Origin of the sequence: Gandjariella thermophila (assembly GCF_005405885.1) — a bacterium.
GTDB classification, from domain to species: Bacteria; Actinomycetota; Actinomycetes; order Mycobacteriales; family Pseudonocardiaceae; genus Gandjariella; species Gandjariella thermophila.
Genome location: NZ_BJFL01000035.1, coordinates 1 through 43,719, shown reverse-complemented (window position 1 = coordinate 43,719; position 43,719 = coordinate 1). Strand labels below are relative to the sequence as shown.

Genomic DNA, 43,719 nt, shown 5'->3' with positions numbered 1-43,719 from the left:
GACCGACCACCGTTTCTGCTGACCTCTCGAGAAACAACCGAATGATCCCGCTTCAGCAGTCGCCCGATCGCCCGGTACGATTGCCCCTTCGCCAGCTCACGAGAAATGATTTCTCGCTCGTCCTGGCGCAGTTCGACACCCCGCACTGCGACAATAGTTCCTTTCCGGCAGGCCCGTTAAATGAATGCTATGATCTTACCAAGCACGTGGTGCACTGATCATATGACCCCGCCATGCCAATGGCTACCCAATCGACGATGGCGCACGCGGCGCGCTCGCATTCCACCACCGCGGCCAGTTGCTGCGGAATGCCGTTCACGCCGACGGACAGCCAGTGCGGCTCGCTGGCCTGGCGAGCCAGTTCGAGAATGTGCCTCCGGTCCTCCGGCGGGACCCGGATGGCCCCCAGGATCGTGGCGACGGTTTCCAGGTTCGGTACCCGGTCGCCGCTTTCCCAGTGCGAAATCTGGCTGGGTGAGATCGACAGCAGGCGTCCGAGTTCGCGGACACCGATTCCGCGCGCCATTCGCGCCTCGCGCAGGGCGGCGGATAAGGCCCTCGCTCGTGGCGACGGACTGTTCACACCCATGGCAACACATCCTAACGCGTGATAGCGGCCACAGTCACCCCTTTGGGGCACTGGTGTGGCCAATTCGGCAACACCGATGGTGTACGTGGAACGCACGTCGGGAGGTGTCCATGTCGAGAGCCGAGGGCATAGTGCCACAACCACCACCGACGCCAGCAACAGGTGCGGTGACCGGGCCGCCGCCGCACCCGCCCGTCGACCCGTACGCCGCCGTCGAGGAGTACCCCGTGCTGGAACCGCTGCTGGCGCTGTGCGAGCGGGCCGACACGGGCTGGCGGTTCCGGCACAAGCGCGACGCGGCCGGCGAGGTCACGGCCATCCAGGGCATCCGCATCGTCGACGGCAGCCACATCGACGTGGTCCGCATCATCGCCCACGACCGCGTGGTCGTCGCCCGGGCACGGCTGGTCGGCGAACGGGCCGGCGATTTCGTGCTCAACGTCGAGGGGCGGCCGGAAAAGGTCATTCCCCTCCTCGTCTCACTCCCGGATCGGGAGGCATGAGGGGTGGCCCAGCACGCCTACCAAACCGGAAACGAGTGGGGCGTCACCGTCCCGGAACTGATCGAGCGCATCGCCGCCGAAGGGCTGCCCACCCGGCTGATGTGGCCAGACCCGAATGCCCGTGTCGAATGGTCGATCGACGACTCGCCGACCGGCTACCTACCGAGAATCGACGAAACGTCGCCGGCCTGCCCGGGACGACGCACGGCGTGAAAGGCTTTCCCGGGTCGATTCGGAAACGCGCGGAGGCAGCAGGCGGTCTCGCGGGCGGCAAGGTGCTGAACGCATGCCGCTCGGTGCAGCAGAAGCGCGACGGCGCGGAAGTGATCTTGTGGCTGCGTGGCACAACCACCGTTCGGGTGGAACCGGTGCTCCCGATCTTGCTTCTGCCCGGAGAACCAGATTGGTTGCGTGGACGAGCTTGTCGGGCGACACGCCGTCGGGATCAGCCGGTCCTGGTGCGGCTGCTGCTGACCGTGGAGCCGGCGATCTTCCAGCGGTCGCCCTCCTGCACCATGACGAAATGGGTCTGCTCCTCGACGACGTGCCCGTCCCGGTAGAAGTAGTCGATTGTGGCGTCCACAGTAGACGGTGGCGTGGCGGACACTGCGAGCAGCGTGACCCGGTCGATCGCGCTCCAGAACCGTTGGTACCCGGAGAACCCGCCGGCGTGGTTGGCCTGGTAGTCGGCGGTCATCCAGTTCCAGCCCTCGGCGAGGTTGCCGGGCATCATCGCGTAGTAGGACGTGATCGCGTTCCGAAGCTGGTCCGCGATGCTCAGCGGGGCGGGTGGCGGCGTCGTGGCGGGGGTGGGCGCCGGCGTGGTGACGGCGGTCGTGGCCGGTGCGGCGGCGCCTGACGAGCCCGGTGCGGGCGGAGCCTGCGTCGCCGCGGAGGTAGTGGGCGCCGTGGCGCCCTGGCGGCTCGCTCCGCGGGTGGCGAGCACGACGGCGACCACACCCGCGGCGACGAGCACGGCCACCACCGCCACGGCCGCCGCACGGCCGCGCCGGAAGCGGCCACCACGGATGCGTTCCGTGGGCTGCGCCGCCTGGGTGGTCCCGCCGGTGTCCGACCGGCCCGCCGCGGTCACCGCCGGATCGGCCGCGGCGGCCGCCGGCCCGGCCGGGGGAGCGGGCAGCCCCGCGGCGGCAGCCGGCCCCGCTGGGGAAGCGGCGGGCTCCGCCGGGGGAGCGGGCGGTGACGCCGCCGGGAACGGGACCGCGTCGCCCGCGGGCCCGGCCGGATCGGCCGTGACGGCCGGGCCATGGCCGGCCACCGCCGCCAGCGCGTCCCGTGCCTCGGCCATGGTCGGCCGCTGCGCGGGGTCGCGGGCCAGCAGCCGGGTCAGCACCGGGGTGAGCGCGCCGGACCGGGTCGGCGGCCGGAACTCGTAGCTGGCGATCCGGTACAGCAGCGCCATGGCGTTGTCGTCCAGGCCGAACGGCGGGCCGCCCTCGACCGCGGTATAGAGCGTGGCGCCGAGCGAGAACACGTCCGCCGGGAACCCGGCGTCAGCACCCTGGGCGACCTCGGGCGCCAGGTACGCCGGGGTGCCGGCGAGGATGCCGCTGGCGGTCACGGTGCCGTCGCCCACCGCGCGGGAGATGCCGAAGTCGGTGATCTTCGCGGTGCCGTCGTCGGTGAGCAGCACGTTGCCCGGCTTGATGTCCCGGTGCACGATGCCGGCCCGGTGCGCCGCGGCCAGCGCGGAGGCGACCTGATCGCCGATGGCCGCCACCCGCTCGGCGGGCAGCGTCCCCCGGGCGGCCAGCACGTCGGCGAGGCTCTGCGAGCGGAGGTACTCCATCACCAGGCACGGCTGCCCCTCGTGCTCGACCACGTCGTACACGGTGATCGCGTGCGGATGGTGCAACCGGGCGGTGATCCGGCCCTCCCGCATGGCGCGTCGCTTGGCCTCGGAGGTCTCGCGCTCGCTCATGCCGGCGCGCAGCACGAGTTGCTTGACCGCGACGGTGCGGTGCAGCAACTCGTCGTGGGCCTGCCACACCAGGCCCATCGCACCCGAACCGACCTGGGAGACGAGCCGGTAGCGGCCAGCGATCAGCTCGCCTTCGTCGGTCACGACCATCCTCCTGGACCCGGGTGTGCGCGCTGAGACGCGACGGCATGCGTGGGCCGCCGCGATCGTTCGCCTCACCTTATGGGTTCGCCTCCGGTCGCCGCCGTGTCACCCTGCCGGGTGACCGCGGTCTCCCGCCGGCCCTGGGCGGGTCGGCTCGGTAGACATGCGGCAGCGGTCGGCGTGGCGACGGGAAGGACAGGGCGATGGCGGAGTGGAACTGGGCGGGCAATCGCGGCTACGCCGCCGAACGGGTGGTCACCCCACGCACCGTGGCGGAGGTCCAGGAACTGGTGGCCGCGGCCTCGCGGATCAAGCCGCTGGGCACCCGGCACTGCTTCAACGACATCGCGGACTTCCCCGGCGGCGTGCAGATCGATCTGGCCGGGCTCGACACGCCGATCGAGATCGACAGCGCGGCGTCGACCGTGACCGTCGGCGCCGCGGCGCGCTTCGGCGACTTCGCCCTGAGCCTGCATGCCGCCGGATTCGCGCTGCCGAACCTGGCGTCGCTGCCGCACTGCACCGTGGCGGGCAGCGTGGTCACCGCCACGCACGGCTCCGGCCGGCGGCAGCAGAGCCTCGCCTCGGCGGTCTCCGCCGTCGAACTGGTCACCGCGGACGGACAGCTCCGCGGGTACTCCCGCGACCGGGACCCGGAGGTGTTCCCCGGCGTGGTGGTCAACCTGGGGGCGCTGGGCGTGCTGACCCGGCTCACCCTCGACCTGGTACCCGCGTTCGACGTGCGCCAGGACGTCTTCGACGGCCTGCCCTGGGAGGCGGCGTTCCAGCACTTCGACGAGATCCAGGACGCCGGCTACAGCGTCAGCCTGTTCACCAACTGGGCCAACGACGCGATCGACCAGGTCTGGTTGAAGAACCGGGTCGAACCCGGCCGCCCGTTCCACGCCCCGGGTGACTTTCACGGAGCGGTGCCGGCGGACGGCCCCCGCCACCCCGCGCACGCGGCCGGAATGCCGGTGCAGAACTGCACGCAGCAACTCGGCGTGCCCGGCCCGTGGTACGACCGGCTGCCGCACTTCCGCCTGGCGTTCACCCCGAGCGCGGGCAACGAGTTGCAGTCGGAGTACTTCGTGCCGCGCGAGCACGCCGTGCCCGCCTTCGAGGCGCTGCGCGGGCTCGGCGAGAAGCTCGCCCCGGTGCTGCTGACCTCGGAGATCCGCACGGTCGCCGGGGACGACCTGTGGCTGAGCCCGTTCCACGGCGGGGACCGGGTGGCCATGCACTTCACCTGGCGGCCACGGCAGCGCGAGGTCGAGGCGCTGCTACCGGTCATCGAGGAGCGGCTCGCACCGTTCGGCGTGCGGGCGCACTGGGGAAAGCTGTTCCACGGCGCCTCGCTCGCGGGCTACCCGAAGCTGCCCGAGTTCCGCGCGCTCGCCGAGCGGCTCGACCCGGAGGGCGCGTTCCGCAGCCCGTTCGTGCGCCGGCACCTCTTCGGCGAGGCCGACGCCTGATCCGTGCCACGGCCCGGTGCAACGCCGCCGGCGCACCGCGGTCGTTACCGGACGGCGGTCTCGGCTTCGCCGGTGAGGATGGCCAGCGTGCCGTCGAGCCGCTGGAGAGTGGGACGCCGGCCGGGATCGGGGGACAGGCAGGCGTCGATGACCTCGGCCACCGGGCGGGGCAGCCGGCGGCGCGCGCGGATCCGGGGCGCGCGCCGGGCCAGTTGCGGGTAGCGGCCGGGAAGGTCGCCGGTGGCGGTCTCGCGACCGTCCGAACCGGACGGTCCGGCGAGGTCGAACGGTTGGTGGCCGGTGGCGGCGTGGTAGAGCACCAGACCGATGCCCCAGACGTCGGCGGCGGGGCCGAGATGTCCGCCGCGGATCTGTTCCGGGGCCATGTAGGCGGGGGTGCCCGGCCCGCGCCGGCAGGGTCCGGGCGGACGGGCCACGCCGAGGTCGATCAGCAGGGCCCGCCCGCCGGAGGAGATGATGTTGCCGGGTTTGATGTCCAGGTGCAGGTAGCCCTGGCTGTGCAGGTAGCGCACCGCGGAGCAGAGCTGCCGGCCGAGATGGCCCAGCGCCTGCTCGGGAAGCCGCTGTTCCAGGTGGTCCACGATGTGGCCGAGGGTGACGCCGGTCAGCGTTTCCAGCACCAGCATCGGCGGCTGCGGAAAGCGTGGCCGGAGCAGTTCGTAGGCGCGCACGATGTGCGGGTGCGTCAGGCGCAGCAGCAGCCGTCCCTCGAGGACGAGATGCCGGCGCGCGTGCGGATCGGTGCCGCGGTCCGGTCGGGTGCGAGGCTGATCAGTCCCTGGTCGGCCATGTCCCAGCGGGTAGCCGGCCACGCAGCGACAGCACCTCGGTGACGTCGCGGATCTGCGGGGGCGCAGGCAGGTCCGGTAGCGGCCGGTAGTACTCCCGGCGGCGGCCCTCGCCGTCGAACGCCCTGGCGACGAACTGGCCGGTGCGCTCCACGGCGTGGTAGCTGAGCCAGGCCACCGGCAGGCTGACGGCCAGCAGCAGGACGGCGGTGAACCCGAAACCGGCCGCCGTACCGCGCTCGGGCAGCAGCCCGTGGCTGTCCAGCAGCCGCAGCACCGGCTCGTGCCACAGGTACAGGCTGTAGCTCATGCCGCCGAGGGCCACCAGCCACCGCACCCTGGCCCAGCGCGGCCCGTGCGACCCGCCGAGCACGGAGGCGCCGTGCACCAGCGCGCAGCCGGCGCCGTAGACGCCGTGCACGAACGTCTCCGGGAACCCGGGTCGCAGCCGCACCACGCTGCCGCCGACCAGCACGGCGATCCCCGCGGCGCCGACCAGCCGCCGGGCGGCGGCGCCGGGCAGCCGCACCCCGCCGGCCGCGAGCAGCGCCAGGAGCAACCCGGCGGCGAACACGTCCAGCTTGGCCGGCAGCCCGAACCACGCCGGCCAGTAGGTGTCCGGGAGCCGCCACGCGGACACCGCCAGCAACCGGTAGCCGTCGCAGGCGCCGGCCAGCACGGCGATCCCGAGCAGCAGCACGGCCAGCCGCGCCGAACGGTGCCGCAGCCGCCCGCAGATCCGCTGGGCGAGCGCCCCGAGCACCGCCAGCAGCAGGTAGAACTGCATCTCCACGGCCAGCGACCAAGCCGGGCCGTTGGTGTAGAAGATCTTCGCCTGACTGAAGGTCTGGGTGAACGTGACGTGCAGCAGCAGGTCTGGCCAGTCCCCGGGCAGGATCGGGTTGGAGATCGCCCACACCAGCAGGATCGCGGTGTAGTACAGCGGCAGCACCCGCGCGGCCCGGCGGACCAGGAACGCGCGCGCGTGCTGCCGCCGCTCGCCGTCCAGGCACGCCCGCAGGTACGGCCGGCCGAGCAGGAACGCGGACTGTACGAAGAACAGATCAACCACCAGGTCGGTGGCACGCAGCAGATCGTGCCAGGTGGTGCCCTCCAGCGGCCAGTGCCAGGTCACCGGGTCACGGTTGTGCTGGTAGGCGTGGAAGATCACCACTACGACCGCACCGATGGCCCGGTAACCCTCGAAGTAGCTCAGCCGCTCACCGCCGCCGGCGGCCCGGCCGCTCACACCGGCCCCCGCCATCGAGTCTGCCGCGGGGTGACCACCCAGGCGCGCTGGCCGAGGAGTTCCTTGACCTGCGCGACCCGGGCCACCAGGTTCTTCCACTCCGCGTACAGCGGGGCCCAGAGCAGGTAGCGGAGGAACCAGCGGGGCCGGCCGCGCAGCTCGGGTACCGCGGTCCACCAGGCGAGCAGCGCCTGCCCCGGCCCCACGGACAGGGTGTAGAGGCTGGTCAGCACGAACGTGGGGACCAGCCAATCCAGGTGGGACGCGCCGCCGGCCCGCCAGACCAGGAACACCATGACCGGGTACATCTGCAGCGACAGCCACGGGTGGATCTCACGCCAGCCGAGCAGGAAGGCCAGCCCGAGCTTCTGCCTCGGGCGCAGCTCGGGCGAGCGCAGCCCGTCCCGCAGGTGCCTGCGGGACACCTGGAACCAGCCCTGGGCCCAGCGCACCCGCTGGTGCCACAACGCGCGCAGAGTGTGCGGCGCGAGTTCCCGGCTGACCAGCGTGCGGTCGTAGACCATCCGGAAGCCGGCGAGCAGCGCGCGGATCGACGAGTCGATGTCCTCGGTGAGCATCCAGCCGCGCAAGCGGACGGCGTGCAGCGCCTCGGTACGCCAGAACCCGTTGGACCCGCCGAACAGCGCGAAGCCGTGCAGGCTGGCCCGCCCGGGATGGCTGACCGCGTAGATCGACTCGAACTCGACCGCCACCGTGCGGGCCACCGGCGACGCGTCGCCGTTGCGGATCACGCAGTGCCCCTGCACCATGTCCGCGCCGTGCGACAGCCAGTGCCAGGCGCGGCGGAACGCGTCCGGCGCGGGATGGTGGTCGGCGTCGAACACCCCGACGAACGCGCCGCGGAGCACGCGCAGCGCGGCGTTGACGTTCTGCGCCTTGGACGTGGAACCCGGCACGTTGAGCAGGGTCAGCCGGCGGTCGGCCGCCGCGATCGCGAGCAGTTCGTCCTCGACCGGCAGCCGGCGAGGCGTGTTGTAGGCCAGCACCACCTGCAGCGGCGCGGGATATTGCTGCGCCAGGAAGGCGCGCACGGTGTCCACAATGGTCACCGCCTCGTTGGGCAGGTACGCGGCGATCACCGCGGCCGCCGGCGGGTAGGGCGCGGTCGGCTCGGCCGGCGGCTGCATCGGATCCAGCGCGTACAGACCCTCGGCCCAGACCACCGCTGCGGTGAGCACCAGCGCGAACATCACCGTCAGGTAGGCCGGCTCGGCGAGGTCGACGCCGAGCAGGTACAGCGCGGTGAGCGCGCCGTACGGGGCGGCGACGCCGAGCAGCACCGTCAGTCCGATCTGGACGGACGTGCGGCGCAGCCGGGTGCGCAGGGCACCGCCGCGCGGCCGGGTGGTGCCGTCGGCCACCCACCGTCGCGGCACCAGGTCGAGGTGGCCCTCGGCGAGTTCGGTGGCCGTGGTGGCGCACTCCAGCAGCACGTGCGGGTCACCGACCCCGCGCAGGTCGGCGGCGCTGACCCAGCCGCACGCCGGATGGATCAGCAGCGGCTCGCCGGCCACCGGGTGCGCGCGCCGGCCGAGGGCGGCGAGCAGGTTTTCCAGCATCTCGCCGGCGCGGGCGGCGGGGCTGCCGCGCAGCAGCACCAGGACGCAGTCGCCGCCGCTGACCGCGACCAGCGCCCGGTCCCCGAGTTCGTTGGCGGCCGCGGCGGCGAGATCGGCGTGCAGGTGGGCGAGTTCGCCGTGCCGCAGCCGGCGGGACAGGCTGTCCCGATCCGCGGTGCGGAGGACGGCGACCACCGGGTGATGCGCGGACCGGGCCCGCAGCCGCAGCGCCCGGCGGGCATGCGCCAGCCAGTCCCGCCGGCTGACCAGGTTGGCCGGCGCCGGCGCGTTCGGCGGCTGCTGCCGGCGGCGGGTCAGCAGGAACAGCGGGCGGGTGTGCCCGTCGTCCGGCCGCCACGGCCCGAGTCCCGGGAGCCGTGCCGGCGTGGCGGTGTCACCGAAGAGTTCCATGGATGTGTCCTCCGCGACCGCGTACCTGTTGCTGTGTCTGCTCGCTCGGCCGGCGCCGTGGACGCCGCCCCGCCGGCGTCCGGGGCTCCCGACGCCGCCGCGCCGACGGTTCCGGCGGCCTGCCGGCTCCGCCGGCACCGTGGATGCCATGGACGCTGCCGCCCCCCGCCGCCGAGAACTCCGCCGCCGCGCCGATGTTTTCCACCGCCGGTCAACGGGTGGGCGTGGGCGTGCTGCTGTCCGCGACGCCCAACCGCACCGCGGCCGCCCGCCAACCGGCCGGGGTCCAGCGAAGGTCGAAGACGAACACGGTGCGGCCGGCGGGCACCGCGTCCACCTGCCGGCCTGCCCGGTCGATCACCCGCATGTCGTCCTGGTCGAAGGTGACCGTGACGGTGGCCTGGCGGTCCTGCTGCACGTCGCTGGGATCGGCGGAGACGAAGTGGACGCGGCCACCCCGGTAGCGCGCTCCGGCCGCCCGGTCGGTGTCCAGTTGCGCCACGAACTGCGCGCAGGTCTGGCAACTTGGCAGGCCCAGGTCGCGCAGCGGGCCGGCGTCCAGCGTCTGGTAGGCGTAGTCGACCAGGTCCAGCCAGTGCGAGGCGAAGGAGGTGGCGCCCTGCCCGTCGCCGTGCCTCGCCGGTTCGGGCAGCGTCGGCGGGGCGGTCGGTGGCGGTGTTCCGCCCGCCGAGCCGCAGCCCGCCGAGACCGCGCCGCACAGCACGATGGCGCGCCACCACCCGGCGCGGGTCGCCCGCGACGGGCGGCGCGTCCGTACCCGACCCGGCGACACGGGAGCCGGCCGGACCGAAGCTGGCGGTGCCGAGACCGGTGGTACCGGAACCGGCGGGGGCGCGGCGGCAGAACCGCGCGGACGCCAGCCGGCATGACGTGATGATCCGTTCACTGCGTCCTTCCCCGGCGAAATGGTCGGGAATCCGTAAAGAGAGCGACCGCGGGACCGCGGCCAGGTGTTCGAATTATTCGACGCGGACGGTGCCAACGAATGTCCAGCGGGTTGGTTACGGTGGCTTCGGTAAACTCGGCGTTGTGGTTTCCGAGCCTGCCCCGCGGCGCGGTGGCCTATCCGGTCGAGAATCGGATCGCCACCGTGTCGCGATTGCTGTCCGTCCAGGTCCGGAGGTCATCGCCATGGCGGTCCGGCCGCCAGCCCGCCACGACGTTGACCGGATTCGCGATCTGGCCGGTCAGCCGCACCAGGAAGTCACGCAGTTGCGCGCCGTCGCCGGGGTCGGCGCGGACGAGGAAGTACATGGATCCCCGGTTGGACAGCGCGAAGAGCACGTGCACGGCCGGCGGCACCTCGGCGGGAAACAAGCCCGGAACGGTCCCCGCCGCCGGTGTTCCGGCGTGCGCCGTGGACGGTCCCGACACGGCCGCTGACCGGTTCGCCCGCAGCCGGTCCACCCACAGCACCTGGGCACCCCTGATCCAGTGCCCTCCGCTGCCCGGCCGGGCGGCGACCGGCGACATCCCGTCGAGCACCGGCGCGTGCCGGGCGCGCACGCTGTCCAGCAGCCGGCCCTCGGTGACCAGGCCCCAGCGGATCAGGTAGTTCCGGATCGAGGAGTCGTGCAGGTTGATCCCGAACTCGCGGCCGATCAGCTCCGCCACCGCCTGGCGGGTCCATAACCAGTAGTCCAGCCCCACCTGCTCGGGCGCGCAGTTGACGAGCGTGTCGACCACCCAGCTCTGCTGCGCCACGGACAGCGCGAGTTGCTCGCCCGGCCGGCGGCCGCGCCGCCGCAGCCGCAACGCCTCGGCTCCGCCGCTGCGATAGGTGCGTACCCAGCCCCCGACGGTCTGCCGAGACACGCCGAAAACCCGGGCGACATCCGCCTGCGGAATCCCCGACTCGACCGCCTCGATCGCGAGCCGCCTCAGCTCTTCCAGGGTATTGACCGGGAATTTTCTGCCGTCTCGGTGAATCACGAGGGTACTCAACCGCCTTCCCTTTTCACCACCATTGCCGGCGTTTTACGGATGCCGCACGTCTGCTGATCCGGGTCATCTGACGCTCACCGGGACGCGAACGGTGGTCTCGTCCACCTCCGAGGTCCGGACGGTCAGCGCGAGTTCCCAGTTCCCGGGCAGCGGAATCCGCACGCCCCCGCCGACGTAGTGGCCGGGCGCACCGGCGTACTGCAACGGCACCGGGAGCGGGCCGATCCGGCGGTCGGGCAGGGAAAGCTGGACACGCAGTTCGGCAACGCTCTTCGGGCCGCCGTCCGCGTCCAGCACGGACAGGTGGATCTCGTTCGGGCCGACCTGGCCCGGCAGCAGCACGAGGGCGAGTTGGCCGCGCCCGGCCGGTCCGCCGCCGGTGTCGAACGGTACGGCCAGGTTCGCCGGCCCACCGGCGGCGCCGCCCTGCACGGCGGCGCGCTCGCTGGCCTGCTCGGCGCGCGCCGGCTCGGCGTTGACCAGGAAGGCGGTCAGGCCGAGCAGCACCGCGGCGATCGCCGCCTCCACCGCGACCACCCGGCGGAACCGGGTCACCTCGGCGTCACCGGGGCCGCGCCGGGCGCGGCGCTTGTCGCTGATCGTGACGATGGCGAACCCGTAGTGCCGCCGCACCCAGCGCCGCGCGGCGGCACCGAGCGCCACCAGCACCGCGGCCAGCACCACCTTGCCGACGAGCACCTTGCCGTAGGTGGTGCCGAACAGCGCCGACGGCGTGCCCACCTCGCGCCACGCCTGGTAGGTCCCGGTGGCGAGGAGCAGCCCGACGCAGACCAGCGCGGTGCGGGAGAACCGGGGCAGAGCCAGCCGCATGGCCGCCAGGTCGCCGGAGGGCAGCAGTGCCGCGCCGACGGCGGCCAGCCCGCCCAACCAGACGGCCATGGCGACCAGGTGCACCACGTCGATCGGCAGCGCCAGCGCCACCTGCGCGCCGGCCGCGCTGTGCGTGGCCAGGCTCCAGGTGGCGGCCAGGGCGACCGCGAAGCCGAGCACCACCGCCGCCGGCCGAATGCGGTCCCGGTGGTCCGGGGGCTTCGCCCCGGCGTCCTGGCGACGCCGGGACGCCCGCGGATACCACAGCGCCCCGGCCGCGGCGACGCCCAGCAGCAGCGCGCGGAGGACCTGCATCAGGCCCATCCGGGTGCCGAGCGCGGTGCCCAGCGCCGCGGGGTCGGCGACCGCGGCGATGGACCGGCCGACCGCGTACGGACCGTAGAGCAGCAGCGTGCCCGCGGTGGCGGCGAGCAGACCGCCCCATCCGGACCAGAACAGCAGGCGAGCCCTGCGGCGGTCGGCGGCGCCGGGCCAGCACCATGCCACGAAGAACGCGGACCCGACCAGCAGGGCAAGGCCGGCGAAGCCCACCCAGCGCACCGCGGTATAGACGGTGGCCAGCACCGGATCGGCGCCGCCTCCGGCCAGTTCGGGCGCGCCCGACGCGGACGCCTCGCCCACGCTGAAGGTGAACGCGCCCTGCACCGGGTGGGTGTCCGCGGACACGACGTGCCAGACCACCGTGTACGTACCGTTCTCCAGCACGTCCGGCACGGCCGCTGCGATGGTCTCCGATTTGCCGTTCGCGTGGCCGAGTTGGCCGATCCTGATGTCCGTGCCCTGCGGGTCGATCAGCCGCAGCCCAGCGAGACCCACCTCGATCGGCTCGCTGAACTGCATGGACACCACGGGCGGCGAGAAGTCGAGTACCCGGTAGTTGGCCGGGTCGGTGGAGACCACGATGGCGTGCGCGGAGGCCGGCGCGGCGGTGACGGTCATGGCCAGCCCGGCCAGCAGGACGGCGAGGAACGCTCCGATCAGCTTCCGTGCGCGGCCGCTGCGTGGCATGGGTCCCTCCATTCGGGACGGTCGAGCCGGTCGGGACGACGGAGGTGGGCGGTGGCGCCCGGCCGGGAGGGGAGGCCGGGCGCCACCGCCGGTTCAGGTGCGGACCTTGACCTTGCCGGCGTGCGGTTCCGGCTTGGTCCGCGGCGGGCGCGGTGCTCGGGAGCCGCCGAGCACCACCCAGGCGAGCGCGCCGAGCCCGGCGAGCATGCCGGCCCCGCCGAGGGTGCGGGCCAGCACATCGGGTTGCGCCGGCGGAGCGGGCGGTGCCGCGGGCGCATGCACCTCCAGCACGGGAGCGGGGTGCTCGGGTTCGGGACCGCCGCCCTGCGGGACGTCGATCCACCGCACCACGGAACCGTCCGAATAGGTCTGTAGCGCCTTGAACACCAGCCGGTCGGTGTCCTCGGGGATCGGCCCGACGGAGACGGAGAACTCCTGGAAGTGCCCGGGTTCCACGGCCCCGCCGCGCCAGATCACCGACGTGACCGCCTCGGTGACCTCCCCGTCGTCGGTCTTCACCGGAGCGGGCAGCTTCTGCTTCTGCACCGTCGAGGTCCAGCCGGGCACGTCGGCGACGGACACCGACGGCAGCGGATGATCGGTCGGGAAGACCACCTCCACCTGCACGGTGGAGGCGTCGTCCCGCTCGTTGGGCACCCGGAACGACTCCTTGGCGTAGCCGCCCGGCACGGCGGTGTTCGGGTTGACGGTGACGTGTGCCCAGGCCAGTGGCTGAAGCAGGAACGCACCCGCGACCCCGATCACCGCGCCGACCAACCGCCGGCCGGCCGGAACGCGACTCGGCAGGAAACGCTGTGACATCTCGGTCCTTTCCTGGTTGCCTGGCGTGCGGCGGCGATCGTCGACGCCGCCGCACGCCCGCCGGTCAGCCCTGCCCGGTGGTTCCCGGCAGGATGGGCGGCAGTGAGGGCAGCGTCGGCACCGGCACCGCGGCCGGATCGACCTGGAGGATGGTGACCAGCCCGGTCATCCCCTGCGCCGATTCGGAATGCGAGAAGATGTGGCAGTGGATCATCCACTTCCCGGGATTCTGGGGAACGAAGATGATGTCGTAGGTCTGCCCGACACCGACGTTCACGGTGTCCATCTCCTGTGGCACCTTCAGCGGCCGCCCGTCCTGCGCGACCACGGTGAAGTAGCCACCGTGGACGTGAATGGGGTGGATCATCTCCGGCCCGGTTCCGATCAGTCGGATGTGCACCCGCTCGCCGACCCGCGCGACGAGTTGGGTGGTGGACGGGAAGCTCTTGCCGTTGAAGACGAACCCGAGCGGACCGTCGCCGATCATCAGGCGGTAGTCCCGGTCGGCCGGGATGTCACCGCCCCTCGGCACCACTTCGAGTGCGCCGTACAGCCCCCTTCCCTCCTGGTCGCCGTCCATGTGCGAGTGGTACCAGTGCGTTCCGGGACTCACCGCGGTGAACTCGTACGTGTACGTCTGGCCGGGCTCGATCGCCTGCTGGGTCAGGTCGGGCACGCCGTCCTGGTCGTTGGGCAGTTGCATGCCGTGCCAGTGCACCGAGGTGGGCTCGGGCAGGTGGTTCCTGACGACGACCCGTATCCGGTCACCCTCGTTCACCCGGATCACCGGGCCGGGCACCAGTCCGTTGAAGGCGTACGCCTGGCGCACCTTGCCGGGCGACACCTCGAGGTTCATCGGCGCGGCGTCCAGAGTGAACACCTTCACCCCGTCCACCACCCGGTACGGCGCCAACTGCGTGCCGTCACCGAGATCCCTGGCCTGGCCGTCGCCGCCCGCGACGGGCGCGATACCGCCCACCCCGGGCAGGTTCGGCGGCGACAGGATGTTCGGCGGCAGCACGCCGGTCGCCGGGTTGGCTCCGGCCACCACGACCTGGCCGAGCAGGTCCTGGGCGAACCGGGACCGGTAGGCGTACGTGCCGGGCCCGGTGAACGTGTAGGAATAGGTGGCGCCCTGCGGCAGTTCCGGCGAGTTCAGCACGCCGCCGGTCACGGACTGGGGCGAGCCGTCGCCGAGGTCGTTGACCCAGGTCACCGTGTCACCGACGGCCACGTTCAGCGTGCCGGGGTGCTCCCGCAGGCTGCTCAGCGGCACCGTGTGGACCGCGGCGGACGCCGCCGGTGCCAGCGCGCCGGCCCCGGCCGTGGCGAACACGAACGCCATGCCCAGCGCGATCAGCCGTGGGGTCCTGGGGTCGCCCCGGCGGAACATCCGAACCAAGAACGCGCGCCGTCGCTGTGGAAAACGCATGACTTTCCCTTCGTATGGCCCGCACGGGATGGGGAAGCGCCCCGGGTGGGACGCTTCCCCACCACCGTTCGCCGGCTCGGTTCCCGGTCAGCCGGCCGTGAGCGGCGGAACCGGTGCCGGCGGCGTCGACAACGGTGTGGATGCCGCCGGAAGGGTCGCCGTCACTGGCAGACCTGCTGGTACTTCACCGGGTTCCGCTGGCGGCAGGTGAGCTGGTCGTTGATCGGGTTGCTCGGTGCCTTCTCGACCCAGCCCTCGTAGGCCAGCGGAATGGGCAGCACACCCATGCCGCCGTATCCCGCGTAATTGCTGATCTGGTCGTCCGTCTGGGTGTTGGGACCACCGGAGACGGTCATCTTGCCGACCACCGTGGCGTCGGACGGGTCGCCGTCGCCGTTCGGGTCGGTGTCGATGATCTCCATCGCGTTGGAGAACTTGCTCGTCACGTAGGCGTAGTAGCCGCCGCCCTTCTTCGCCCCGAAGTTGATGCCGTGACAGCCGGCGTCACAGGGCAGCCACTTGACGATCTCGTCGGTCTTCGGGTCGATCACCGTGATGTTGCCGGTCAGGGTGTTGGCGACCAGGACCGCCGAGTTGTCCGGGGCCACCGGAATCTGGATGTCCAGGCCACCGAACGGCCCATTGGCTCCCTTCACCGGGTCGTAGTTCTTCCAGAGGTCGATCTCCTTGTGGTGGACCTTCGAGCTGCCGTCCACGCAGGCGTTGGCCTGCAGGGAGATGCAGGAGACGGACATGCCGAGGAAGTCCGCCTCGTACGCCTTCGATCCGTCCGGTGTCATTCCCGAGGCGATCGGCAACTCACTGGTCTGCTCCTTGCGGATGTTGCCGCTCGGGATGTCCACCACGGTGGCGTCGTAGGTGTTGACGTTCGGCGTGATCATCGTCTTGCCGTCGCCGGTCATCCAGTGCGCGTGCGGGTGGGCGATCTTCTCGCCCGGTCCCTGCACCGGTATTCGCCGATCGATCTTGGTGGCGCCCGGCGCCAACTCCATCACCGCGCTACCACCGTTGATCGCGACGTGGAGCTGGTCGGTGTCGGTCCGGGTCATCACGTGCGAGGGATCAGGCCCGACTTCGATCTGCCGGACGAAGGCGCCGGTGGCCCGGTCGAAGACGTCCGTCTTGTTGTTGAACCACTCGTTGACGTAGATGTACTTCTCGTTCTTGTCGGTCCAGTTGTTGTGCGGGTTGTTCATGTTGACCTGCGGCAACGCCACCTTGCGTTCGACGTCCCAGTTCTGGGTATTGATCTTGGTGACCGCGCCGACCTTGGTCTTGTGCGCGTACTCCTCCATTTCCGTGTCGATCCAGACCTCGCCGACACCCGGTGTCGCCGGCCGGGTCTTGGTGGCCGGCAGGGTTTTCGGGGTCTGGAACTTGCCCTTGAAGAACTGGTCCAGGCTGGGGATCAGCTCCGGGTTTCCGTCGGAGTTGTAGGTGAGGATCGGTGCCGGCGGGAACGACGGATCCCATGTGGTGTCCTGGGTGTCGCTGAAGTGCTGCCAGTTGCTCGGCACGGTGATGGTGAAGAACTTGTCCACCAACTGCATGATCACGTCGGCGTTCGAGGGAACGTCCAGCGCCCTGCTGTTCACCCGCAGCTTCTTGCCGAAGTCGAGGCCCGGAGTGAGCGGGTCGTCGACCACGATGGCACCGAGCATGTACGGGTGGATCTTGCACGCGAAGGCGTACAGGCCCGGCTCGGTCAACTGCACGCTGGTCTGGCCGACGAACGCGCCGGGCTCGTCGAACGGGAAGCCCTTGGCTCCCTCCGGCCAGATCAGGCTCGTGATGGTGTGCGCTGACGCCGCCTGAGGCGCCTTGATCTCGAAGTTCGCCGTCACCGGCAGGCTGACCGTGTTGGTCGCCCACTTCTGCGCGTCGGCCAGCAGACCCTGCAGGTCGGGACCGATCGGCAGGGAGCCGATGTTGAGCGGGACACCGGCGGGTTGGGCCGCCACCTCCTTGCTGAACTCGGTGAGGATCGCGTTGGACCGGGCGATGTTCGGGTCGCCGGCGGGTAGCAACTGGCTGATCGCGGTCCGCATCGCGGCCACGTTCAGCCCCAGCGCCGAGGCGGGAGACGATGATCCGATGCCGAGCAGCCCCTTCGTCGCGTCGCCACCCAGCAGGCCGCTACCGAGCACCGGCACGCTGCCGCCGCCCAGCAACGGCAGGCTGCCGCCGCCGAGCACTGAGCCGATCAGCGACCCGGTCGAACCCGGCGCGGCCGGCGCCGAGCCGCTGGATGCCGTGCCGCCGGAGGCCGCGCCGAGGGACAACCCGCCGCCGGACCCCGAGCCGGCCCCGGGCAGGCCGGGCAGCCCGCCGCTACCGGTGCTCGAGCTGGACGTCGGTGGCGTGCTCGAGCTGGGCACGATGCCGGTCGGGTTGATCCCGCCGACACCACCGGTGGTCTGGTTGAGGTTGACCCTCGGCAGCTCGGCGACCGCCAGCGACTGCCCACCCAGCGGGCCCAGGTTCAGGTGCGTGTCGTACCAGGACCCGTTGTTGTCGGTGAGCTGGAACGACACCGGCGCCGGGCCGGCACCCACCGGCAGCCCACCACCGGTCGGCGAGGAGGTGCTGCCACCGCCGCCACTGCCGCCCCCGGTGGTCGTGGGCGGTGCCGCGGTGGTGGCGGAGGTCGTCGACGTCGGCGGCGCCGACGTGCCCGTGGACGTGGGCGGTGGAGCCGTGGTCGTTGTTCCGCCGCCACCGCCGTTGACGACCACCTGGCCCTGCATGTCCGGATGGAAGCGACAGTGGTAGCCGTACGTCCCCGGTGACGTGAAGGTGAACGAGTACTTCGCTCCTTGCGGCAGGTCCGGTGAGTTGAGCGGGTCTCCGGTCACGCTGTGCGTGGTGTTGGAGGTCTCGTCGTTGGACCAGACCACGGTGTCGCCGACATTCACGGTGATCGACGGCGGGTTGTACTGGAGGTTCTGGATCGACACCGTCTGCGTGGCGGCGGACGCCGTCGGTGCGGCCAGGCCGACGCCCAGCACGCTGAGCGCGACTGCCGAGGCTGCCGCCACCAGGCGCGACCGGAGCCGGCGTATCCGGAATCTCCGGGACGCGGGTATGCGCGGTGAATAGGGAGAGCGCACACTTTTCCCTTCTCGTCGTGGGCCCGAGCGGCGGAGAAGCCACCGCGGAGGCGGTGGCTGGTGGGCCCGGGGACACACAGACTTCGACGTGATAATCAGTTGTCAGGTTGTGCAGCGATCAGGGGGCCCAGTCCCGGAACTGCTCCAAGAAGGTGGTGAAGATCGTGTCATCGGGCCACGCCGGGGGGACCCCTGTTGCGCACGAACTCGACCTCGCCGGCAACCGCTGCGCTGCGACGAAACTCGACCATGCGGACTCCCGTTCATATCCGCGGTGGGCCAGGGGATCCGTATCCCCGTGACAGTGCGGATCAATACAACGCGGAGCCATGTCGGTGGCATCTCTCGACGGTTACTCGACCGTGAAATCCATTTCACTGGGAACTCTTCGAGTTGTGATATCTGGTTCTTTATGGAACGTTTTCGAATTTTGCGGCAAGTATTCGGCTGATGGCTCGCGAAGCCTCGCAGGCGACCCGCTGTGCGACGTCGTCACTGGTGAAACGCCTTATTGACGGTCCGGAAAGGTGATGTCGTGGAGTCCGCTGTTTGGGTTTCGGATGAGCGTCCGGGTTCGCCGGGACGGCGGGTCACGCTGGTCCGGACTACCCAACGACGTTCGCCGCACGCTGCGCGAATACCTTGCCCGCCGGCCCGTCGAACCATTTGTTTCACCACGGTGAACGGGATCCCCTGTGCCGGTCGGCACAGTTCGTCGGGTCCTAGCCAAGCCGGCCGACAAATGTCAGGATGTGCCGCGACAACGCTCCCGCGCGAGCACGTCAATGCTGATTGTGCCCGGCGCGGTGTCAAATCTGGGTACAGGAACGCGCCGGTCGGCCGGGTGAGGTACGGGGGCAACGGCCACTCGGACAGGATTGCTCGCCGCGCGCCGGCCGCGCTGCCGCCGGACCGCCGGCGTCCGGGAAAGAAAGCGAAAATGTCATGACATTGTGGCTGTCCGTCCCGCGCGGGATCGCGGGCGCCTGTTGTTCGCGGCGGCCGCTTCGGCGGCGCCCGGCGATCGGGAGGGCGAGGCGATGAGCGAGCCGAGGACCGCGCCGGAAACCGAACCGGCGGACTCGGAAACCGAACCGGTGGCCGATGCCGCGGCGGCTGTCCCGGCCACCACGGCGACCGAGTCGGCCGCGCCACCGGAGTCCGCCGGCACCGCCAACGGCACCGGCGGGACGGCACCGCCGATCCGCCCCGCGCGGCGGCTGGTCGACCGCACGTGGTGGCTGCCCTGGCTGCTGGGGATCGCCGTGCTGGTGGCGGGCGTGGGCGTGATCGTGACAACCCTCGGCGGCTCCGACGCGCCGCGCACGCCGCAGGAGCAGCTTCGCCGGCAACTGCCGATCACGAAGCACACGGTGAGCTACGAGGTGCGGGGGCCGTCGAAGTCGCCGGAGATCAGGTACGTCACCGACGGCACCAACAACACCGAGAAGGTGGCGGGCGTGCCGCTCCCGTGGCGCAAGGAGTTCACCATGACCGTCGGTCCCGGACCGGCGATCGTCCAGGTGCTCGCGGCGAACGGCCAGTCCGACGCGATCTCCTGCTCGGTCAGCATCGACGGCCACGTCGTCAACGAGAACACCGCGCCGGGCCAGTACGCCACCGTGTCCTGTTCCGGCGTGATCCAGCCGTAAGGGGGAGCGCCGGTGCGCACACGGAAAGCAGGTCGCGCCGCGGCCGGCGCGGTGGCGGTGGCGGTGGCCGCCGGGATCGCCGTGCTCGGCGCCGGGGCCGGCACCGCGGCCGCGGACGATCACGGCGCGCTCGATACCTGCCTGGCCTCGGTGCAGGGGGCGCCGGGGCAGCAGGTGACGCTCGCCCCGGCCGCCGTGCTGCAACCGATCGGCGACGCGCTCACCCCGCTGGACCCGCTCGGCACGACAGGGTCGGCGTTCCGCCAGTCGTGGCCGGCGCTGCCACCGATCCCGGTCGGCGCGATCCCGAGCGTGGCGGGCGTCATCCCCGGCGACGCGATCGCCGGGGCCGTGGTGGACCGGCTGCGCACCGTCCCGGCGGTCGCACCGGTGATCGACGTGCTCGCCCCCCGGGTGTGGCTGGTGGTCGCGCAGGGCTGCGCGGTCGCGGTCCAGCCGGTCGGCCCGCTGGTCGCGCCGCTCACCGGCGGCCAGCAGCCGGCACCCCCACCGGCGTCCCCGCCACCCGGCGGTGGAAACGTCGGTGGGAGTCCGGGAGGGGGTTCGAGCGGCGGGGGTTCGGCCGGTGGCCGGCCCGCCCCGGCGCCCGCCGGTGGGGGCTCCGCTCCCTGGCAGGCACCGGGTTCCGGCTCGGCGGGCGGGGTACCGCCGGAGCAGGCCACGGTGTGGGGCCAGGTGCCGGGCGGCTCCGGCGCTGGCGTGCCGCCGGAGGGCGTCATGGTCTACAACTCGGGCCCGCTGCCGCAGCCGTGGACCGTCCCCGGCGGGATCAGGGCCCCCGGCAACGGGCTGTCGGTGCACCCGACCGACATGACCGGGCAGGCCGCGCCGCTGGCGTCCGCGCGGCATCCCCGTCCGGGCGTCAGCGAGGTCATCGTGCTCGCCACGCTGATGCTCGCCTTTGTCGGGGCGCAACTGGCCCGCGCCTGGGCGCGGCGGCCGGCCCGGTCCGGCTGGCACGCGGCCGGCGCGGCGCTGCCCCCGCGGCTGCGCCGCCTGCTCCGGAACCTGCTGCGGCGGCTCTTGGCCACCCTGGACACCGCCGGTTAGCCCGCGGCGGGAGCGCGTGGGTAGCGCGGTGCGGCGGGGCGCTACCCACGCGTGCCGCGGCGCGCGTCGCGACGGACGTGCGCCGCGCCGCTTCGGGCGGCAGGCCTGCGCACACGCAGCGTAGACCTCCTGTCACAACAAGAAAACGAATGTCGTTTGCCTCGCCAACTTTCCTTGTATCGGTAATCATTTCCATCTAGCCTTCGGGTTGCGGCGCGCGACCGCCCCACCGAGGCACCCCGCGCATGGGGGTGCTGACCTGGTTCGAGGAGACGATCCGTGAGCAACCTCCGAGCATCCCGCCACGCCCGCCGGCGGGCCGCGACCGGCGTGGCGCTGGCCGCCGCCGTGAGCACCGCGCTGGCGGGCTGCGCCACCTCCGCTCCGGCGCCCCCCGGCGACTCCGGCGGCGGCACCAAGATCAATGTGGTCGCCGCGGAGAACGTCTGGGGTAGCATCGCCGCCCAGCTCGGCGGCGAGCACGCGAACGTGACCAGCGTGGTCAACAACCCGGACGCCGACCCGCACGACTACGAGCCGACCCCGGCGGACGGGCGCGCGGTGGCCTCCGCCCGGTACGTGATCGTCAACGGTGCCGGCTACGACGGGTGGGCGCCGAAGCTGGTGGACGCCAACCCGAACCCGAACCGCAGTGTGCTCACCGTCGGCGACCTGGTCGGCGTCCAGCAGGGCGGCAACCCGCACCAGTGGTACTCGCCGGACTCGGTGCACAAGGTGATCGAGGCGATCACCGCGGACTACAAGAAGCTCGACCCGGCCGACGCCGCCTACTTCGAGGCGCAGAAGCAACGGTACGAGTCCACCGGGCTCGGCAGGTACAACCAGCTCGTCAACGAGATCAGGACCAGGTACGCGGGCACCCCGATCGGCGCGTCGGAGTCGATCGTCGCCCCGCTTGCCGAGGGGCTCGGGCTGAAGCTGCTCACCCCGGCCGCGTTCCTGGACGCGATCAGCGAGGGCGCTGACCCGACCGCGCAGGACAAGGCCACGGTGGACGAGCAGATCAGGTCCAGGCAGATCAAGGTCTTCGTCTTCAACAGCCAGAACTCCACCCCGGATGTGCGGACCCAGGTCGACGAGGCGAGGGCGGCCGGCATCCCGGTGGCGACGGTGACCGAGACGCTCATCCCGGCCGGCGCCACGTTCCAGGACTGGCAGACCGCCCAACTGCAGGGTGTTGAGCAGGCACTGACCCAGGCCACTGGCAGGTGACCATGACACCGTTGACCCGACTCGATGACGCGGTGCAGCCCAGCGCTCCGCCTGCTTGGCCGTCCACCGGCGATCCGGTGGTCTGCCTGCGCGGAGCGGCCGCGCGGGTGGGTGGCCGGACACTGTGGCGCGACGTGGACCTCTCCGTGGCCGCGGGGGAGTTCGTCGCGGTACTCGGCCCGAACGGGGTGGGCAAGTCCACCCTGGTCAAGACGATCCTCGGGCTGCAGCCCGCGGCGGCCGGCGAGGTCCGGGTGCTCGGCGGCCGCCCCGGGCGGGCCAACCACCGCATCGGTTACCTGCCCCAGCGCCGCGGCTTCGACGCCACGCTGCGGATCCGCGGCGTGGACGTGGTGCGGCTGGGGCTGGACGGCGACCGCTGGGGAATCCCGCTGCCGGGCTCGGCCCGGTTCGCCCGGCGGCGCCGGGCAGCCGAGGCCCGGGTGGCCGAGGTGATCGACCTGGTCGGCGCCACGGGCTACGCGCACCGGCCGATCGGTCAGCTTTCCGGCGGTGAGCAGCAGCGGTTGCTGATCGCGCAGGCGCTGGTCCGCCGCCCGGCGCTACTGTTGCTGGACGAGCCGCTGGACAGCCTCGACCTGCCCAACCAGGGTGCGGTGGCGGCACTGCTCGGCCACGTCGCCCACGCCGAGGGGGTGAGCGTGATGATCGTGGCGCACGACGTCAACCCGCTGCTGGCCTACCTCGACGGCGTGGTGTACCTGGCGCACGGCGCGGCGGTTACCGGCACCCCGGACGAGGTGATCAACGGGCCAGCGCTGAGCCGGCTGTACGGCAGCCCGGTCGAGGTGCTGTGCACCTCGGACGGCCGGCTGGTGGTGGTCGGTGCCCCGGAGCCGCCGGCGGTGCACGCCGACCGGCACGCCGATCGACCGTCGGGAGCCCGCGATGGTTCCCGGTGAGCCAGGGCCGTCCTGGAACCCGATCATCGACCTGCAGTTGCTGTGGTCGTTCCCGTTCATGGTGAACGCGTTCCGCGCCGGCACCATCGTGGCGGTGCTGGCCGGGTTGATCGGCTGGTTCATGGTGCTGCGCCGGCAGTCCTTCGCCGGCCACACCGTGGCCGTGGCCGGTTTTCCCGGCGCCGCGGGCGCCACCCTGCTCGGTGTCGCGCCGGTCTTCGGTTACTTCGGGTTCTGCCTGGCCGCGGCGGCGGTCATCGCGGCCCTGCCGCGCGGCAGGGATGCCGGCTACCGCGAGGAGTCCGCGGTGACCGGCACCGTGAACGCGTTCGCCCTGGCCTGCGGCTACCTGTTCATCGCGCTGTACAAGGGGTTCCTGGGCGGGGTGAACGCGCTGCTGTTCGGCAACTTCCTGGGCATCACCGACGACGACGTGCTGGCGCTGCTCGCCGTCGCGGTGGTCGCCCTGGCGGTGCTCGCCGCGGTCGGGCGGCCGCTGCTGTTCGCCTCGGTCGACCCGGATGTGGCCGCCGCCCGCGGGGTTCCGGTCCGGGCGCTGTCGGTGGTGTTCCTGATGCTGCTGGGCGCCGCGGTGGCCGAGGCCAGCCAGATCACCGGCACCCTGCTGGTCTTCGCGCTGCTGGTGATGCCGGCCGCGACCGCGCAGCGGCTCACCGCCCGCCCGGTGGCGAGCCTCGCGCTGACCGTACTGATCGGCATCGTCGCGACCTGGCTCGGCCTGGGCATCGCCTACTTCTCGCCCTACCCGATCGGGTTCTGCGTGACCACGGTCGCGTTCGCCGGGTACCTGCTCGCGCACGCCGCGCGGGCCGGCCGGTTCGGGCTGCCCCGGCCCCGGCTGGCCGGAGGTGCGACGTGACGGCCCTGCTCGGTCCGCCGTTCCTGCAGCACGCGCTGCTGGCCGGAACCGCGATCGCCGCGGCCGCCGGCCTGGTCGGCTACTTCCTGGTGCTGCGCGCCCAGGTGTTCACCGGCGACGCGCTCAGTCACGTCGCGTTCACCGGGGCGCTGGCCGCACTCGCCTTCGGGCTCGACGCGCGGGTCGGCCTGTTCGCGGCCACCATCGGTATCGCGGTGCTGATGGGCGCCCTCGGCCGCCGGGGACGGGCGGACGACGTGGTGATCGGCAGCGTGTTCGCCTGGATTCTCGGCATGGGCGTGTTCTTCCTGACGCTGTACACCACCACCCGCAGCACGGCCAACGGTGCCGCCGGGGTGACCGTCCTGTTCGGATCGATCTTTGGGCTGAGCGGCGCGCAGGCCGGCGTCGCCGCCGCGGTCGCGGTCGCGGTGTGCCTGGGGATGCTGCTGATCGCGCGGCCGCTGCTGTTCGCCAGCGTCGACGAGGCGGTCGCCGCGGCCCGCGGGGTTCCGGTGCGGCTGCTGGGCTACGGGTTCCTGGTGCTGGTCGGTGCGTGCACCGCGGAAGCCACCCAGGCGGTGGGCGCGCTGCTGGTGCTGGGATTGCTCGCCGCGCCGGCGGGCACCGCGCAGCGGCTCACCCACCGCCCGTTCCTGGCGTTGGCGCTGTCCGCGGGGCTGGCCGTGGCCGAGATGTGGGCGGGCCTCGGGCTCAGCTACGCGATCCCGCACACGCCGCCCAGCTTCGCCATCCTCGCCGCGGCCGCCCTCGTCTACGCCGCGGTGCTGGTGGCCGGCGCGGTACGCGACCGCCGCGGTCGGTCTCGGCAGCACGCCGTGACATGACCCCGAAGGACGTTACCGCCGGGTGGCGGCCGGGGCCGCTTCCGTACCCTGGACGACGATCTCTTCGCGGAGGTCGTGCCCCCGGTTGGCCACCGGGGGCTTCCGCGAAGAGGGCCCCTCCGCGAAGAGGTCCACCATGACCGAGACGTTCGGCGAGGCGTTACGTCGGCTCCGGGAAGCCGGCGGCCTGTCGCAGCCCCGGCTCGCCCGGCTTGTGCCGATCTCGCAGACCACCATCTCCCGCTACGAGCACAACCGGCAGGCCGTCGAGCACGCCGTCGCCCACCCGTCCCGCGCCGACCAGGCTGCCGTGGATGCGCTGACCGAGGTGCTGTCCGCCACCCGCCGGGCGGAGGACGCCACCTCGGCCGCCGCGGTACTGCCGATGGTGCGCCAGCAGCTCGTCACCGTGCGCGGCGTGCTCGCCGAGGCGCGGTCGACGGTGCGGCCGGCCGCCGCCGGGCTGGCGTCGGACTGCGAGCAGTACCTCGGGTGGCTGCTGATCGCCACCGGACTCCGCGGGCAGGCCGTGGCACATTTCGACGCGGCGATCAGCCTCGGCACCGAGGCGAACGATCCGACCCTCGTGGCTCACGGCCTGTCGTTCAAGGGGTACGCCGCGCTGCTGGACGGGCAGCCGGGCACGACGGCCAGCTTGTCGGCAGCGTCCCGCCGGGACCGGCGGGTGTTCGCCCCCTTGCGGGCCTACGACGCCTACCAGGAGACCCAGTCCCTTGTGATGGAAGGCGACAGGCGAAGCGCGTTCCGCACCCTTGCCGAAGCGAATGACCTCGCCGCCAAGCCGCCGAGGACAGCACCGAGGCACCGCCTGGGATGTACTGGTACACGCCGGCGTTCTTGCAGGCCCAACACGGTGTCGTGCTGTACCGCCTCGGCCGGCACGCGGAAGCGGTCGAGCTGCTGACATCCGGTCTGGCGGACATGCCCGCGCAGTTGCGCAACGCGGAATGGGCCGGAGAGTACCGCGAAGCCCTCGAAGCCGCCCGTGTGGCGGATTGAGCTGGTAGCTACGCGCATAGCAAGGCGCATGGGCTGACCTCTCCCGGCGCATGAGCCAACGGCCGACCCTCCTGGTGGAGGTGATCGTCGTGGCCGATGTCGATCGCTCGCCCTCGTCGGCGGCCGGGCCCTATTCACGGTGGGCCGGTGTCTCCGACCGCCGGCCGCACCGTGCTCTCCCCGTGGGGCGGCGTGACCGCACCGGTGCTGGTGCTGGTCCGCCTGCGGCGCGGCGTGGTTGGGGAGCGTGCCCGCGTGGTGCACATCGTGCCGTTCCCAGCCACCGGCGAGGTTCCCGAGTCGCTGACCGCCTACTGCGGTGGTGCGCGCCCTGCGCGGCAAGTGGCGGGTTATCGACGGAAGCGTGCCAAACCAGCGCGCCTAGGTGGGACCGGTTCGGGCTGACGGTCACCGCGAACGGCGAGCACACCGTGTGGCTCGATGAGCCGGGGCACGCGGTCGCCGCGCTGGTTCGGTGACGTCGGCGTCGACCGCAGCGTGGTTATCGCACCGCCTCGAACACTGCGGCGAGGCCCTGGCCACCGCCGATGCACATGGTCTCCAGCCCGTAGCGGGCCTCGCGGCGGCGCATCTCGTAGGCCAGCGTGGCGAGGATGCGGGCGCCGGTGGCGCCCACCGGGTGACCGAGCGAGATGCCCGAGCCGTTGGGGTTGAGGCGGTCGTCCTTCGGATCGAGCTGCCATTCCCGCAGGCAGGCCAGCACCTGGGCGGCGAAGGCCTCGTTCAGCTCGATCACGTCCATCTCGTCGAGGGTGAGACCGGCGCGCTCCAGCGCTGCCGCCGTGGCCGGCACCGGCCCGATGCCCATCACCTCGGGCCCGACCCCGGCGACCGCCCAGGAGCGCAGGGCCAGCAGCGGGCGCAGGCCACGCCGCTCCGCCTCGTCCCGGGTGGTCACCACGCACAGCGCGGCGCCGTCGTTCTGCCCGCTGGCGTTGCCGGCGGTGACGGTGGACTCCGGGTCGAGCTTGAGCCGCACCGGCCGCAGCTTCGCCAGATCGTCCAGGGTGACCTCCGGGCGGGGATGCTCGTCGCGGTCGACCACCGTGTCGGGCTTGCCGCGCCGTCCCGGCACGGTGACCGGTACCAGTTCCTCGGCGAACCGCCCCTGGTCGTGGGCGGCGACGGCGCGCCGGTGGGAGCGCAGCGCGAACTCGTCCTGCTCGGCGCGGCCGATGCCGTACTCCCTGCGCAGGTTCTCCGCGGTCTCCAGCATCCCGCCGGGCACCGGGTGGTGCTTTCCGCCCGCGGTTTCCCGGGCCCGGTCCAGCCGGTCCAGCAACGCCACGCCACCCTGCCGGACACCGGAGCGCAGGCCCAGCGCATAGTGCTCCACAGTGGACATCGACTCCGCGCCGCCGGCGACCACCAGCCGGGCAGCGCCGGTGGCCAGCTGCGCCGCGGCGTAGAGCACGGCCTGCAGACCGGAACCGCAGCGCCGGTCGATCTGCAGGCCCGGGACCTCGGTGCCCAGCCCGGCGTCCAGCGCGGCGATCCGGCCGATCGCGGGCGCCTCGCCGTTGGGGTAGCAGTGGCCGAGCACCACGTCGTCCACGTCGCCGGCCTGCAGGCCGGTACGCCGGATGAGCTCACGCAGCAGCGTCGTCGCCAGTTCGGCCGCGCTCACCCCGGCGAGCGCTCCGCCGAAGCGGCCGACGGGAGTGCGGATCGGTTCGCAGATCACGACGTCGCTCACGGCCCGAGCGTACGTGAGAGGCACCCGCTCGCCGAGCGGCGCCGGGTGCGCCGGCGCCACCCCGCCCGGACGGCGCCATCTACCATCGCCTGCACGCAGACCCGCCGGGTTGGGACACCGCGAGGAGCCGCAGCATGACCGAAACCGTCGGGCAGCTCACCGCGGTTTCGGTGGTGCACGAGGTCGGCCGGGCACTGACCGTCGCCGTGCACGGCGTCGAGCTGTTCCGCTACACCTACCGCCCGGTGCTGCCCGCGTCCGAGTGCCCCTGCCCGTACTTCCACCCGCTGCGCAGCCTCGCCGGGGACGTGGTCACCGGCCACCGGCCGCACGACCACCGCTGGCACAAGGGGCTGGCGATGACCGCGACGCACCTGTCCGGGCAGAACTTCTGGGGCGGTGGCACGTACACGCCGGGCGCGCCCGGGAACGGCTACGTCGACCTGCCCAACGTCGGGCGGCTGGAGCACACCGGGTTCGCCGAGTTCGCGCCCGGCGGCCGGCCGGAGTTCACCGAGCACGTCGACTGGGTCACCGCCGGTGGCCAGCGGTGGATCGAGGAGGTGCGCCGCTTCGCCGTGCGCGACGTGGATCCGACCGACGGCTCCTGGGCGCTGGAGTTCGCCACCGAACTGCGCAACGTGCGCGGCGCGGCGTTGGAGTTTGGCAGCCCCACCGTGTTCGGCCGCGAACTGGCCGGCTACTGCGGGTTCTTCTGGCGCGGGCCGCGCTCGTTCACCGGTGGCACGGTGATCGCCGCGGACGGCGGTGGCGGGCCGGAGATGATGGGCCGCCGCGCCGGGTGGCTGGCCTACGTGGGCACGCACGACGAGGTGGACCGATCCGCCACGCTGCTGTTCCTCGCCGGCGGCGAGCCGCCGCACTGGTTCGTGCGGACCACCCCGTACCCGGGGGTCAACCCGTCGCTGGCGTTCTCCTCGGCACGCGAGCTGCCCGCCGGGGAGACCCTGCGGCTGCGCTACCGGATGGTGGTCGCCGACGCCGCGTGGGACCGCGACCGGCTGTCCCGCTACGTCAAGAAGCACCCGTGGTGACCGGGCGGCCGATCTTCCCGGGTGGCACCGCGGTGGGCGGCCAGCCGCCGCCGGGGTGATCCTGCCGCGCCGCGCGAGTCGCCGTCGCATCGTTCTTGAGTAGCCGTTGAGCTGCGTGGAAGTCGTGCTCGGCCGCCGTCGGAGCGGCGCGCCCGAACATGGCGGTGTCCACCGCCTACGCGGCCGGCTCCACCGCGATCGGCACCGCCCGGCAGTGGCTCGCGGCCGGCGTGTGCGACGTGGTGATCGCCGGCGGCACCGAGTCCTTCATGACCCCGACCACGCTGACCAGCCTGGCCAACATGGGGGCGATGTCCCGCCGGGTGGACGCGCCGGAGCGGGCCTCCCGCCCGTTCGACGCGGATCGGGACGGCTTCGTCGCCGGCGAAGGCGCGGGCATTCTCGTCCTGGAACGGGCGGCGGACGCGCGGGCCCGGGGCGCGCGGATCCGGGCACACGTCAGCGGGTACGGCGCCTCGGCGGACGCGCACCACCCGTCCGCGCCGGACCCGGGCGGCGCGGGTGCGGAGCGGGCGATCCGCGCCGCCCTCGCGGACGCGCTCATCGACCCGGACGAGGTGGCGCACGTGAACGCGCACGGCACGTCGACCCCGCTGAACGACGTCACCGAGGCCCGGGTGATCCGCCGGGTGTTCGGCGAGCGGCCCGCGGTCACCTCGACCAAGGGCGCGATCGGCCACCTGATCGGCGCGGCCGGCGCGGTGGAGGCCGCCTACACCGTGCTCGCCGTGCAGCACGGGACGGTGCCGCCCACCGCCAACCTGGACAGCCAGGACCCGGAGATCGCGGTGGACGTGGTGGCCAAGGACGCCCGCGCGCTCGCCATCGGCGCGGCGGTCAGCAACTCGTTCGGGTTCGGCGGGCACAACGCCGTGCTCGTGGTCACCGGAGCCTGACGTGAGCCGATCCGTGCTGGTCACCGGAGGCAACCGGGGCATCGGCCTGGCGATCGCGCGGGCGTTCGCCAAGGCCGGTGACCGGGTGACCGTCACGTACCGGTCCGGCGAACCGCCCGCCGACCTCGCCGCGGTCCGCTGCGACGTCACCGACCCCGAGCAGGTCGAGCGGGCGTTCACCGAGGTCGAAGCCGCCCAGGGGGACGTGCAGGTGCTCGTCGCCAACGCCGGGATCACCCGGGACACCCTGCTGCTGCGGATGACCGAGGCCGACCGCGACGAGGTGCTGGACACCAACCTGGCCGGCGTGTTCCGGGTGACCAGGCGGGCGCTACCGAACATGGTGCACGCCCGGTGGGGGCGGCTGGTCTACATCTCCTCGGCCATCGCCATGGTCGGCTCGCGCGGCCAGACCAACTACGCGGCCAGCAAGGCCGCGCAGGTCGGCCTGGCTCGATCGCTGGCCTGGGAACTGGGGCCGCGCAACATCACCGCCAACGTCGTCGCCCCCGGCCTGATCGACACCGGCATGGCCACGGCACTGCCGCAGCGGCGGCGCGCCGAGTTCCTGGACATGACCCCGCTGGGCAGGGCCGGCACGGCCGAGGAGGTCGCCGCGGTGGTGCGCTTCCTCGCCAGCGAGGACGCGTCCTACGTCACCGGGGCCCTGCTGCCGGTCAGCGGCGGGCTCGGCATGGGGCACTGAGGCACGGGGCAGGAGAAGGGGAGGGAGCCCACCATGCCCGTAGGTGTGATCGGACTTGGTTCGCACGTTCCGGACCGGGTCATCAGCAGCGCCGACATCAGCCGGTGGACCGGCGCGTCGGAGGACTGGGTGCGGGAGCGCACCGGGGTGCTCCAGCGGCGCTACGCGGAGCCCGGCACCACCACCTCGGACCTGGCGGTGCCGGCGGCGCGCCAGGTCCTGGACGCCAACCCGGACGCGGCCGGGCGGCTCACCGCGATCATCGTGGCCACCTGCACGCCGGACGTGCCGCAGCCGGCGACCGCGGCGATCCTGCAACACAAGCTGGGCCTGCGCTCGGTACCCGCGTTCGACGTGAACGCGGTGTGCAGCGGGTTCCTGTACGCCATGACCGTCGGGGAGAGCATGGTGTCCGGCCGGTTCGGCGACGGCTACGTGCTGGTCGTCGGCGCCGACATGTTCTCCACGATCATGGACCGCGCGGACCGCAGGACGGTGAGCCTGTTCGGCGACGGCGCGGGCGCGGTGCTGCTCGGCCAGGTGCCGGACGGCTACGGTGTCCTCGCCAGCCGGCTGCTCACCGACGGCGAGTACCACCCCTACGTCGAGGTGCCGGCCGGCGGTACCCGCATCCCGCTGGACGAGCGCGCCCGGCGGGCCGGCGAGCACCTGTTCCGGATGGACGGTCGCGCCGTCAAGGACTACGCGCTCACCACCCTGCGCAAGGTGATCGAGCAGGCGCTCGGGGACTGCGGGCTCGACCTGGACGACATCGACCGGGGCGCCTCGGTGGTGTGCGCGGCCAGAAACCCCTACGACATCAAGGAACTCGTCGACGAGCACCCGGGCAGGGTGGTGTACCAGCGCACCGACGTCAGCGACGCCGAGTCGGTGCGCGAACTCGTCGACGCCGCGGCGCGCACCTTCGGCGGCATCGACGTGCTGGTGTGCAACGCCGGCGTGAGCCGGGACGGGCTGATCCGCAAGCTACCCGTGGCCGACTGGAACGAGACCGTGTCGACCAATCTCACCGGCGTGTTCCTGTGCACGCAGGCCGTGGTGGAGCCGATGGCGGCGCGCGGCGGCGGGCGGATCATCAACGTCACCTCGTGCACATCCTCCCGGGTGGCCGTGGGCGCCGCCGCGTACAGCGCCAGCAAGGCCGCGGTGGAGATGTTCAGCCGGTCCGCCGCGGTGGAGCTGGCACCCAAGGGGATCGTGGTGAACTGCCTCGCGCCCGGCTACGTCGACGAGGGCATGGGCCGCGCGGTGGCCGCCAACGAGAAGGTGTGGGCGACCTACCGGCCCCGGTTGCTCGCCGGCCGGTTGGCGCGCCCGGAGGAGATCGCCGCCGCCGCGCTGTTTCTGGCCACCGAGGACAGTTCGTACGTCAACGGTCACGTCCTGGAGGTCAACGGCGGCCTCATGTGGGACTGAGTCCCGCGAAGCGTCAAGCGAAGGAGGTTACCGTCCATGGTGGACTCGGTCCTGGTGGTCGGCGCCGGCCCGGTCGGTCTCGTGCTCGGCTGCGAGCTGCTCCAGCGGGGCGTGCCGGTGCGGATCGTCGACGCGGAGCGGCTGCTCACCCCGCACTCGCGGGCCAACGTGATCTGGTCGCGCAACCTGGAACTGCTGCGCCGGATCGAGGTCACCGACGACCTGCTGGCCGCCGGCCACCGGATCGGCGGAGTCGCCTACTACTCCAACCGCCGCCCGCTCGGCGCGGTCTGGTTACGCCGGCTGCGCGGCACGCCGTACCCGTTCGCGCTGATGATCCCGCAGAGCGTCACCGAGCAGGTGTTGCGGCGCCGGCTCGCCGCGCTCGGCGGCACGGTGGAGCAGGGCGTGCGGCTGGTCGGGCTGGACGCGGCCAGCGGGCCGCCCCGGGTGAAGCTGGAGCACCCGGACGGCCACGTCGAGGAGGCCGGGTTCGGCTGGCTGGTGGGCGCGGACGGCGCGCACAGCACCGTCCGCAAGCAACTCGGCATCGGCTTCGACGGCGAACCGGTGGACGTCAGCTTCGCGATCGCGGACGCCCCGCTGACCACGGCACTGCCCGACGACCGCTCCTACTACTGCTACTCGCCGCGGGGCGGGCTGGCCATGGGACCGCTGGGCGGCGGGGTGTTCCGGCTCGCGGTCACCGTGCCGCACAGCGACGACGGTGTCCCGCCGCCGCGGGAGCTGTTCCAGCGGGTGGTGGACGAGCGGGCGCCCGGCCGCAACGTGGTCGGCGAGCTGAACTGGAGCACCACGTTCCGGGTGCGGTGCCGGATCGCGCACACGTTCCGCGCCGGCCGCTGCTTCCTGGTCGGCGACGCCGCGCACATCGTCAGCCCGGCCGGCGGCCAGGGCATGAACATCGGCATCCAGGACGCGGTGAACCTCGGCTGGAAGCTGGCCGGGGTGCTGCGCGGCGAGCTGGCCGAGGCGGTGCTGGACAGCTACGACCCGGAGCGTCGCCAGGTGGCCGACCGGGTGGCGCGCAGCACCGCGCTGCAGACCAGGTTCGGTGTGGTGCGCGGCTCGTTCCGGCGCGGCGTCCGGGACGCGCTGGCCCGCGGCGCCCACCTGACCGGCGTCGCGCAGCGGTATCTGGCCCCGCAGCTCAGCCAGCTCGACGTGCGGTACGGCCCCGCACCCGGCCGTGGCCGGGGACCGGTGCCGGTGGGCGGCCGGCTGCCGGTGCTGCTCGGCGCGCCGGCCGGGACGGCCGCCGCCGGCTGGCCGGCTGTCGCCAGGGACGGTTTCACCGCGCTGGTCTGGCTGGGAGCGGCCCGGTCCGCGCCGCCGCGGCCCTGGCCGGCGCCGGTCAGCCGCCGAGGAACGGGTGCAGCCGGCGCTCCTCGGCGAGCGTGGTGCGCCGCCCGTGACCGGTCAGCAGCACCGTCGAGCCGTCCAGCGGTGCGCAGATCCGGGCCAGCGCGTCGCGCAGCACCGGCTCGCTGCCGCCCGGCCCGTCGGTGCGCCCGAGCGTCCCGGCGAGCAGCGCGTCCCCGGTGAACAGCAGCGTATCGTCCACAGTGCACTCCAGCACCACGGAACCCGGGGTATGCCCGGCGGTGTGCCGGGCCACGATCGAAAGGCCCGCCAGCCGCAGCGGTCGCTGATCCGCGCCGAGCGGCAGCACCGACGCCGGTTCGGCGTTCGGATGCCCGGCCAGCACGTGCTGCGGGAACGTCTCCGGCAGGCCCCTTGCCGGGGCGTCGAGCATGAACCGGTCGTCCGGATGAATGTAGGCGGGCACGCCGTAGCGCCGGCACACCGGCAGCACGTCCCAGGTGTGGTCCATGTGCCCGTGGGTGAGCAGCACCGCCTCGGGTTCCAGCCGGTACCGGGTGACGATGTCGTGCAGCGGCTCGGCCGCGTCCTGGCCGGGGTCGACGATGACGCAGGCCTGCCCGCTGGCGGTGGCCAGCACGTAGCAGTTGGTGCCGAAGGATCCTGCCGGGAAGCTGTGGAGCAGCACGGGACGTGTCCTTGTCGGGTCGGGACGGCGGTGCCTGTGGAATCGGCGCTCAGTAGCGGGTGCCCACCGCGGCGGGCAGGTTCGCGAGGTCGGCGAGCGCCGCGCCCGGCAGGGTGACCCCGGCCGCGGCGACGTTCTCCTCCAGGTAGCGCGGGGTCTTGGTGCCGGGCAGCGCCACCACGTGCTCGCCCTGGGCCAGCACCCAGGCCAGCGCGAGCTGCGGCACGGTCACCGCGAGACCGTCGGCCACCTTGCGCATGGTGGCCACGATCGCCTGGTTGGCGTCGATGGCGTCGGGCTGGAAGCGCGGGGTGCGGTGCCGGCCGTCCACCTCCGGAAGGTCGCCGGCGGAGCCGATGCGACCGGACAGGAAACCGCGTCCCAGCGGCGCGTAGGCGATGAACGCGATACCGCTGCTGGCGCAGTGGGCGAGCACGCCGTCTCCGAGCGGCTCCCGGCTCCACAGCGACAGTTCGGACTGGACGCTGGCCACCGGGTGAATCGCCTGGGCCCGCCGGATCTCCTCGACACTGGCCTCGGACAGCCCGATCGCGCCGACCTTGCCCTCCCGGACCAGTTCGGCGAGCGCGCCCCAGCTCTCCTCGACCGGCACCGCCGGGTCGATGCGGTGCAACTGGTACAGGTCCACGTGGTCCACTCCGAGCCGCAGCAGGCTGGCCTCGCACGCCGCGCGCAGATGCTCGGGGCGGCCGTTGCGGTAGGTCTTCCGGCTGCCGTCCACCACCAGGCCGCCCTTCGTGGCGAGCACCACCTCGTCGCGCCGGCCGCGGATGGCGCGGCCGACCAGCCGCTCGTTGTGGAACGGACCGTACTGGTCGGCGGTGTCGATGAGGTCGCAGCCCAGGTCGATGGCGCGGTTGATCACCTCGATCGAGGTGCGGTCGTCGCGGCCGAGCTCGTCGTAACCCCAGGACATGCCCATGCAGCCCAGCCCGACGACGTTGACCCGTGGCCCGCCCGGACCGAGGGTTGTTGCGCGCATCTGCCACCTCGTGTGGTCGTCCCGGGCGGTCGGGTGCCACCACGGCCCGGGTAGCCGGCATGTTTCCCGAGAAGGCGGTAGCCCGGGCCCCCGTCAACACGGCCGTTGCACGATGCTCATCCCGCCGCCCTCTTCGGATGACAGAGTACAGCAGAGTGTCAGTGTCCTGTCTCTCGACGGAGAGGACTCCTGGTCGCCGCCGTTGTGATACGGGACACCAACAATTGCCTGCCTGGAACGCGAGTCCATAGGGTTTCGTCAGTTCGAGCGTCTCAATAGGGCGACGTGTGCGCTCTGGCGCTCGGATTCTATCTGGGGGATAGAGATTTGAATATTCATATTCTTGGACCGCTGGTGGTCACGGACCGGCGGCTGAGACCGTTACCCACCGTGCCAAAGCCCCGGCAGGTTCTGGCACTGCTGGTGACCCATGCCGACAAGGTGGTGCCCACCTCGGCGTTCCTGCGGGAACTCTGGGACGGGACACCGCCGCGCACCGCGATGACCACCCTGCAGACCTACGTCGGCCAGTTGCGGAGAGTTCTGGCCACCGCGCTGGAAATCGACGTCACCGAGGTCGTCGACCGGGTTCTGGTCACCGAAACCGGTGGCTACGCGCTGTCCACCGAGATGCTGTCGCTGGATCTCTCCGAGTACGTCCGGCTGGACCTGCTCGGGGTGGCCGCGGTGCGGGCCGGCAACGACGAGGAGGGCGCGCGGCTGCTGCGCCGGGCGCTGGATCTCTGGCACGGGCCGGCGCTGGTGAACGTGGAGGCCGGGCCGCTGCTGGAGGCGCAGATCTCCCGGCTGGAGGAGTCCCGGCGGTGCGCGCAGGAACACCGGATCATCGCCGATCTCCGGCTGGGCGCGCACCACACCGTGGTCGGCGAGCTTTTCGAGCTGACCGCGATGTACCCGCTGCACGAGAGCCTGCACGGGCACCTGATGCTCGCGTTGTACCGCTGCGGCCGGCGATCCGAGGCGCTGGCCGTGTTCCGCGCGCTGCGCAGCCGGCTGGTGGACGAACTCGGTCTGGAACCGTCCGCCGAACTGCTGCACCTGCAACGGTCGATCCTCGCCGCGGATCCCGCGCTGAACGCGCCCGGCCGGGACCGCGGCCGGTTGCGCGTCAACGCCAGCTGACCACGCTCACCCAAGGACCTGGACGGAAAACTCCGTGACCTCGATGATGTTGGGACCGTACGAGGTGCTGCCCGGTTACGCCGCGGAGCAGCTCGTCTCCCGGATGGGTATCGAACTGGTGACCTGCGAGCCGGATCTGGTGGTCGGCACCATGCCGGTGGCCGGCAACCGGCAGCCGATCGGGCTGCTGCACGGCGGCGCCAACGCGGTACTGGCCGAGACGCTCGGCTCGGTGGCGGCGATGCTCAACGTCCAACCGGACGGCTTCGCCGTGGGGCTGGACCTGTCCTGCACGCACCATCTGGCCGCGCGGCACGGCCTGGTGACCGGCGTGTGCACGCCGCTGCACCGGGGCGCGGCCACCGCCTCGTACGAGATCGTCATCAGTGACGAGCAGGGCCGCCGCACCTGCACCGCCCGGCTCACCTGCGCGGTGCGCCGCAAGCTGGTCAGGGCCGTCCGGTGAGGGTGTTCGCCGGCCCGACCGAGTTGCCGGGCGCGGCGGGACAGCGGCTGGGGGTCAGCGCGTGGCGCCCCGTGGCGCAGGCGCAGATCGACCGGTTCGCCGAGCTGACCGGCGACGACCAGTGGATCCACGTGGACCCCCGGCGGGCGGCCGCCGGCCCGTTCGGCGGCACCATCGCGCACGGCTACCTGGTGCTGGCGCTGCTCACCCCGATGCTGGACGAGATCTTCCGGGTGGACGGGGTGGACATGGCGCTCAACAAGGGGCTGGACGCGGTGCGCTTCCGCGGGCCGGTGCCGGCTGGTTCCCTGGTCCGCGCGGCGGCGGACCTGGTCTCGGCCACCCCGGGCCTGCGCGGTTACGTCGAGGCCGTCATCGGCGTCACCGTGGAGGTCGAGGGCCAGCGGCGACCGGCCTGCACGGCGCACAGCCACGTGCTCTACCACGGTGCGGAGGTGGTCGCCTCCCCCTGAGGTCACGGCCAACCTTCGTCTCGGTCGGGGCACTTCGAACCCTGTCACACGGTGCGCTCCTGCCGGAAGGCGGACGTCGTACACTTCTTCGACGGGGACTGCGACGAACGCGCGGTCCGGACTGGTCCGGTCGGAGGCGAGTCATGGCCAAACCGAGAGCGGCGGCGAGCGCGTCCGGGCCCCCTGGTGCCACCTCGCCCGAGCCGGTCGGCGCGGACCGGCTCGGGCACCTGGTCAAGCGGGCCGAGCAGGCGCTGATCGCGCGGAAAACCCAGGCGCTGCGCGAGTTCGATCTGACCGTGCCGCAGTACGCGGCGCTGCTGCGGCTGTCGCATTCGGACGGCATGTCCGCCGCCCAGCTTGCCCGCGACTGCCTGGTGACCCCGCAGACCATGGCGACCGTGCTGGCCAACCTGGAGGGCAAGGGCCTGATCGAGCGCAGGCAGTCCACGCTGCACCAGAAGGTGCTGGTGGCCAGGGTTACCAGGGCCGGCCGCGCGCTGCTGCGCAAGGCCGACCGGGCGGCGCTGCGGGTTGAGGGCAGGTTCGCCGCCGAGTTCAGCGAGGCCGAACTGTCCCGGTTCCGCGGTTACCTGGAGCGGGCGATCGCCGTGCTGGGCAGCGATGAGGCATAAGGAAAGACCGCCCGCCCGGGGACCGGTCACCCGGCCCCGGGCGCGGATCGGTCAGCGCGGGAGCGGGCAGCCCGGGTCGGGCACCGGCACGGTGGGTGCGGTGGCGTCGGTGGGCAGCACGTCGACGACGTACAGTTCGACCGGTTCGGTGCCGAGGTTCGCGCCGATGTGCACGGTGTCCGGTCCGACCGGCTCCACGAGCGCGTCGCCCGCGCGGTACACCTTCGCCGTGCACGTGGCGTCGAACCGGGTGAGCACCCCGCTCTTCACCACCGCGATCTCCTCGCCGACGTGGTAGTGCCAGCCGGTCGTGGCACCCGGCCGCAGGACGGCCCTGCGGTACCACATCGTCCGGTCCGTCTCGGCGGTGATGGTGAACGGCGCCGAGGTGGTGCCCTGGGCGAGGGTCTCGCTGCTCACCGGCGGCTTCGGTGCCCGTCCGGCCGGCTCCGCCTGGCCGACCCCGGACAGGGAAAGAATGGTGGCGCCGCTCAGCACGGCAACGAAGATCTTGCGCAGGCTGCTCATGATCCTCCGTCCCCAGTGAAGTGGCAGGGCCCTGTCATCCGAGGGGCGAGCGACAGGGCTCTGTCAGAACGCAGTGTACGGAAGATCCCGGTGCGGGGGCGTGTTTCCGCCCGAGATGGCAGGAAGGGCGTCGCTCAGCCGGCCTCGACCAGGGAGATCGCGTTTCGCCGCGCCTCCCGCTCGACCAGCCGCTCCAGCTTCGCCCGGGTGTCGGTGCCGGCGAGCGGGGTGTGCAGGATCAGCCGGGTGTGCGGGCTGTCCGGCAGGTGCAGCGTGGCGTGCTCGAACACCAGGCAGCCGACCGTGGGGTGCTCGATCGCCTTGGTGCCGCGCGCCTCGCTCCGCACGTCGTGCCGTGCCCACAGCGCGGCGAACTCGGTGCTGCGCGAGCGCAACTCGTCGGCCAGCAGGTGGAATTCGGGGTCGTCCGGGTACCGGGCGGCGTCCCGCCGGAACTCCGCCACCAGGGTGGGCGCGGTCTCCTCCCAGTACCGGAAGCGCGCGCGGTACTTCTCGTTGGTGAAGAAGGACACCAGGCAGTTCCGGTCGGCCGAGGTGAACCCGAAGGCCGCCCGCGCGGCCTGGTTCATCACCAGCACGTTCCAGTGCTTGCCGATGACGTAGGCCGGGTTGGGCAGCCAGCCGTCCACCAGCCGCTCCAGTTCCGGGGTGACCTCCGCCTCGGCGACGGCCGAGGGCTGCGGCGGGCTCACCCCGGCCAGCCGGTAGAGGTAGGCGCGCTCGTGCTCGTCCAGCCGCAACGCCCGGCTCACCGCGTCCAGCACGCTGTCCGACACCTTGATGTCCCGGCCCTGTTCCAGCCACGTGTACCAGGACGCGCCGACACCGGCCAGCACGGCCACCTCCTCGCGGCGCAGCCCCGGGGTGCGCCGCCGGCCGCCGCTGGGCAGGCCGACCTCCTCCGGGGTGAGGCGTGCCCGCCGGGTCTGCAGGAAGTGCCGCAGTTCGTCACGCAACCGGATGCGCTGCGCGGCGGACGTGCCGTGGCTGGTGGTCACACCACCAGCATAGGCACCGTCTCCCCACCGCACCGGCGGTTCGCCCAGATTGTGTTGCATGACAACGAGTGCACCGCCGGCCGTGGTGGGTTGACTGACCACCCGGCAGTGGCTGATCATCATCCTGCTGTGTGGCGCGCAGTTCATGCTCGCCCTCGACTTCTCCATCCTCAGCGTGTCCCTGCCGGTGATCGGTAAGGATCTCGGCTTCGCGCTGAACGACCTGCAGTGGGTGGTGACCGCGTTCGCGCTGCCGTCCGGCGGTTTCCTGCTGCTGTTCGGCCGCACCGCCGACCTGTACGGGCGGCGCAGGTGGTTCATCGCCGGCATGGCGCTGTTCACCGCGGCGTCGCTGTTCGCGGGGCTGGCCACCGCGCCGTGGATGCTGCTGGTCGGTCGGGCGCTGCAGGGTTTCGCCGGCGCGATGCTGACCCCGGCCGCCATGTCGCTGCTGACCACGTCGTTCGAGGAGGGGCCGCAGCGGGACCGCGCGCTGGGCATCAACGGGGCCCTGCTGTCCTTCGGCTTCCTGTGCGGCGTCGTGCTCGGCGGCGTCATCACCCAGGCGCTGAACTGGCGGTTCACCCTGTTCATCAACGTGCCGCTGGGTGTCGCCGCGGTGATCGCCGCGCCGCTGCTGATCAAGGAGAGCCGCAACGCGCAGGCGCCGCGGCTGGACGTGCCGGGCGCGGTCGCGGTCACCGGCGGGCTGCTGGCCATCATCTACGGCGTCACCTCCGCCGAGCGCCTCGGCTGGGGCAGCCCGACCATGCTGCTGATCCTGGCCGCCGGCGTGCTGCTGCTGGCCGCGTTCCTGCTGATCGAGTCGCGGGCGGCGGCGCCGCTGGTGGACCTGCGGGTGCTGCGCCGCCGCACGGTGAGCTGGGGCAACCTCACCGGTTTGATCACCTTCTCGATGATGACCGCGATGGTGTTCCTGCTGACCCTGTACCTGCAGCGGGTGCGCGGGTTCAGCCCGCTGGCCACCGGCTTCTGCTTCGCCGCGCTCGGCGTGGCCGCGGTGACCGGCGGCGCGTTCGCCGCGAAGATCGTGGGCCGGCTGGGCGTGCCGCGCACGCTGGTGTTCGGCCTGCTGCTGCAGGCGGTGTCCACCGGCGCGCTGTTCCTGCTCGGCCTGGACAGCGGGCTGGCGCTGTTCCTCGTCGCGACCGCCGCGGCCGGGTTCGGTCACCTGCTCGCCGTGGTCGGCTACATGATCACCGCCACGTCCGGGCTGCCCAACGAGGAGCAGGGTCTGGCAACCGGGTTGGCCTACACGGCGCAGCAGGTCGGCCTCACGGTCGGCACCCCGGTGCTGAGCACGGTCGCCGCCGCACGGATCGCCGCGCTCGGCGCGACCGGCACGGCGGCCGGCTCCATCCTCGGCGGCGTGCACGCCGGCCTGCTGGTGGACGCCGCGGTGCTGCTGGCCGGCGTGGTGATCGCCGTGCTGTTCCTCCGGCAGCGCAGCGCGCCGGTCGCGGCGGAGCCGGCGGAGGCGTCGCCGGCGGCGCGGTGACGAGGGAGGCGACCACGATGCGGACGCGGTACCTGGGTCGCAGCGGGCTGCGGATCTCCGAACTCGGCTTCGGCACGATGACCTTCGGCGGCCGGCACGGGTTCCAGCACATGGGTCACCTGGGGGTGGACGAGGCGCGGCAGATCGTGCTGCGCTGCCTGGACGCGGGGATCAACTTCTTCGACACCGCCGACATGTACTCGGCCGGCCAGTCGGAGGAGGTCCTCGGCTGCGCGCTCGGCCGGCGCCGGGACGAGGCGATCGTGGCCACCAAGGTGCGGTGGCGGATGCCGGACGGCTCCGGCGGTCCCAACGACGAGGGGCTGTCCCGGCACCACATCGTGCGGTCGGCGGAGGCCAGCCTCCGCCGGCTCGGCTCGGACCACATCGACCTGTACTACGTGCACGGATGGGACGGCCGCACGCCGTGGGAGGAAACCCTGCGCGCGCTGGACGACCTGGTGCGGTCCGGCAAGGTCCGCTACCTCGGCGCGTCCAACCTGACCGCGTGGCAGCTGACCCGGGCGCTGTGCGTGAGCGAGCGGTGGCTGCTGGAGCGGTTCGTCTCGCATCAGATCCAGTACAACCTGCTCAGCCGCGAGGTCGAGTGGGAACTGATCCCGATGGCGCAGGCCGAGGGCATCGGCGTCACCTGCTGGAGCCCGCTGGCCGGTGGGCTGCTCAGCGGTCACCAGAACCGCGGCGAGCGGCCACCGGCCGGCACCCGCCGCTCGGTCGGCTACTTCGAGCCGACCGACCCGGACCGCGCCTTCGACGTGGTCGACCTGCTCCGCAAGATCGCCGCCGAGCGCGGCGTGACCCCGGCTCAGGTGGCCCTGCGCTGGTTGCTCGACCGGCCGGGGATCACCTCGGTGATCCTCGGCGCGCGCAGCGTGGCGCAACTCGACGACAACCTGGAGGCCACGACCTGGTCGCTGTCCGGCGAGGAGCATGCGGCGCTGGACGCGGTCAGCCGGCCGGCGCTGCCCTACCCGTACTGGCACCAGGAGATGTCCAACGCGGCCAGGGCCGAGGTCGAGCCGGCACCGTCCTGATCGGAGCCAATGGCGGCCCCGATGCTCCCCGGGGCCGCCACGGTCCGTCCGGAACGGACGGTGCCACGACGGTTCTCACCGAGCTTCAGTCGCCGGCGCCGACCACCAGGCAGGACCAGGTGAACCCGGCGCCGGCGTTGAGCACGAGCGCGTACTCGCCGGGGCGCAGCAGCCGGTCCTCATGGAGTGCGGCGAGGTTGGCCACCGCGTCGCCGGCGCCGAGGTGCCCGGTGTCGGCGCCGAGGTCCAGCACCTCGGCCGGGGTGAGCTCGGCGATCGCCGGCAGGTAGGCGTCCCGCAGCACCTTCCGGCCCAGCCGGGGGGTGAGCACGTAGCGCAGCCGCCGATCGCCGGGACGCAGGTCGGCGTCCCGCAGGCCGGCCAGCAGCACCGCGTGGATCTTCTCCCGGCTGGCCTTGGCGAACGGCTCCATGCCGCTCGGCCAGGAAAGCCTTCTTGGTCCGGCGCATGTCCACGTGGTCACTGTGCCAGCGGGGCGCCGGGCTGAACGGGTCGTTCCCCCGGTGCATGCGCTCCAGTTCGGCGGCGGCCTCGGTGGCGATCGCGTGCAACACCAGGTCGACCGGCCGGTCGTCGCGCGGCCGGAGCAGCACCGCCGTGGCGCCGTCGCCGTAGCCGATGCCGTAGTCCCCGCGCCACCGGTCGAAGCCGGGCTCGGCGAACCGGTCCGCCGTCGTGACCAGGGCATGGCCCAGGGAGGGTTCGGTGAACAGCCGGGCCACCGCGAGTTCCAGGGCGGCCGCCCCGCCGTTGCAGATCTGCTGCACGCCGATCGGCAGCGCGGCCGGCAGGCCGAGTTCGCTGGCCAGGTAGTGCGGCGGGGACCACAGGTCGTGGCCCTGGTGGTAGATCCAGGCGTGCAGCAGGATGCCCACCTCGCCCGGCGGCACGCGGCCGGCCGCCAGCGCGGCGCGCGCGGCCCGCACCGCCATCTCCGGTGCGGCCAGCCGGCGTTCCTCGGGCAGCGCGGCGTAGCCCAGTTCGTCCGCCGTGTCCTGGTCGATTCGGCCGGTGGCCACGGCCTCCGCGACGCCCACCGTGGTCTCCGGCAGCCATGCGGTCGGTGCGACCAGACCGACCTGTGCTCGCAGCTTCACGTTGCCTTCCTTTCCGCGAGTTCGCGCGCGACCGGGATCGCATCGCCAGGGCGCACCGGATGCGCGCGGGTCACGTCCTGCGGCACGGCGCCCTGCCGCCGTGATCGCGGGGCCTGGCGGCTCCGTGAGCGTCATGCGGAACCGGCCCAGCGACCACAGGCCGCCAGGCCCGTGCGAGCGGCCGGTGCGGCGACACACCGGACAACCGCACGGGCTGCCGCATGACGCGAACGCCCGCAGAAACATGCCGCGCGACGTGGTCGAGTCGGCTGCCGCGGTTTGACGCAGGCATCAGGAGCTGCGGCTGATCACCTTCACCAGGCCGGAGCGCCGCAACGCGATGGACCTGGCGATGTATCGCGCGTACTACGACGCGCTGGCCGACGCCGAGGCGAGCGCCGAGGTTCGGGCGGTGGTGGTCACCGGGGCGGGCCGCACCTTCTGCGCCGGCGCCGATCCCGCGCTGCTCGACGCGCTGCGCGAGCCGGAGACCCAGCGGGAACTCGTCGACGGCCTCGGCTACCCGCCGCACTTCCCGCTGACCCTGAAAACCCCGATCATCGCCGCGGTCAACGGCAGCGCGGCCGGGCTGGGTCTGGTGCACGCGCTGCACGCGGACGTCCGCTTCCTGGCCGACCACGCCGTGCTGTGCACCGCCTTCAGCCGGCTCGGGCTGATCGCGGAGACCGGCTCGGCGTGGCTGCTGTCCCACCTGGTGGGTGCGGCGAACGCCCTGGACATGTTGCTGTCCGCGCGGAAGGTGGGCGCGGCCGAGGCGGTGCGGATGGGGCTGGCGCAGCACGTCGCTCCGGCCGGCGAGGTGGTCGGGATGGCCGTGGACTACGCCAGGCAACTGGCCACCGCCTGCTCGCCCACCTCGATGGCGGTGATGAAGCGGCAGGTGTGGGCCAGCCTCCGGCAGACCGCGGCGGAGGCCGCCGAGGAGTCGGTGGCGCTGATGCTCGAGTCGTTCCACCGGCCCGACTTCGCCGAGGCGGTGCGGGCGGTGCGGGAGCGCCGCGCACCGTCCTTCGCCCCGCTGCGCCCTCCGGACTGGACGACCGATGCGAAGGGGTGAGCGGACTGACGGACGTGCCGGTCTCCGGTGACCGAGGTGCGACCTGTACACCTGGCCACCGGAGACCGGCAGCAGGACATGGTCAGTTGGCGTGAATGGCCTCAGCTACAGGCCCACGCACTGCCCACTGCGGGTACCCACGACGATGTTCGGTTTACCGTCGTTGGTCGGGTTGTTGGCCACCACGACACCGTTGACGGTGTTTCCGAAGCATCCCAGGTTGCCGGCGATCCGGTTGGATTCCAGTTCCGTGGCCGTGGGTTCGGGCGGAGTGGCCGC

39 protein-coding genes and 3 pseudogenes are annotated in these 43,719 nt (G+C 72.4%); 23 read left to right on the top strand and 19 right to left on the bottom strand.

Annotated features, from left to right (window positions below; genetic code table 11):
* On the bottom strand, nt 1-146 hold a 146-nt coding region (locus FFT21_RS30775), incomplete at its 3' end, for a helix-turn-helix domain-containing protein (RefSeq protein ID WP_192909713.1).
* A gap of 41 nt (nt 147-187) precedes the next feature.
* Nucleotides 188-589, bottom strand: coding sequence for a helix-turn-helix domain-containing protein (locus FFT21_RS23750; protein WP_137816154.1), 402 nt, complete (start codon nt 587-589; stop codon nt 188-190).
* Nucleotides 590-816: 227 nt separating this feature from the next.
* On the opposite strand from FFT21_RS23750, the gene FFT21_RS23745 reads away from it, so the two are divergent.
* Nucleotides 817-1,092 (top strand): hypothetical protein, encoded by a 276-nt coding sequence (locus tag FFT21_RS23745; RefSeq protein WP_137816153.1) that lies wholly within the window; start codon nt 817-819, stop codon nt 1,090-1,092.
* A gap of 3 nt (nt 1,093-1,095) precedes the next feature.
* Nucleotides 1,096-1,305: a hypothetical protein gene (locus tag FFT21_RS23740; RefSeq protein ID WP_137816152.1), complete on the top strand. Its 210-nt coding sequence runs from the start codon at nt 1,096-1,098 to the stop codon at nt 1,303-1,305.
* Nucleotides 1,306-1,537: 232 nt separating this feature from the next.
* Here the strand turns inward: FFT21_RS23740 and FFT21_RS23735 are convergent, their stop codons facing one another.
* A complete protein-coding gene (locus FFT21_RS23735; protein ID WP_192909712.1) occupies nt 1,538-3,178 on the bottom strand; it encodes a serine/threonine-protein kinase in 1,641 nt (546 codons plus the stop codon).
* A 203-nt stretch (nt 3,179-3,381) separates the two neighbouring features.
* Here FFT21_RS23735 and FFT21_RS23730 point away from each other — a divergent pair, with 203 nt between their 5' ends.
* Nucleotides 3,382-4,653 (top strand): FAD-binding protein, encoded by a 1,272-nt coding sequence (locus tag FFT21_RS23730; RefSeq protein ID WP_137816150.1) that lies wholly within the window; start codon nt 3,382-3,384, stop codon nt 4,651-4,653.
* A gap of 44 nt (nt 4,654-4,697) precedes the next feature.
* On the opposite strand, the gene FFT21_RS23725 is transcribed toward FFT21_RS23730, so the two are convergent.
* The 9 genes from FFT21_RS23725 to FFT21_RS23685 all read right to left on the bottom strand — a co-directional run bounded on the left by FFT21_RS23725 (nt 4,698) and on the right by FFT21_RS23685 (nt 17,840).
* Nucleotides 4,698-5,486: a serine/threonine-protein kinase gene (locus FFT21_RS23725; RefSeq protein ID WP_192909711.1), complete on the bottom strand. Its 789-nt coding sequence runs from the start codon at nt 5,484-5,486 to the stop codon at nt 4,698-4,700.
* Nucleotides 5,446-6,711, bottom strand: a complete 1,266-nt coding sequence (locus tag FFT21_RS23720; protein WP_225978697.1) for an acyltransferase family protein — start codon at nt 6,709-6,711, stop codon at nt 5,446-5,448. The genes FFT21_RS23725 and FFT21_RS23720 overlap by 41 nt, the downstream gene beginning before the upstream one ends.
* Nucleotides 6,708-8,702 carry a glycosyltransferase family 2 protein gene (locus tag FFT21_RS23715; protein WP_225978696.1) on the bottom strand — a complete coding sequence of 665 codons (1,995 nt, stop codon included), beginning with the start codon at nt 8,700-8,702 and terminating at the stop codon, nt 6,708-6,710. The genes FFT21_RS23720 and FFT21_RS23715 overlap by 4 nt, the downstream gene beginning before the upstream one ends.
* Nucleotides 8,703-8,913: 211 nt before the next feature.
* The gene (locus FFT21_RS23710) at nt 8,914-9,426 is read right to left on the bottom strand and encodes a DUF6318 family protein (protein ID WP_137816146.1); all 513 of its coding nucleotides are present in this window, start codon (nt 9,424-9,426) and stop codon (nt 8,914-8,916) included.
* A gap of 359 nt (nt 9,427-9,785) precedes the next feature.
* Nucleotides 9,786-10,667: a helix-turn-helix domain-containing protein gene (locus FFT21_RS23705; RefSeq protein ID WP_137816145.1), complete on the bottom strand. Its 882-nt coding sequence runs from the start codon at nt 10,665-10,667 to the stop codon at nt 9,786-9,788.
* Between the two features lie 63 nt (nt 10,668-10,730).
* Nucleotides 10,731-12,527, bottom strand: coding sequence for a copper resistance CopC/CopD family protein (locus FFT21_RS23700; RefSeq protein WP_225978695.1), 1,797 nt, complete (start codon nt 12,525-12,527; stop codon nt 10,731-10,733).
* Nucleotides 12,528-12,620: 93 nt separating this feature from the next.
* Nucleotides 12,621-13,349, bottom strand: a complete 729-nt coding sequence (locus FFT21_RS23695) for a YcnI family copper-binding membrane protein (protein ID WP_137816143.1) — start codon at nt 13,347-13,349, stop codon at nt 12,621-12,623.
* A 64-nt stretch (nt 13,350-13,413) separates the two neighbouring features.
* Nucleotides 13,414-14,742 (bottom strand): multicopper oxidase domain-containing protein, encoded by a 1,329-nt coding sequence (locus tag FFT21_RS29970; protein WP_225978694.1) that lies wholly within the window; start codon nt 14,740-14,742, stop codon nt 13,414-13,416.
* 200 nt (nt 14,743-14,942) lie between these two features.
* A complete protein-coding gene (locus tag FFT21_RS23685) occupies nt 14,943-17,840 on the bottom strand; it encodes a cupredoxin domain-containing protein (RefSeq protein WP_137816142.1) in 2,898 nt (965 codons plus the stop codon).
* Between the two features lie 1,112 nt (nt 17,841-18,952).
* Between FFT21_RS23685 and FFT21_RS23680 the strand changes: the two genes are divergently transcribed.
* The 7 genes from FFT21_RS23680 to FFT21_RS23650 all read left to right on the top strand — a co-directional run bounded on the left by FFT21_RS23680 (nt 18,953) and on the right by FFT21_RS23650 (nt 25,444).
* Nucleotides 18,953-19,564 (top strand): MmpS family transport accessory protein, encoded by a 612-nt coding sequence (locus tag FFT21_RS23680; protein ID WP_137816141.1) that lies wholly within the window; start codon nt 18,953-18,955, stop codon nt 19,562-19,564.
* Between the two features lie 12 nt (nt 19,565-19,576).
* A complete protein-coding gene (locus FFT21_RS28950) occupies nt 19,577-20,635 on the top strand; it encodes a hypothetical protein (RefSeq protein ID WP_153816577.1) in 1,059 nt (352 codons plus the stop codon).
* A 279-nt stretch (nt 20,636-20,914) separates the two neighbouring features.
* Nucleotides 20,915-21,868 carry a metal ABC transporter solute-binding protein, Zn/Mn family gene (locus FFT21_RS23670; protein WP_137816140.1) on the top strand — a complete coding sequence of 318 codons (954 nt, stop codon included), beginning with the start codon at nt 20,915-20,917 and terminating at the stop codon, nt 21,866-21,868.
* Nucleotides 21,869-21,879: 11 nt separating this feature from the next.
* Nucleotides 21,880-22,791, top strand: a complete 912-nt coding sequence (locus FFT21_RS23665) for a metal ABC transporter ATP-binding protein (RefSeq protein WP_225978693.1) — start codon at nt 21,880-21,882, stop codon at nt 22,789-22,791.
* Entirely contained in the window at nt 22,778-23,671 is an 894-nt protein-coding gene (locus FFT21_RS23660) for a metal ABC transporter permease (RefSeq protein ID WP_137816138.1), read from the top strand. The genes FFT21_RS23665 and FFT21_RS23660 overlap by 14 nt, the downstream gene beginning before the upstream one ends.
* Nucleotides 23,668-24,519: a metal ABC transporter permease gene (locus tag FFT21_RS23655; RefSeq protein WP_137816137.1), complete on the top strand. Its 852-nt coding sequence runs from the start codon at nt 23,668-23,670 to the stop codon at nt 24,517-24,519. Before FFT21_RS23660 ends, FFT21_RS23655 begins: the two co-directional genes overlap by 4 nt.
* 136 nt (nt 24,520-24,655) lie before the next feature.
* Nucleotides 24,656-25,444, top strand: coding sequence for a helix-turn-helix transcriptional regulator (locus FFT21_RS23650; protein ID WP_137816136.1), 789 nt, complete (start codon nt 24,656-24,658; stop codon nt 25,442-25,444).
* Nucleotides 25,445-26,041: 597 nt separating this feature from the next.
* Here FFT21_RS23650 and FFT21_RS23640 read toward each other — a convergent pair.
* Nucleotides 26,042-27,256 (bottom strand): acetyl-CoA C-acetyltransferase, encoded by a 1,215-nt coding sequence (locus FFT21_RS23640; protein ID WP_225978692.1) that lies wholly within the window; start codon nt 27,254-27,256, stop codon nt 26,042-26,044.
* A gap of 134 nt (nt 27,257-27,390) precedes the next feature.
* Between FFT21_RS23640 and FFT21_RS23635 the strand changes: the two genes are divergently transcribed.
* The 6 genes and pseudogenes from FFT21_RS23635 to FFT21_RS29960 form a co-directional block, all read left to right on the top strand.
* On the top strand, nt 27,391-28,311 hold the full coding sequence (locus tag FFT21_RS23635; protein ID WP_137816133.1) for a DUF6807 domain-containing protein: 921 nt from the start codon (nt 27,391-27,393) through the stop codon (nt 28,309-28,311).
* A gap of 140 nt (nt 28,312-28,451) precedes the next feature.
* Nucleotides 28,452-28,727: pseudogene (locus tag FFT21_RS30400) on the top strand (beta-ketoacyl synthase N-terminal-like domain-containing protein); the annotation flags it as partial.
* Nucleotides 28,710-29,228 carry a beta-ketoacyl-[acyl-carrier-protein] synthase family protein gene (locus tag FFT21_RS23630; protein WP_264081673.1) on the top strand — a complete coding sequence of 173 codons (519 nt, stop codon included), beginning with the start codon at nt 28,710-28,712 and terminating at the stop codon, nt 29,226-29,228. The pseudogene FFT21_RS30400 and the gene FFT21_RS23630, both read left to right, overlap by 18 nt.
* 1 nt (nt 29,229) lies before the next feature.
* A complete protein-coding gene (fabG, locus tag FFT21_RS23625) occupies nt 29,230-29,934 on the top strand; it encodes a 3-oxoacyl-ACP reductase FabG (protein ID WP_137816131.1) in 705 nt (234 codons plus the stop codon).
* Between the two features lie 33 nt (nt 29,935-29,967).
* Entirely contained in the window at nt 29,968-31,371 is a 1,404-nt protein-coding gene (locus FFT21_RS29965; RefSeq protein WP_137816130.1) for an SDR family oxidoreductase, read from the top strand.
* Between the two features lie 36 nt (nt 31,372-31,407).
* Nucleotides 31,408-32,412, top strand: a pseudogene (locus FFT21_RS29960) (FAD-dependent monooxygenase); the annotation flags it as partial.
* A 334-nt stretch (nt 32,413-32,746) separates the two neighbouring features.
* On the opposite strand, the gene FFT21_RS23610 reads toward FFT21_RS29960, so the two are convergent.
* A complete protein-coding gene (locus tag FFT21_RS23610; RefSeq protein ID WP_137816128.1) occupies nt 32,747-33,403 on the bottom strand; it encodes an MBL fold metallo-hydrolase in 657 nt (218 codons plus the stop codon).
* 49 nt (nt 33,404-33,452) lie between these two features.
* On the bottom strand, nt 33,453-34,406 hold the full coding sequence (locus FFT21_RS23605; RefSeq protein WP_137816127.1) for an aldo/keto reductase: 954 nt from the start codon (nt 34,404-34,406) through the stop codon (nt 33,453-33,455).
* Between the two features lie 390 nt (nt 34,407-34,796).
* Between FFT21_RS23605 and FFT21_RS23600 the strand changes: the two genes are divergently transcribed.
* The 4 genes from FFT21_RS23600 (at nt 34,797) to FFT21_RS23585 (ending at nt 37,123) form a co-directional block, all read left to right on the top strand.
* Entirely contained in the window at nt 34,797-35,549 is a 753-nt protein-coding gene (locus FFT21_RS23600; RefSeq protein ID WP_225978691.1) for an AfsR/SARP family transcriptional regulator, read from the top strand.
* Between the two features lie 43 nt (nt 35,550-35,592).
* On the top strand, nt 35,593-36,015 hold the full coding sequence (locus tag FFT21_RS23595; protein WP_225978699.1) for a hotdog fold thioesterase: 423 nt from the start codon (nt 35,593-35,595) through the stop codon (nt 36,013-36,015).
* On the top strand, nt 36,012-36,488 hold the full coding sequence (locus tag FFT21_RS23590; RefSeq protein WP_137816125.1) for a MaoC family dehydratase: 477 nt from the start codon (nt 36,012-36,014) through the stop codon (nt 36,486-36,488). Before FFT21_RS23595 ends, FFT21_RS23590 begins: the two co-directional genes overlap by 4 nt.
* A gap of 143 nt (nt 36,489-36,631) precedes the next feature.
* Nucleotides 36,632-37,123 (top strand): MarR family winged helix-turn-helix transcriptional regulator, encoded by a 492-nt coding sequence (locus FFT21_RS23585; protein WP_137816124.1) that lies wholly within the window; start codon nt 36,632-36,634, stop codon nt 37,121-37,123.
* Between the two features lie 51 nt (nt 37,124-37,174).
* Here the strand turns inward: FFT21_RS23585 and FFT21_RS23580 are convergent, their stop codons facing one another.
* On the bottom strand, nt 37,175-37,651 hold the full coding sequence (locus FFT21_RS23580; RefSeq protein ID WP_137816123.1) for a cupin domain-containing protein: 477 nt from the start codon (nt 37,649-37,651) through the stop codon (nt 37,175-37,177).
* Between the two features lie 134 nt (nt 37,652-37,785).
* Nucleotides 37,786-38,670 carry a helix-turn-helix transcriptional regulator gene (locus tag FFT21_RS23575; protein WP_225978690.1) on the bottom strand — a complete coding sequence of 295 codons (885 nt, stop codon included), beginning with the start codon at nt 38,668-38,670 and terminating at the stop codon, nt 37,786-37,788.
* 94 nt (nt 38,671-38,764) lie between these two features.
* Between FFT21_RS23575 and FFT21_RS23570 the strand changes: the two genes are divergently transcribed.
* Both FFT21_RS23570 and FFT21_RS23565 read left to right on the top strand, forming a co-directional pair.
* The gene (locus FFT21_RS23570; protein WP_264081672.1) at nt 38,765-40,189 is read left to right on the top strand and encodes an MFS transporter; all 1,425 of its coding nucleotides are present in this window, start codon (nt 38,765-38,767) and stop codon (nt 40,187-40,189) included.
* 17 nt (nt 40,190-40,206) lie between these two features.
* Nucleotides 40,207-41,244 carry an aldo/keto reductase gene (locus tag FFT21_RS23565; RefSeq protein ID WP_137816120.1) on the top strand — a complete coding sequence of 346 codons (1,038 nt, stop codon included), beginning with the start codon at nt 40,207-40,209 and terminating at the stop codon, nt 41,242-41,244.
* Nucleotides 41,245-41,329: 85 nt separating this feature from the next.
* Here the strand turns inward: FFT21_RS23565 and FFT21_RS29955 are convergent, their stop codons facing one another.
* Nucleotides 41,330-41,728 (bottom strand): 3-oxoacyl-[acyl-carrier-protein] synthase III C-terminal domain-containing protein, encoded by a 399-nt coding sequence (locus FFT21_RS29955; protein ID WP_225978689.1) that lies wholly within the window; start codon nt 41,726-41,728, stop codon nt 41,330-41,332.
* A gap of 163 nt (nt 41,729-41,891) precedes the next feature.
* Nucleotides 41,892-41,987, bottom strand: a pseudogene (locus FFT21_RS30770) (hypothetical protein); the annotation flags it as partial.
* Between the two features lie 673 nt (nt 41,988-42,660).
* Between FFT21_RS30770 and FFT21_RS23555 the strand changes: the two are divergent.
* The gene (locus tag FFT21_RS23555) at nt 42,661-43,440 is read left to right on the top strand and encodes an enoyl-CoA hydratase-related protein (protein WP_225978698.1); all 780 of its coding nucleotides are present in this window, start codon (nt 42,661-42,663) and stop codon (nt 43,438-43,440) included.
* Nucleotides 43,441-43,719 lie beyond the last annotated feature (279 nt).

What these genes read in the sequence shown, in the direction of transcription:
- FFT21_RS23750 (WP_137816154.1), bottom strand. Translation starts at nt 589, where the DNA reads ATGGGTGTGAACAGTCCGTCGCCACGAGCGAGGGCCTTATCCGCCGCC.
- FFT21_RS23730 (WP_137816150.1), top strand. Translation starts at nt 3,382, where the DNA reads ATGGCGGAGTGGAACTGGGCGGGCAATCGCGGCTACGCCGCCGAACGG.
- FFT21_RS23715 (WP_225978696.1), bottom strand. Translation starts at nt 8,702, where the DNA reads ATGGAACTCTTCGGTGACACCGCCACGCCGGCACGGCTCCCGGGACTC.
- FFT21_RS23700 (WP_225978695.1), bottom strand. Translation starts at nt 12,527, where the DNA reads ATGCCACGCAGCGGCCGCGCACGGAAGCTGATCGGAGCGTTCCTCGCC.
- FFT21_RS23695 (WP_137816143.1), bottom strand. Translation starts at nt 13,349, where the DNA reads ATGTCACAGCGTTTCCTGCCGAGTCGCGTTCCGGCCGGCCGGCGGTTG.
- FFT21_RS29970 (WP_225978694.1), bottom strand. Translation starts at nt 14,742, where the DNA reads ATGTTCCGCCGGGGCGACCCCAGGACCCCACGGCTGATCGCGCTGGGC.
- FFT21_RS23680 (WP_137816141.1), top strand. Translation starts at nt 18,953, where the DNA reads ATGAGCGAGCCGAGGACCGCGCCGGAAACCGAACCGGCGGACTCGGAA.
- FFT21_RS23660 (WP_137816138.1), top strand. Translation starts at nt 22,778, where the DNA reads ATGGTTCCCGGTGAGCCAGGGCCGTCCTGGAACCCGATCATCGACCTG.
- FFT21_RS23650 (WP_137816136.1), top strand. Translation starts at nt 24,656, where the DNA reads ATGACCGAGACGTTCGGCGAGGCGTTACGTCGGCTCCGGGAAGCCGGC.
- FFT21_RS23635 (WP_137816133.1), top strand. Translation starts at nt 27,391, where the DNA reads ATGACCGAAACCGTCGGGCAGCTCACCGCGGTTTCGGTGGTGCACGAG.
- FFT21_RS29965 (WP_137816130.1), top strand. Translation starts at nt 29,968, where the DNA reads ATGCCCGTAGGTGTGATCGGACTTGGTTCGCACGTTCCGGACCGGGTC.
- FFT21_RS23605 (WP_137816127.1), bottom strand. Translation starts at nt 34,406, where the DNA reads ATGCGCGCAACAACCCTCGGTCCGGGCGGGCCACGGGTCAACGTCGTC.
- FFT21_RS23595 (WP_225978699.1), top strand. Translation starts at nt 35,593, where the DNA reads ATGATGTTGGGACCGTACGAGGTGCTGCCCGGTTACGCCGCGGAGCAG.
- FFT21_RS23585 (WP_137816124.1), top strand. Translation starts at nt 36,632, where the DNA reads ATGGCCAAACCGAGAGCGGCGGCGAGCGCGTCCGGGCCCCCTGGTGCC.
- FFT21_RS23580 (WP_137816123.1), bottom strand. Translation starts at nt 37,651, where the DNA reads ATGAGCAGCCTGCGCAAGATCTTCGTTGCCGTGCTGAGCGGCGCCACC.
- FFT21_RS23565 (WP_137816120.1), top strand. Translation starts at nt 40,207, where the DNA reads ATGCGGACGCGGTACCTGGGTCGCAGCGGGCTGCGGATCTCCGAACTC.